Origin of the sequence: Streptomyces sp. NPDC090442 (assembly GCF_044769405.1) — a bacterium.
In the GTDB taxonomy this organism is placed as follows: Bacteria; Actinomycetota; Actinomycetes; order Streptomycetales; family Streptomycetaceae; genus Streptomyces.
Genome location: NZ_JBIVXW010000004.1, coordinates 173,015 through 230,685, shown reverse-complemented (window position 1 = coordinate 230,685; position 57,671 = coordinate 173,015). Strand labels below are relative to the sequence as shown.

47 protein-coding genes, 1 tRNA gene and 2 pseudogenes (1 of these 50 cut by a window edge) are annotated in these 57,671 nt (G+C 69.5%); 32 read left to right on the top strand and 18 right to left on the bottom strand.

Annotated features, from left to right (window positions below; genetic code table 11):
* From ACIQU6_RS05375 to ACIQU6_RS05315, 13 genes are all read left to right on the top strand, one after another.
* A protein-coding gene (locus tag ACIQU6_RS05375; RefSeq protein WP_403480297.1) for a 3-oxoacyl-ACP synthase crosses the window boundary here: on the top strand, positions 1–243 show its 3' end. The gene continues 618 nt to the left of window position 1, outside the view; 243 of the gene's 861 nt are visible here — the last part of the coding sequence; its start codon lies beyond the left edge, outside the window; the stop codon is at positions 241–243.
* A gap of 37 nt (positions 244–280) precedes the next feature.
* The gene (locus tag ACIQU6_RS05370; RefSeq protein ID WP_403480296.1) at positions 281–2,476 is read left to right on the top strand and encodes an iron-containing redox enzyme family protein; all 2,196 of its coding nucleotides are present in this window, start codon (positions 281–283) and stop codon (positions 2,474–2,476) included.
* Positions 2,476–3,663: an acyl-CoA dehydrogenase family protein gene (locus ACIQU6_RS05365; RefSeq protein WP_403480295.1), complete on the top strand. Its 1,188-nt coding sequence runs from the start codon at positions 2,476–2,478 to the stop codon at positions 3,661–3,663. The genes ACIQU6_RS05370 and ACIQU6_RS05365 overlap by 1 nt, the downstream gene beginning before the upstream one ends.
* Positions 3,660–4,766, top strand: a complete 1,107-nt coding sequence (locus tag ACIQU6_RS05360; protein ID WP_403480294.1) for a cytochrome P450 — start codon at positions 3,660–3,662, stop codon at positions 4,764–4,766. The genes ACIQU6_RS05365 and ACIQU6_RS05360 overlap by 4 nt, the downstream gene beginning before the upstream one ends.
* A 184-nt stretch (positions 4,767–4,950) precedes the next feature.
* A complete protein-coding gene (locus ACIQU6_RS05355) occupies positions 4,951–6,255 on the top strand; it encodes a lysine N(6)-hydroxylase/L-ornithine N(5)-oxygenase family protein (protein WP_403480293.1) in 1,305 nt (434 codons plus the stop codon).
* A gap of 1 nt (position 6,256) precedes the next feature.
* Entirely contained in the window at positions 6,257–7,324 is a 1,068-nt protein-coding gene (locus ACIQU6_RS05350) for an NAD(P)/FAD-dependent oxidoreductase (RefSeq protein WP_403480292.1), read from the top strand.
* A complete protein-coding gene (locus ACIQU6_RS05345) occupies positions 7,321–9,552 on the top strand; it encodes a class I tRNA ligase family protein (RefSeq protein ID WP_403480291.1) in 2,232 nt (743 codons plus the stop codon). Before ACIQU6_RS05350 ends, ACIQU6_RS05345 begins: the two co-directional genes overlap by 4 nt.
* Positions 9,549–12,848 carry an amino acid adenylation domain-containing protein gene (locus tag ACIQU6_RS05340; RefSeq protein ID WP_403480290.1) on the top strand — a complete coding sequence of 1,100 codons (3,300 nt, stop codon included), beginning with the start codon at positions 9,549–9,551 and terminating at the stop codon, positions 12,846–12,848. The genes ACIQU6_RS05345 and ACIQU6_RS05340 overlap by 4 nt, the downstream gene beginning before the upstream one ends.
* A complete protein-coding gene (locus tag ACIQU6_RS05335; protein WP_403480289.1) occupies positions 12,845–14,344 on the top strand; it encodes an AMP-binding protein in 1,500 nt (499 codons plus the stop codon). Before ACIQU6_RS05340 ends, ACIQU6_RS05335 begins: the two co-directional genes overlap by 4 nt.
* On the top strand, positions 14,337–14,594 hold the full coding sequence (locus ACIQU6_RS05330; RefSeq protein ID WP_403480288.1) for an acyl carrier protein: 258 nt from the start codon (positions 14,337–14,339) through the stop codon (positions 14,592–14,594). The genes ACIQU6_RS05335 and ACIQU6_RS05330 overlap by 8 nt, the downstream gene beginning before the upstream one ends.
* 121 nt (positions 14,595–14,715) lie before the next feature.
* On the top strand, positions 14,716–15,312 hold the full coding sequence (locus tag ACIQU6_RS05325) for a GNAT family N-acetyltransferase (protein WP_403480287.1): 597 nt from the start codon (positions 14,716–14,718) through the stop codon (positions 15,310–15,312).
* Positions 15,309–16,337 (top strand): C45 family autoproteolytic acyltransferase/hydolase, encoded by a 1,029-nt coding sequence (locus ACIQU6_RS05320; RefSeq protein WP_403480286.1) that lies wholly within the window; start codon positions 15,309–15,311, stop codon positions 16,335–16,337. The genes ACIQU6_RS05325 and ACIQU6_RS05320 overlap by 4 nt, the downstream gene beginning before the upstream one ends.
* 48 nt (positions 16,338–16,385) lie before the next feature.
* Positions 16,386–17,642: a cytochrome P450 gene (locus ACIQU6_RS05315; protein WP_403480285.1), complete on the top strand. Its 1,257-nt coding sequence runs from the start codon at positions 16,386–16,388 to the stop codon at positions 17,640–17,642.
* Positions 17,643–17,698: 56 nt separating this feature from the next.
* Here ACIQU6_RS05315 and ACIQU6_RS05310 read toward each other — a convergent pair whose 3' ends face one another.
* Both ACIQU6_RS05310 and ACIQU6_RS05305 read right to left on the bottom strand, forming a co-directional pair.
* Positions 17,699–17,893 carry a hypothetical protein gene (locus ACIQU6_RS05310; protein WP_403480284.1) on the bottom strand — a complete coding sequence of 65 codons (195 nt, stop codon included), beginning with the start codon at positions 17,891–17,893 and terminating at the stop codon, positions 17,699–17,701.
* A 175-nt stretch (positions 17,894–18,068) separates the two neighbouring features.
* Positions 18,069–18,830: a sulfite exporter TauE/SafE family protein gene (locus ACIQU6_RS05305; RefSeq protein WP_403480283.1), complete on the bottom strand. Its 762-nt coding sequence runs from the start codon at positions 18,828–18,830 to the stop codon at positions 18,069–18,071.
* 83 nt (positions 18,831–18,913) lie between these two features.
* Between ACIQU6_RS05305 and ACIQU6_RS05300 the strand changes: the two genes are divergently transcribed.
* From ACIQU6_RS05300 to ACIQU6_RS05285, 4 genes are all read left to right on the top strand, one after another.
* Complete coding sequence (locus ACIQU6_RS05300) at positions 18,914–19,864, top strand: LysR family transcriptional regulator (protein WP_403480282.1); 951 nt, start codon at positions 18,914–18,916, stop codon at positions 19,862–19,864.
* 91 nt (positions 19,865–19,955) lie between these two features.
* Entirely contained in the window at positions 19,956–21,089 is a 1,134-nt protein-coding gene (locus ACIQU6_RS05295; protein WP_403480281.1) for an NAD(P)-dependent oxidoreductase, read from the top strand.
* Between the two features lie 348 nt (positions 21,090–21,437).
* Positions 21,438–21,511 (top strand) — tRNA-Met (locus tag ACIQU6_RS05290).
* Between the two features lie 479 nt (positions 21,512–21,990).
* Positions 21,991–22,452, top strand: a complete 462-nt coding sequence (locus ACIQU6_RS05285; RefSeq protein ID WP_403480280.1) for an NUDIX hydrolase — start codon at positions 21,991–21,993, stop codon at positions 22,450–22,452.
* 186 nt (positions 22,453–22,638) lie between these two features.
* Here the strand turns inward: ACIQU6_RS05285 and ACIQU6_RS05280 are convergent, their stop codons facing one another.
* Positions 22,639–23,280 (bottom strand): NAD-dependent epimerase/dehydratase family protein, encoded by a 642-nt coding sequence (locus ACIQU6_RS05280; RefSeq protein ID WP_403480317.1) that lies wholly within the window; start codon positions 23,278–23,280, stop codon positions 22,639–22,641.
* A gap of 73 nt (positions 23,281–23,353) precedes the next feature.
* On the opposite strand from ACIQU6_RS05280, the gene ACIQU6_RS05275 reads away from it, so the two are divergent.
* Positions 23,354–23,779 carry a hypothetical protein gene (locus tag ACIQU6_RS05275; protein ID WP_403480279.1) on the top strand — a complete coding sequence of 142 codons (426 nt, stop codon included), beginning with the start codon at positions 23,354–23,356 and terminating at the stop codon, positions 23,777–23,779.
* A 291-nt stretch (positions 23,780–24,070) separates the two neighbouring features.
* Here the strand turns inward: ACIQU6_RS05275 and ACIQU6_RS05270 are convergent, their stop codons facing one another.
* From ACIQU6_RS05270 to ACIQU6_RS05250, 5 genes are all read right to left on the bottom strand, one after another.
* On the bottom strand, positions 24,071–25,507 hold the full coding sequence (locus ACIQU6_RS05270; RefSeq protein ID WP_403480278.1) for an MFS transporter: 1,437 nt from the start codon (positions 25,505–25,507) through the stop codon (positions 24,071–24,073).
* Positions 25,508–25,619: 112 nt separating this feature from the next.
* The gene (locus ACIQU6_RS05265; protein WP_403480277.1) at positions 25,620–26,024 is read right to left on the bottom strand and encodes an NUDIX domain-containing protein; all 405 of its coding nucleotides are present in this window, start codon (positions 26,022–26,024) and stop codon (positions 25,620–25,622) included.
* The gene (locus ACIQU6_RS05260) at positions 26,021–26,521 is read right to left on the bottom strand and encodes a nucleoside deaminase (protein ID WP_403480276.1); all 501 of its coding nucleotides are present in this window, start codon (positions 26,519–26,521) and stop codon (positions 26,021–26,023) included. The genes ACIQU6_RS05265 and ACIQU6_RS05260 overlap by 4 nt, the downstream gene beginning before the upstream one ends.
* 147 nt (positions 26,522–26,668) lie before the next feature.
* Positions 26,669–27,139, bottom strand: a complete 471-nt coding sequence (gene cynS, locus ACIQU6_RS05255; RefSeq protein WP_403480275.1) for a cyanase — start codon at positions 27,137–27,139, stop codon at positions 26,669–26,671.
* A gap of 131 nt (positions 27,140–27,270) precedes the next feature.
* Positions 27,271–27,855, bottom strand: coding sequence for a carbonic anhydrase (locus ACIQU6_RS05250; RefSeq protein ID WP_403480274.1), 585 nt, complete (start codon positions 27,853–27,855; stop codon positions 27,271–27,273).
* Between the two features lie 125 nt (positions 27,856–27,980).
* Here ACIQU6_RS05250 and cynR point away from each other — a divergent pair, with 125 nt between their 5' ends.
* Complete coding sequence (gene cynR / locus ACIQU6_RS05245; RefSeq protein WP_403480273.1) at positions 27,981–28,889, top strand: transcriptional regulator CynR; 909 nt, start codon at positions 27,981–27,983, stop codon at positions 28,887–28,889.
* A gap of 153 nt (positions 28,890–29,042) precedes the next feature.
* On the opposite strand, the pseudogene ACIQU6_RS05240 reads toward cynR, so the two are convergent.
* Positions 29,043–29,361, bottom strand: a pseudogene (locus tag ACIQU6_RS05240) (transposase); the annotation flags it as partial.
* Positions 29,362–29,483: 122 nt separating this feature from the next.
* Between ACIQU6_RS05240 and ACIQU6_RS05235 the strand changes: the two are divergent.
* On the top strand, positions 29,484–30,323 hold the full coding sequence (locus ACIQU6_RS05235; RefSeq protein ID WP_403480272.1) for a phosphotransferase family protein: 840 nt from the start codon (positions 29,484–29,486) through the stop codon (positions 30,321–30,323).
* On the opposite strand, the gene ACIQU6_RS05230 is transcribed toward ACIQU6_RS05235, so the two are convergent.
* Positions 30,272–30,721 carry a DUF4158 domain-containing protein gene (locus ACIQU6_RS05230; RefSeq protein ID WP_403480271.1) on the bottom strand — a complete coding sequence of 150 codons (450 nt, stop codon included), beginning with the start codon at positions 30,719–30,721 and terminating at the stop codon, positions 30,272–30,274. The two genes, ACIQU6_RS05235 and ACIQU6_RS05230, sit on opposite strands and share 52 nt — an antisense overlap.
* 1,055 nt (positions 30,722–31,776) lie before the next feature.
* On the opposite strand from ACIQU6_RS05230, the gene ACIQU6_RS05225 reads away from it, so the two are divergent.
* From ACIQU6_RS05225 to ACIQU6_RS05200, 6 genes are all read left to right on the top strand, one after another.
* Complete coding sequence (locus ACIQU6_RS05225) at positions 31,777–32,166, top strand: ectoine synthase (RefSeq protein WP_403480270.1); 390 nt, start codon at positions 31,777–31,779, stop codon at positions 32,164–32,166.
* Positions 32,167–32,240: 74 nt separating this feature from the next.
* Positions 32,241–32,771, top strand: a complete 531-nt coding sequence (locus ACIQU6_RS05220; protein ID WP_403480269.1) for a nucleoside 2-deoxyribosyltransferase — start codon at positions 32,241–32,243, stop codon at positions 32,769–32,771.
* Positions 32,768–33,733 carry a dihydroorotate dehydrogenase gene (locus ACIQU6_RS05215; RefSeq protein WP_403480268.1) on the top strand — a complete coding sequence of 322 codons (966 nt, stop codon included), beginning with the start codon at positions 32,768–32,770 and terminating at the stop codon, positions 33,731–33,733. The genes ACIQU6_RS05220 and ACIQU6_RS05215 overlap by 4 nt, the downstream gene beginning before the upstream one ends.
* On the top strand, positions 33,715–34,491 hold the full coding sequence (locus tag ACIQU6_RS05210) for a creatininase family protein (protein ID WP_403480267.1): 777 nt from the start codon (positions 33,715–33,717) through the stop codon (positions 34,489–34,491). The genes ACIQU6_RS05215 and ACIQU6_RS05210 overlap by 19 nt, the downstream gene beginning before the upstream one ends.
* 28 nt (positions 34,492–34,519) lie before the next feature.
* The gene (locus ACIQU6_RS05205) at positions 34,520–35,851 is read left to right on the top strand and encodes an ATP-grasp domain-containing protein (RefSeq protein ID WP_403480266.1); all 1,332 of its coding nucleotides are present in this window, start codon (positions 34,520–34,522) and stop codon (positions 35,849–35,851) included.
* 7 nt (positions 35,852–35,858) lie between these two features.
* Positions 35,859–37,427: an MFS transporter gene (locus tag ACIQU6_RS05200; protein WP_403480265.1), complete on the top strand. Its 1,569-nt coding sequence runs from the start codon at positions 35,859–35,861 to the stop codon at positions 37,425–37,427.
* 136 nt (positions 37,428–37,563) lie between these two features.
* Here the strand turns inward: ACIQU6_RS05200 and ACIQU6_RS05195 are convergent, their stop codons facing one another.
* Positions 37,564–38,931, bottom strand: coding sequence for a cytochrome P450 (locus ACIQU6_RS05195; protein WP_403480264.1), 1,368 nt, complete (start codon positions 38,929–38,931; stop codon positions 37,564–37,566).
* Positions 38,932–39,116: 185 nt separating this feature from the next.
* A complete protein-coding gene (locus ACIQU6_RS05190) occupies positions 39,117–46,610 on the bottom strand; it encodes an SDR family NAD(P)-dependent oxidoreductase (protein WP_403480263.1) in 7,494 nt (2,497 codons plus the stop codon).
* 1,338 nt (positions 46,611–47,948) lie between these two features.
* Between ACIQU6_RS05190 and ACIQU6_RS05185 the strand changes: the two genes are divergently transcribed.
* From ACIQU6_RS05185 to ACIQU6_RS05175, 3 genes and pseudogenes are all read left to right on the top strand, one after another.
* Positions 47,949–48,257, top strand: a complete 309-nt coding sequence (locus tag ACIQU6_RS05185; protein ID WP_403480262.1) for a hypothetical protein — start codon at positions 47,949–47,951, stop codon at positions 48,255–48,257.
* Positions 48,258–48,348: 91 nt separating this feature from the next.
* Complete coding sequence (locus ACIQU6_RS05180) at positions 48,349–48,855, top strand: hypothetical protein (protein WP_403480261.1); 507 nt, start codon at positions 48,349–48,351, stop codon at positions 48,853–48,855.
* Positions 48,856–48,940: 85 nt separating this feature from the next.
* Positions 48,941–49,162 (top strand): annotated as a pseudogene (locus tag ACIQU6_RS05175) (TrmO family methyltransferase); the annotation flags it as partial.
* Between the two features lie 33 nt (positions 49,163–49,195).
* Here the strand turns inward: ACIQU6_RS05175 and ACIQU6_RS05170 are convergent.
* From ACIQU6_RS05170 to ACIQU6_RS05150, 5 genes are all read right to left on the bottom strand, one after another.
* Entirely contained in the window at positions 49,196–49,609 is a 414-nt protein-coding gene (locus tag ACIQU6_RS05170) for a VOC family protein (protein WP_403480260.1), read from the bottom strand.
* Positions 49,610–49,949: 340 nt separating this feature from the next.
* A complete protein-coding gene (locus ACIQU6_RS05165) occupies positions 49,950–51,143 on the bottom strand; it encodes an aspartate aminotransferase family protein (RefSeq protein ID WP_403480259.1) in 1,194 nt (397 codons plus the stop codon).
* A gap of 91 nt (positions 51,144–51,234) precedes the next feature.
* Positions 51,235–51,414 (bottom strand): hypothetical protein, encoded by a 180-nt coding sequence (locus ACIQU6_RS05160; RefSeq protein WP_403480258.1) that lies wholly within the window; start codon positions 51,412–51,414, stop codon positions 51,235–51,237.
* On the bottom strand, positions 51,411–52,103 hold the full coding sequence (locus tag ACIQU6_RS05155) for a BTAD domain-containing putative transcriptional regulator (RefSeq protein ID WP_403480257.1): 693 nt from the start codon (positions 52,101–52,103) through the stop codon (positions 51,411–51,413). The genes ACIQU6_RS05160 and ACIQU6_RS05155 overlap by 4 nt, the downstream gene beginning before the upstream one ends.
* A gap of 123 nt (positions 52,104–52,226) precedes the next feature.
* Positions 52,227–52,823: a TetR/AcrR family transcriptional regulator gene (locus ACIQU6_RS05150; protein WP_403480256.1), complete on the bottom strand. Its 597-nt coding sequence runs from the start codon at positions 52,821–52,823 to the stop codon at positions 52,227–52,229.
* Between the two features lie 111 nt (positions 52,824–52,934).
* Here ACIQU6_RS05150 and ACIQU6_RS05145 point away from each other — a divergent pair, with 111 nt between their 5' ends.
* The 3 genes from ACIQU6_RS05145 to ACIQU6_RS05135 all read left to right on the top strand — a co-directional run bounded on the left by ACIQU6_RS05145 (position 52,935) and on the right by ACIQU6_RS05135 (position 55,716).
* Positions 52,935–54,047 (top strand): hypothetical protein, encoded by a 1,113-nt coding sequence (locus ACIQU6_RS05145; RefSeq protein WP_403480255.1) that lies wholly within the window; start codon positions 52,935–52,937, stop codon positions 54,045–54,047.
* A gap of 106 nt (positions 54,048–54,153) precedes the next feature.
* Complete coding sequence (locus tag ACIQU6_RS05140; protein WP_403480254.1) at positions 54,154–54,567, top strand: nuclear transport factor 2 family protein; 414 nt, start codon at positions 54,154–54,156, stop codon at positions 54,565–54,567.
* Between the two features lie 93 nt (positions 54,568–54,660).
* Positions 54,661–55,716, top strand: a complete 1,056-nt coding sequence (locus ACIQU6_RS05135) for a helix-turn-helix domain-containing protein (protein WP_403480253.1) — start codon at positions 54,661–54,663, stop codon at positions 55,714–55,716.
* A 9-nt stretch (positions 55,717–55,725) separates the two neighbouring features.
* Here the strand turns inward: ACIQU6_RS05135 and ACIQU6_RS05130 are convergent, their stop codons facing one another.
* Positions 55,726–57,468: a CocE/NonD family hydrolase gene (locus ACIQU6_RS05130; protein ID WP_403480252.1), complete on the bottom strand. Its 1,743-nt coding sequence runs from the start codon at positions 57,466–57,468 to the stop codon at positions 55,726–55,728.
* Between the last annotated feature and the right edge of the window lie 203 nt (positions 57,469–57,671).

Sequence of the window (57,671 nt, the reverse complement as noted above, 5' to 3'; positions counted from 1 at the left end):
GCCGGCGTGTTGCACAGCAATCTGTACATGCCGGTCGTGGTGATGAAGGAACGTCTGGCCGGCTTCACGGCCAGCCAACTCGACACCGGCAACACGGCCAGGACCGGGCACTGTTTCGCCGCCGATCCGCTGATCAATCTCGTCGACCGCCGTACCGAGCCGGGCGGGCACTATCTGCTCGCCGCGAGCGTGCCGGGTTGTCGCGCCGCGATGTTGCTGCGCAAGACCCCGTCACGGCCCTGACCCGTTCCCGTCCCAGGACAGCGTCCGGAGGTATCCCATGCCTGCTTTCGCCCTGCCCGACGTGTTCGTCGTAGCCCCCGAGTCCACTTCGGAGTTCGACCCGGCTGCCGTTGCGGCGGCCGGCGAGGTGATCGCCTCGGGTCCCGAGGCGCTCTACCGACGCCTGGTCGGTGACCAGGAGTCCGAGGTGGTGTTCCTTCTCGCTCGGCATGCGCTGAAAGGTTTCTGCAGTGGTGATGGTCCCGCCAACGGGGCACGGGAGCCGACCGGGCACGGCGGCGTGGACGCTCAGGGCGGCGCCGATCGGATCGCCGAGGAGACAGCCGAGGTGCGTCGGCGGATCGCTGCGCTGCTGAAACCGTTGGGTGAGGCCGAACCCCGGGTGCGGGAGGCGGTGTTGGCCCAGCGGGCGCCGTTGGCGCTGATCGGTGGCTGTTGGTTGGACTCGGTCTCCCAGCCGGCCACCCAGCCCGCGACCGTGGTCAACCACCTGGTCCGCCATCAGTTCGCCTGGCGTGGCGAGGGCAACCCGCGACGCGGGCTGCATCGGCTGCGCGGGCGCGCCTTGGAGGACCAGGGGGTGTTCCTGCCGGATGTCACGGCGCCGGACTTCCTGTCGCAGGCCGAGGCGCGGCCGCTCACGGCCTGGCATGGTGCCTACTACCTCAGTCTGGCCAGGTTGCCCGCGACGTTCCTGCCCGAGGTGTTCGGGACGCACTACGTCATGGCCACGCTCGGTGTGGACGAACTCCTGCTCGGGACCCGTCCGTTGCTCGCGGAGGCCGATCTGCGGGCAGCCCTCGTCGACTACCTCGCGCTGGCCCCGGCGCCGGTCAGGAGCAGGGTGTGCGCGGCGGTCGAGCGCGCGTTGGCGTTGGAGTTGGCGCATGCGCGTCTGCTCGTCGAGGTTGCCGAGTGGCATGCCGGGCTCTCGCTGGATGCGCAGGTCGGGCGGATCGTGGCCAGGCATGCTCCGTTCGCGGGCAAGCAGCACCGCAATGTGCGCGTCGGTCGGCGACCGTTGGCCGAGCGGTTCGGTGATCCCGACTTCGATCTGGGCGCGTTCGTCGGTGAGTTCCGGGCCTCGCCCCAGTTGAAGCCGCGTGCGGGTGGCTGTCGGTTCCTGCAGGCCATCAAGTTCGGCGGCCCCATGTTCGGCATCTTCGACGAGCGGGAGGCGGCGACCTTCGAGCGGTGGGCCGATGCGGTAGCCGCGGGGGAACCTCCCGGCGTCGCGGTCGCTCCCCTCACGGCCGGTGACGGCGCCGCGCGGGCGTTGGCGGCGGCCGTCGCGGCGCCTCCGTCGGACGTGCGGCTGCGGCCGGCGGAGCGGGGCGATGACCGTGACTTCCTGCATCGGCTGGTCAACATCGAGAACTTTCCCAACACGTTGGCCCTCGCGCGGGCGCACGCCGAGGAGGGACTGGCCCGTGCCGAGGTGTTGTTCACGCATGGCGGGGGCGGGGTGCTCACCGATGCGAGTTGGTTCGACTACTCACCCGTGGCCCTCAACGAGCGCGTCGACCGCATCTACTGGAACAAGCTGGTCAACCCGTATCGGCCGTTGACCAAGATCCCGGACCGCGACGAGGTCGTCTTCGGTCAGAAGACCTTTGCGCTGGGCAGCATGATCGACGGTGCGTGGGCGCACCGCATCGGCGCGACCGGGCGCTACACCCGGCGCAGTGACGGCATGTTGTACTCGATCTACGCCGACGAGATGGGTCGCGGGGACGTCACCAAGAACCACATCACGCTGATCTATCAGGTGCTCGCGAGCATGGGCATCGAGGTGCCGCACCTGCGCGAGGCCGCCTTCCTCGACCAGGACGAACTCCCCGACCACCTCTACGGGTTCTCGCTGTTCCAACTCAGCCTGGCGCTCTTCCCGGACTCCCTCTACGACGAGATCCTCGGCTACAACCTGGGCATCGAGATGTTCGGGCTGGGCACCATGCGGATGCACGAGATGCAGAAGCTGCGCCACTACGGCTTCGACGTCGCGTACGAAGAGGCGCACCTGTCCATCGACAACCTCTCCGCCGGCCATGCGCGGCAGTCCGCCGAGCTGATCGTCGCGTATCTGCACGACGTGGCGAAGGTGTCCGGGGCCGACGCGGTGCCGGCGCACTGGCGTCGCATTTGGCGCGGCTATGCCTCCTTCGCCTACTTCATCGAGCACGAGCTGGTGACCGGCCTCGCCCGGCCCGAGTCCGCGGACGTGATCATCTGATGCCCCCCACGACCCCCACCTCCCCCAGCACCTTCGACCCCCACCTCCTCGCACTCCCGCTGTACGAGGATCACCATCGCGAGCTGGCCGGGCGTCTGGTGGCCTGGTGCGACGAGCACCGGGAGGTGCTCGCCGGCGCCGGGCGGCCGGAAGCGGTCGGACCGCGCATCCTCCGCGCGCTGGGGGACGCGGGTTGGCTGGCGTTCCTCGACGGCGGTCCGGACGACTACCGCGCGCTGTGCCTGGCGCGGGAGGCGCTGGCGTATGCCGACGACCTGGCCGACTACGCGTTCTCCATCCAGGCGTTGGCGGCCACGCCCCTCCGTCGCTTCGGTTCCGAGGAGCAGCGTCGTCGGTATCTGCCGGGGCTGGCCGCGGGCACGCTGTGCGGCGCGTTCGCGGTCTCGGAGGAGGCCGCGGGTTCGGATGTCTCCGCGATCGGGTTGGCGGCGCGCGAGACCGACAACGGTTGGCTGCTCAACGGTGCCAAGGCGTGGATCGCCAACGCGGGTATCGCCGACGTCTACACGGTGATCGCGCGCACCGGTCCCGGTCCGGGTGCGCTCGGGCTCAGTGCGTTCCTGGTCCCCTCGGACACGCTCGGGCTGCGCGTCGAGCCGGTGTCGATGATCGCGCCGCGCGCCCTGGGTCATCTGGTCCTCGAAGACTGTGCGCTGCCGCCGGATGCGTTGCTCGGTCGGCGCGGTGGCGGGTTTCCGATCGCGATGGAGGTGTTGGACCGGTTCCGGATGACGGTCGGTGCCGCCGCGCTCGGCTTCGCCCGCCGGGCCGCGGACGCCGCGTTGGCCCGGGCCCGGGAGCGGCCGATGCAGGGCGGGAAGCTGTTCGATCTGCCCACCGTGCGCGCCGCGTTCGCCGACATGGAGGTTCAACTCGACGCGGCCGCGCTGTTGGTGGCGCGGTCGGCCTGGGAGATCGACCGGGGCAGCCGTCGGTACGCCCGGCATTCCTCGGTGGCCAAGCTGTATGCCACGGAGGCCGCGCAGCAGGTCGTGGACAGCGCGGTGCAGGTCTTCGGGGCGGCCGGGCTGGTACGGGACAGCCTGTTGGAGCGGCTGTACCGGCAGATCCGGTCGCTGCGGATCTACGAGGGTTCCTCGGAGGTGCAGCGGGCGATCATCGCGGCGGCGATCGATCCGGGTCGGGCGCACCGAGGGCTCTCATGACGCGGTCAGGTGTGGTGACGCCGGGCACGGCGGCCGCCCATCGCGATCCGTATCCGTTCTACGCCGCGCTGGTGGCCGAGCGGCCCTTCGGCTTCGACGCGGACGGCGGGGTGTGGGTGGCGGCCGGTGCGTCGGCGGTGTCCGAGGTGCTCGCCGATCCGTCCTGCCGGGTGCGGCCGGGTGCCGAGCCGGTGCCGCGCGGCATCCTGGGCACGCCGGCCGGCGAGGTGTTCGGCGAGATGGTGCGGATGACCGACGGTGCCGGGCAGGCGCGGCGCAAGCGGAGCCTGGTTGCGGCGCTGGACACGGTCGGCGCGGAGCAGGTCGTCGCGTTGGCCGCGGCGCAGGCGGCCCGCGCGGTCGACTGGCACGATCTCCAATTCGGCGTACCGGTGCGGGTGGTGGCCGAGTTGTTGGGTGCGGACGGGGATGTCCCGGCGGAGGTGGCCGGGCTCGTCGGCGCGTTCGTCCGGTGCATTCCGGCCTCGGCCACCGCCGAGGATCATGCCGCGGCGGCGGGTGCTGCCGCGGACCTGCTTGAGCTGCTCGGTCCGTACCTGCGTGCCGGGGGTGGCGGTCTGCTCGGCGCGCTGGTCCGTGTGGCCACGCGCGAGGGTTGGCCGCAGCCCGGCCCGCTCCTGGCCAATGTGATCGGCCTGCTGTCGCAGACCTATGACGCCACGGCGGGGTTGGTCGGCAACACCCTGCTCGCGCTGGGCCGTTACGGGCGGCCGGACGATCTGGCGGCGTTCGTCGCCGAGGTGGTCCGGCATGACGCGCCCGTTCAGAACACCCGCCGGTTCGTGGCGAGCGACACCGCCCTCGCCGGTCATCGTGTCCCGGCCGGCTCGGCGATCGTGGTGTTGCTCGCCGCGGCCAACCGCGATCCGCGGGCCAATCCCGATCCGCACGTCTTCCGGCCCGGCCGGGCGGATCCGCAGGTGTTCACCTTCGGCCGGGGAGCCCATGGGTGCCCCGGCCGTGTCCTGGCCACCGCGATCGCCGTCGGTGTGGCCGCGACGGTGACCGCAACGCCCTCTCACGCGGGCTACCGGCCCTTGCCCAACGCCCGCATTCCCGTGCTGAAAGGCCAGTTCCCATGACCCGATTACGGACCGGGCACCAGGTACGCGGCATCGCACGCAGAGCGCCGCGGACACCCCTCGATGTGCCGGCACCGTGTTGGCCCGACGGCCGCCCCACGCGCCGTCGGCCGCCCTCCTCACCCGCCAGCGGGAGCACCACCGGACTCACCAGGTCCTCGACCGGAAACGGGGGCGATGCTCGATGATCGACAAAAACCATCTCAGCGTGCTCGGTATCGGTGTGGGGCCGGCCAATCTCAGTCTGGCCGCCCTGCTCTCTCCGCACCGCGATCTGCCGAGCCTGTTCCTCGACCGTAAGGAAGCCTTCAGCTGGCACGACGGTCAGCAGATCCGTGGCACGACGCTCCAGGTCACGATGCTCAAGGACCTGGTGAGCCTGGCCGATCCGACCAGCAAGTTCTCCTTCCTCAACTACCTGCACGACCAGGGCCGGATCTACCACTTCGTCAACGCCCAGTTCGACGCGGTGCCGCGACAGGAGTTCCGCAACTACCTGGAGTGGGCGAGCTGGCGGATGAAGAACATCGTCTACGGGGAGGAGGTCCGGTCGATCGACTTCGACGGCGTCTTCCGTGTGCACACCGACGACCGGGTGCTCACCGCGGACAACATCGCCGTGGGCGTCGGCAACCGGCCGTGGATCCCGTCGACCGGCCAGGCCGGCGCCTGCGACAGCCAGTTCCATGTCTGCGACTTCGTCGAGAAGGCGGTCGACCTCGGCGGCAAGCGCGTCGTGGTGGTGGGCGGCGGGCAGTCGGGCGCCGAGGCGTTCCTCGATCTGATCTCGCGCGAGGGTGACCAACTGCCCAGCCGGGTCTCGTGGTTCTCCCGGCGTCGCAACTTCCTGCCGATCGACGACTCGCCGTTCACCAACGACTTCTACATGCCGTGCTTCTCGGAGTACTTCTACGGTCTGGACCGTGCGCTCCGGGACCGGATCAACCAGGAGAACGTGCTGTCCAGCGACGGCATCTCCGAGCCGACACTGCGGGCGATCTACCAGCGCATCTACCACCACCGGTTCATCGCCCGCTCGCCCGGGCTGATCCGGCTGTACCCGAACCGGGAGATCACCGGCGTGTCCGGGGCCGGGGCCGGGTGGGAGTTGACGGTGGTCAACAACGACCGGCCCGACCGGCCGCAGCGGGTGCCCGCCGATGTCGTCATCTGGTCGACCGGCTTCCGCTCCGGTCTGTTGGACCTGTTCGCCCCGCTGGCCGGCCGGCTGGACGGGGACGGTGGTGAGTACCTGGTGGACCGGGACTTCGCGGTGCGTTGGGACGGCCCGCCGGATCACAACATCTTCGTCCAGAACGCGGCCCCGTCCCAACGGGGGCTGGCTGACAAGAACCTGAGCCTGTTGGCGTGGCGCAGTCAGCGCATCGTGGACCGGCTGCGCGGGGTGCAGCGGGAGGAACAGCTCTCCTCCTTCGTGGAGTGGGCGGACGACGGCAGCGAAGAGGGCGAGCTGCGAGGGAGGGTGTGAGATGGATCTGGGCACGGTAGCGGTGGTCGGCGGCGGCATCATCGGGTGCCTGACGGCCCGGCGGATCGTCCAGGAGTCCCCGTCGAGCCGGGTGTTGCTGCTGGATCGGGACGAGGTCGGCTGCGGGGCCAGCAGGCGCTCGGCCGGGTTGCACTTCCCCCGCGGTGCGAGCGAGCGGGTACGCCGTATGTCGGAGTACAGCCAGGAGTTCTACGAGAAGCTCAGGGCCGAGCGGCCCGCGGTGCCGATCCATCCGGTCGGCATGTCGCTGGTGTCGCGGGCCGGCCGGGAGGAGATGGCGCGCCTCTACTCCCGGCCGGTGCGCCGGGATGGTGACGCGGGTGTGCTCGACGCCTGTGGTGCCGAGGTCCGCGTTCCGCCGGGGATGTCGGTGTGGGACGTCGAGGGCGGGCAGTACGCCGATGTGCACCACCTGGTCGAGGCGTTGGTCGCCGAGGTGCGGCCGCGCGTCGAGGTACGGGAAGCGGTCCGCGTCACGGCGCTGGAGCCCGACGGCTCCGGTGTGCGGCTTGAGTTGGGCACCGGTGAGCGGTTGGTGGTCGACCGGGTGGTGCTCGCGCCGGGCCCGTGGTTGGCCGAGCCTGCCTGGGCGGATCGGGTGGCGCCGCTCGGCGCGCGGGTCAAGCGGGTCGTCGCGCTGCACGTCGATCACCCCGTGGGCGAGCAGGACCGGGCGGTCGTCTTCCACGACGAGGACGCCTTCCTGCTGCCGTTGGCCTACCGCGGGCACTGGCTGTTCAGCTACACCTGCGAGGACTGGGACGTCGATCCCGACCGGATCGGCGCGGATCTCGCCGGGCGCGACCTCGCGCAGGCCCGCGCCTGTCTGGAGCGCTATGCGCCGGCGCTCGCCGCGCGGTGCACGGCCGGCCGCGTCTTCTGCGACGCCTACAGCACGTCCCGGGAGCCGTTGCTGCGCCGACTCGACCCGGACGGCCGGGTGGTGTTCGCGGGCGCGGCCAACGGATCCGGTTATCGCCTCGCTCCGGCCATCGCCGCCGAGGCCGTCCAACTTCTCGACCCGAGTGTGAAGGGGAGTTCGCGTTGAAGATCGACACCTTCGACCCCGCGGCGCTCAGCGATGCCTTCGGGATCGACATGAGCACCATCGACCTGCCTGGTGTGGTCGGGCTGGGCGCGGGCTGGGGCCGGGTGCGGCCGGGCGGGAGCTCCGAGCCGCACCAGCACGACGAGATCGAGATGTTCGTCATCGTGGCGGGCACCGGCGAGATCGTGGTGGACGGGGCGCGCCATCCGGTCGGGCCGGGCACGGTCGTGAAGTTCGACCCGTTCGAGACCCATGTCATCGACAACACCGGTGAGAGCGACGTGTTGTTCGTGACCTACTACTGGCGTGAGCTCCAGCATGCCGCGGAGGTGGCCACGCGCGCGGGCCGGCGGCGCTTCGCGGAGCGGCCGGTGTTCGTCTTCTCCACCCCGCCGACCCCCAACGGGGACCTGCACCTCGGGCATCTGTCCGGGCCGTACCTCGGGGCGGACGCGTTCGTGCGGTTCCAGCGGATGAACGGGGTGCGGGCCTGGCATCTGACCGGCAGCGACGACCACCAGAGCTATGTGGTGGCCAGGGCGGCGCAGGACCACAGCACTCCGGAGCGGGTCGCGGCGCACTACGGCGAGGAGATCGCCAGGACGCTGGAGTTGATGGACATCCGGCCCGACCAGTTCACCGTGACCAGTACGGAGGACGGCTACCGCGCGGGCCTGCGTGACTTCTTCGCGGCGCTGGAGAGCTCCGGCCGGGTGGCCCGGCGGGAGTTGCCCGCGCTCTTCGACGAGAAGTCCGGCCGCTACCTGTACGAGGTGGACGTCTCCGGTGTCTGCCCGTCCTGTGCGGCGGGTACCAACGGCAACATCTGCGAGGAGTGCGGTGAGCCCAACATCGCCGCCGACCTCGGCCAGGCGCGCAGTCGGCACTCGGACGGAGTGCGGGCCGGTGGCCTGTCCCGGCACACCCTGGCGCTGCACGAGTTCGGCGAGTCCGTCGCCCGGCACCACGCGCTCGGTCGGGTTCCGGCCCGGCTGCGGGAACTGGCCCAACGGGTCTTCGCACGCCCCTCGTTCGAGCTGCCGCTGACCCACCCCGCGCAGTGGGGCGTCTCCCCGGACGGTAGCGATGACCAGGTGATCTGGGTGTGGCCGGAGATGTCGTACGGCTTCCTGCACGGCATCGCGCAGCTCGGGGCCCGGGTCGGTGAGCAGTGGCAGGCCCACAAACCGGAGCAGGACTGGAAGATCGTCCACTTCTTCGGCTACGACAACAGCTTCTACCACGCGATCCTGTATCCGGTGCTGTACCAGTTGGCGTTCCCGGACTGGCAGCCGGACATCGACTACCACGTCAACGAGTTCTATCTGTTGGAGGACCAGAAGTTCTCCACCAGTCGGCGGCACGCGGTGTGGGGCAAGGACCTGCTGTGCCCGGAGACGGTGGACGCGGTGCGGTTCTACCTCTCGCGCACCCGTCCGGAGGGTGAGCGCACCAACTTCGTGCGGCAGGCGTACCGCACGACGGTGCGCGAGGTGTTGATCGAGGGGTGGCAGGGCTGGCTCGACGACCTCGGTCGGCGGTTGAACGCGCGCTACGGCGGTGTGGTGCCGGACGCGGGCACCTGGACGCCCGAGCACACCGCGTTCTACGCCCAGCTCGGACGGCGACTGGCGGCCGTGACGGGGCACTTGGGCCAGGACGGGTTCTCCCTGCGGGCGGCCACCGGTGAGTTGGAGGGCATCGTCGCCGATGCTCGGGCGTTCGCCGCGCGGGAGGCGGTGTTGGCCGACGGGTCCGAGTGGCAGTCGGAGAGCCGCACGGCGATGGCGTTGGAACTGGCCGCGGCCCGGCTGCTGTCGAGGGTCGCCACGCCCGTCATGCCGCGCTTCGCCGGGCGCCTGGCCGCGCTGCTCGGCGAGTCCGAGCCGGTCTGGCCGGCCACCGTCGAGTTGGTGCCGGCCGGGTCCCAACTGGACCTTACCGGGCAGGTGTTCTTCGTCGCCGAGCCGCCGCCGGCGTCCTCGGAGGCGGCGCCGGATCCGCTGCCCTGGCTCGCCGACGTGGTGCGCGCCACGCTCGGCCTGCCCGCGGATGCCGCGGTGGCCGACAGGACGCTCTCGGAGCTCGGCGCGTCCTCGTTGCAGGCGGTCACGGTGCAGTACCAGATCCTGGAGCGACTGGACCTCGACATCCCGATGACGGAGCTGCTCTCCGGGCGGAGCATCGCCGCGCTCGGCCGCGACCTGGCCCAGGAGGTGGCCCGATGACCGACTATCTTGCGGTGTTGGAGGAGGTCAGCGCCCGCGGTCTGAGCATCGTCGCGGCCGGCCAGGACCTGCGGTTACAGGGGCCGCGCGAGCGCGTGGACGCCGATCTCGTCGGCCGGATCCGGGACGTCAAGGCCGAGTTGCTGAACCATCTCGACCCAGACCCCGGGTTCGCGCTGACCCCGTTGCAGCAGGGCTATCTCGCCGGCCGCGACGAGGTGTTCGAGCTCGGCAACGTGGCCAGTTACGTCTACCACGAGATCGAGGGGCACTGGGACGTCGACCGGCTCCAGGACGCGCTGAACGCCGTGGTCGCCCGGCACGACTGTCTGCGCTCCCGCTTCACCGCGGCCCAGACCCAGGTCCGCCAGCCGGAGGCCGACGTCCGCATCGGGCGGGTCGACCTGCGGGACGACGACGGCACCGGGCTGGCCGCGCAGCGAGCGCGCTGGAGTCACCGGATGCTGCTGACCGCGCAGGCCCCGCTGCTGGCGGCCGAGGTGTCGCTGCTGGCCGGGGACCGCATGCTGCTGCACGTCGGCCACGACGGCCTGGTGATGGACGGGATCAGCATGTTCCTGTTCTTCCGACAGTGGTGGGCCCACTACCAGCAGGAGCCGCCGACGGCCGACGAGGAAGCCTCCTTCGAGTCCTATGTGGCCGCGCTGGAGAGCGCACGCGCCCGCAAGCCGTACGCCCGGGCCAAGGCGTACTGGCAGGAGCGGTTGGCGGACGGCACGTTGTGGGGCCACCCGGAACTGCCGCTGGCCAAGAGCCCCGAGGCGATCACCACGCCGCGCTTCACCCAGCGCGTGGTCCGGGTGCCGGCGGACCGCTGGACGGCGCTCAAGGAGCACGCCGCCGCGGCCGGGGTGACCCCGTCCGGGCTGCTGTTCGCCGCCTACGCCGAGACGCTCGCCTGTTGGGGCGCCGGCCCCCGCTTCACCCTGACCACCACGGTGGCCAACCGCCCGCCGATCCACCCGCGCGTTTTGGAGTCGATCGGGCAGTACAGCGACCCGATCCTGGTCTCGGTCGAACTGGACCGCGGGGTGCCCTTCGCCGAACGCGCCAAGGCGGTGCAGGAGCGGCTGCGCACCGACCTGGACAACCGGCACTTCTCCGGCGTCGAGGTGCTGCGGGAACTGGGCCGGCGCAGCGGCGGACAGGCCCGTATGCCCTTCACCTTCAACAGTGCCATCGGCTATCCGCTCGCGGACGTGGACGGCTCGGCGCTGGAGCTGTTCGGGCCCGAGGTGCACACCATCAGCCAGACGCCGCAGACCTGGTTGAACGTGTTCGCGATGGAGCAGCACGGTGGTGTGGTCGTCCAACTCGACGGCGTCGACGAGCTGTTCGAGCCGGGGCTGCTGGATGACCTGGCGCGGGGCTACCAACACCTGCTCGACCTGCTCGCCGACGGCGGTGAGTGGAACAACCACTGGTTCGACCTGCTGCCGGCCGAGCAGCGGGAGCGCCGGCGCGCCGCCAACGACACCGACCGGCCCCTGCCGGAGCAACTGCTGCTGCACGAGGCGTTCGTGGCCCAGGCACGCCGCACTCCGCGGGCACCGGCGGTGATCACCTCGGCCGGTGAGCTCAGTTACGGCGAGCTGTACCGGCGGGCCCGCGTCACGGCCGCCTGGCTGCGCGCCCAGGGCGTGGGCCGGGAGGAGCTGGTCGGCCTGGTCATGACCCGCGGGCCCGAGCAGCTCGTCGGGATCCTGGGCACGCTCCTGGCGGGCGCGGCCTATCTGCCCGTCGACGCCGACCTGCCCGTCCGCCGGCAGCAGGAGCTGCTCGACGGTGGCGAGGTGCGGTGCGTGCTCACCAACTCCGGCTGGAGCGACCCGCATCGCCGGCGCACGGTGCTCTCGCTCGACCGCGTCGCCCAGGCCGATGACGCTCCGGAGCCCTCCCCCGTCGCCGGGGCGGACGCCGACGACCTCGCCTATGTCCTGCCCACCTCGGGCACGGCCGGCAGGCCGAAGGGCGTCATGGTCAGCCACCGCAGCGTGGCCAACGTCGTCGCGGACTGCACCCGCCGCTTCGGCGTCGGTCCGGGCGACCGGCTGTTCGCGGTCAGCGCGTTCAGCTTCGACCTCTCCGTCTACGACGTGTTCGGGGCGCTCTCCGCCGGTGCCGCGCTGGTCATGCCCGACCACGACAAGGCCGCCGACGCCGCGCACTGGCTCGCGATGTGCGAGCGCGGCGAGGTCACGGTGTGGAACTCGGTGCCGCAGATCGTGGCGCTGCTGCACGACCAGGCACGCGCGGACGGCCTGGCGCCGCTGGCCGGCCTGCGGTTGGTGATGATGAGCGGCGACCGGATCCCGTCCGAACTCCCGGCGGCCCTGCGGGCGAGCCTGCCCTCGCTCGACGTGGTCGCGCTCGGTGGTCCGACCGAGACCACCATCTGGAACGTCGTGCACCCCGTCGGCCCGGAGGACGACGGCTCGCAACGGATTCCGTACGGGCGGCCCAACGACAACAACACGGCGTATGTGCTCGACGAGGACGGCCTGGATCTGCCCGACTGGGTGCCCGGCGAGATCTTCGCCGCCGGGGCCGGCCTGGCCCGCGGGTACTGGAAGGACGAGCGGGCGACCGACGAGCGGTTCCGGCACGATCGGCGGCGGGGGGTGCGGCTGTACCGCACCGGCGACCGCGGGCGCTATCTGCCGTCCGGGGAGATCGACATCCTCGGCCGCGCGGACTTCCAGATCAAGCTCAACGGCTACCGCATCGAACCGGGGGAGATCGAGACGCGGCTGGTGGCGCTGCCCGGTGTGCGACAGGCGGTGGTGGTCCACCGGCCCGGCAGCCGCGGCGATCAACTCGTCGCCCACCTGGTGCCGGGGAATCCGGATCAACCCGCCGCCGAGCGGCGCGACTTGGAGGACGCGCTGAGCGCGGCCCTGCACGCGCAACTGCCGGGCTACATGGTCCCGTCCGTCGTGGTGTGGCACGAGCGCCTGCCGTTGACCGCCAACGGCAAGGTGGACCGGGGGCAGTTGGCGGCGGGCGAGGTCCCGGCAGCCGAGCCCGTCGTGTCCGGTGACTCCGCGCTGGCGGAGGGCGTCGAGCGGGAGTTGGCCGAGCTGTGGGCGGGCGTGCTGAAGTTGCCCGAGGTGGACGCGTTGACCCCGCTGACCGAGCTCGGTGCGGACTCGCTCGCCGCGGCCCGCATCCTGGCCGGGGTGCGCAAGCGGTTCAAGGTCACCATCCCGCTGTCGGAGCTGGTCCGGCTGAACACGGTGCGGGCGATGGCCACCCGGATCGGAGGGGCCTCGTGAGCGTCCTCAACCAGGTGGTCGGCGGCCCGCCGCGGCCAGGCAACCGGCTCTCGGTGGCCCGGCTCGGCGCCATCGAGTCCTGGGATCTGACCGAGGTCTGGGAGCTGTCGGGCCGGGTCGCCGGGCACCTGCTCGGGCTGGGCGTCCGGCCGGGCGACCGGATCGGCGTCCTCGCGGCGAACTCGCTGGAGTGGGTGCTGCTCGACCTGGCCGCGCTGCGCATCAAGGCGGTGACCGCCGGATTCGACCCGGGCAAGTTCGACTCCACCGGCGCGGAACTCGCCTCCCGTTACGGCCTCGCGGTGCTCTTCACCGACCAGGACGAGACGGCCGACCGGGTGCGCCCGATCGCCGAACTGCGCGGCCTGGCCCCCGCTAAGGCGGAGCTGCCGGCGGTGACGTGGGAGCCCGACGAGGCACCGGCGCTGAAGTTCACCTCCGGCAGCAGCGGCCCGGCCAAGTCGCTGCTTGCCAGCGCCGGCAGCATCGACAACTCCCTTGCCGCGGTGCAGGAGTTGTTCGCGCACGGCCCCGGCGACGACCTCTTCGTCTTCCTGCCGCTCTCCCTGCTCCAGCAGCGGTACTGGGTGTACTCGGCGCTGGTGTTCGGCCACGACGTCACGATCAGCACCTACGAGGCCGCGTTCGCCACCCTGCGCACGACGCGGCCGACGGTGGTGATGGGCGTACCCGGCTTCTACGAGACGGTGCGCGCCCACCTCCAGGCCGCCACCGCCCGCACCGGTGCCTCGTCCGCCGAGGCGGCCATCGGGGTCTTCGGCGAGCGGATCCGCTACCTGTGGACGGGCTCGGCACCGGCCAACCCGGCCACCCTGGAGTACCTCACCGACGCCGGCCTGCCGATCTTCGAGGGCTACGGGCTCAACGAGACCTGCATCGTGACCAAGAACCACCCGGGCGGGCACCGCCCCGGCAGCGTCGGCCAGGTGCTGCCGGGCAAGGAGGTCCTCATCGACGCGGAGGGCGTCATCCACGTCCGCAGCGAGCGACCGGTGGCCACCCGCTACGAGCACGCGGAGCCGGGCGAGTCGGAGAAGATGTTCCGGCCGGGCGGCATCGTACGCACCGGCGACGTCGGCCATCTCGACCCGGACGGCTATCTGTTCGTGCACGGCCGGGCCGACGACGTGATCGTGCTGGAGAACGGCAAGAAGATCGCCGTGCGGCGGATCGAGGAACGCCTGAAGAACCATCCGGCGATCGAGGACTGCGTGGTGACCAACCCGTCCCAACGGCAGCTCGTCGCCATCGTCTCCCCCGCCGGGCAGCCCGCGGACGTCGCGCTGATCGCGACGGCGCTGCGGGAGGCCAACGCCGCGCTCGACCACGACGAGCAGCTCGCCAAGGCCGTCGTGGCGGAGCGGTTCACCGTCGACAACGGGCTGCTCGGCTCCCAGTTCAAACCCCGTCGCAAGCAGATCGAGGCGCGCTACCGCGGCCTCGTCATCGACCCCGAGGAGGGCATCCGTGCCTGACACCATCGAATCGGCGGCCCGCTCCGCGCTGGCCGAGGTCCTGCCGCAGCCGCTGCCGCCCGAGGACATCGACGCCGACGCGCAGCTCGACCACCTCGGCCTCACCTCGCTGAACAAGGTGCTGTTCCTGACCTCGTTGTGCGACCGGGTCCAGGTCGGCCTGCACCACTTCACCGAGCACGACCTCGCCGCGATGCGCACCCTCGGGCAGGTCGTCGCCGCGCTGTCCCGGCACGCCGAGGTGAGCTGAGAACCACGGCGACGGCGCCCGATCACACCCCAACTACGCTCCGCATGAACCGCGTTGTCCCTCGCAAGCGGGCAGCACCCCACTCCGTCCCCAGGGCGGAGCGACCAGGAGGAAGATCCACATGAACTGGCACGAGCGCGCCGCAACCGTCCTGGAAGACGACGCCGTCCGCCTCCGTCCGATCGAGGCGAGTGACCGGGAGGGCATCCGGTCGGTGGCCATGGACCCGGCCATCTGGCGTTACTTCGTCGCGTTGGTCACCGACGAGGCGTCCTTCGAGACCTTCTTCGACACCATGCTGGCCGACCACGCCGCCGGCCGACGGGTCGTCTTCCACATCACCGACCTCGCCACCGGCCGCACCGCCGGGTCGATGTGTTACGGCAACCTCTCGGAGCCGGACCGCCGGCTGGAGATCGGCTGGTCCTGGCTCGGCCAGGACTTCCGCGGCGCGGGCATCAACCGCCATGCCAAACAGCTGCTGCTGCGCAACGCCTTCGAGCGACTCGGCGCCGAGCGCGTGGAGTTCAAGACCGACCGGCGCAACGAGCAGGCCCGCCGCGCCCTGCGCAACATCGGCGCCACCGAGGAAGGTATCCTGCGCAGCTTCAACCCGATGCCGGACGGCACCCGCCGCGACGCCGCCTACTACAGCGTCCTCGCCGGCGAGTGGCCCTCGGTGCGCGACCGGCTCACCGCCCAGGCGGCCGCGCGGTGACAACGCCCGTGCCGGTGGCGCACGTTCTCGCCCACGGCGAGCCGTACGCCACCGGCTTCGCGCACGGCACCGCCCTCAAGGAGCGGCTGCGCGCCTTCCTCGACGACGGCGTCGCCCGCCTGAACCACCTGCTGCCCACCGCCGTGTCGGTCGCCGGCCTGTCCGACACGCTCGCCGCGTACCGGGCGGAGATCACCCGCGCGACGCCCCGCCTCGCCGACGAGATCACCGGACTCGCGGCCGGCGCCGGGCTGAGCCTGGACGAGGCCACCCTGCTGCAACTGCGGCGCGAGATCATGGGATACCAACGCATCCCCACCCGGGGCGACTGCACCACCTACGCCCGCCCCGGGGTTTTGGCGCAGACCGTGGACCTCAACGGCAACCTCGACGACCAGATCGCGGTGCTCGACGTCGGCCGTGGCGACCGCCGGGCCCTGGTGCTGAGTTTCGCCGGGCTGCTCGGCTATCTCGGCGTCAACTCCCATGGCCTCGCGGTCGGTTTGAACCTGGTGCTCGGCGGGGTCTGGGGCCCGGGCATCCCACCGTACCTGGCCATCCGCCACCTCCTCGACACCGCGACATCGGTCGAATCGGCCCTGGCCACCCTGCGCACCCTCCCCCTCGCCAGTTCCCGCACCCTCGTCCTCGCCGACCCCACCACGACCGCCTGGGTGGAGTTCATCGGCGACGAACACCGCGTCACGACCGGACCGGCGGCAGTCCACACCAACCACTTCCTCGCCCCGGACTTCGTCCCCCGCGACGAACTCAACGTCTTCGCCCGCAACTCCTCACTGCGCCGCCTCGAAGCGGCCGAGTCCGGCCTGCGGTCCCTGCCCGCGCACGCGCATCCCGACGAGCACTTCGCGCTCCTGTCCCAACCACCGATCTGCGTCGGCGACGACGGCGACATCCGCCGGGAACGCACCGTCTGCGCCGTCGTCCTCGACGCACGACACCGGGCGCTGCACCTACGGCCGGGCGACCCCCGACTCTCCCCCACCCACTCCTTCGCCCTCTGATCCCTCGCCCCCACCCCGCTCCACCGGTTCGAACTGGAGGTCAAGCCCGTGGAAGACCTGCCCCTCCGCGCGACACCGGACGACCTGTCCCAGGTGAATCTGGGAGACCCCCAGACGTTCGCGGACTACGACCTGACCGACTACTGGCGCACCTTACGGACGACCCAGCCCCTCTACCGACACCCCGCCGTCGGCGACAGCCCCGGCTTCTGGGTACTCAGCCGCTACGACGACATCGTCGCCCTCTACCGCGACAACACCACCTTCACCTCCGAGGGCGGCAACGTCCTGATCACCCTGCTCGGCGAGGGCGACTCGGCATCCGGCCTGATGGTGCCGGTGACCGACGGCCACCGGCACAAGGAACTGCGCAACGTCCTGCTCCAGGCGTTCTCACCGCGCGTGCTGAGCCGGATCGGCGAGCAGGTCCGCCGCACCACCCGGACCCTGCTGGCCGCCGCGGTGGACCGCGGTGAAGGCGACTTCGCGCTGGACGTCGCAAGCAAGATCCCGATGGCCACCATCTGTGACCTGCTCGGCGTGCCGATCGAGGACCGGGACTACCTGCTCACCCTGACCAAGTCCGCCATCAGCTCGGACGACCAGGGCGAGTACTCCGATGCGGCCGACGCCGCGCGCAACAACATCCTCCAGTACTTCCTGGGCATGGTGGAGGACCGTCGCGAAGCACCACAGGAGGACGTGGTCAGCGTGTTGGCCACCAGCACCATCGACGGCGAGCCGCTCAGCGAGGACGAGATCGTTCTCAACTGCTACAGCCTGATCCTCGGTGGGGACGCGACCAGCCGTCTGGCGATGATCGACGCCGTCCACTCCTTCAGCGCCAATCCGGACCAGTGGGCCGCGTTCAAGTCCGGTGAGGTGTCGGCCAAGCAGGCCACCGAGGAGGTCCTGCGCTGGGCCTCACCGACCATGCACTTCGGCCGAACCGTCCTGCAGGACACCGAGATCCACGACACCCTGATCCCGGCGGGAGACGTGGTGACGGTGTGGAACGTCTCCGGGAACCGCGACGAGCGGGTCTTCGCCGACCCCGACCGGTTCCGCATCGACCGCTCGCCGAACAAACACATCGCCTTCGGCCACGGTCCGCACTACTGCATCGGTGCCTACCTGGCGCGGCTGGAGATCTCCGAAGTACTGCTCGCACTCCGCGACTTCACCGACGGCTTCGAGGTCGCCGGACCCGTCCGCCGGATCTACTCCAACCTGCTCACCGGGATCAGCAGCCTCCCGGTGCGCTTCGAACCGGTCTCGGCCGAGGTGGAGGAAATGGTGCTCTGAGACGCACGAGTTGGCCCCGGGTGGCTGCCTGTCATCCGGGGCCAACAGCCCGCACCCTACTCCCCCATGAACGCCAAGAACCCCAGGCCGACGAGGACCACTAGCAGGCTCAGCAACGCCTCGCCCGTGATGCCAAGGATGACCGCGAGGACCAGAGCGCGCACGGCGAAGTGCCGCTGAATCAGCGCGACATCGGACGGCGACTTACCGGACGGCGGGGTGACCATCTCTCCTCCAAGTGGGGCGGACAAGGTGGTGGGGTGGGCAGACGGGTTGGCCGGGTTGGACGGATTGCTCAAGTGCTCAACTGGGCATGTGGCGCGTGAACTTGAGGCGGCACAGAACCGCGGCACGCGCAAGGCGGTCGACCCGCGCCCTTCGTAGGCTAGCGACGCCGCCAACTACCCCGCCCACTCTCAGCCGCGCTCAGCTCTGCCAGAAATACATGATCGTCATGATCACCGCGATGGTCAGGATGCTGCCCCGCAGCAGCGCCGCGGACAGCCGTTTGGCGAGATGGGCGCCGGCCCAGCCGCCGACCACCGCGCCGACCAGCATGCCGAGGAGTATGAGCGGGGAACGCATGATGTCCGAGGCGAAGAGGAACAGCACGGCCGCGCTGAGGAAGACGGCCGCGAGCTGGACGACCCGCATCGGGTTGCTGGTCGCGGCGTCGAGCCCGAGCCCGATGCTCCACAGCGCCAGCATCGTGATGCCTACGGCTCCGCCGAAGTATCCGCCGTACACGGCAAGGATGAACTGACCTATCAGGACGGCGCGGGAACTCATGCTGACAGGGCGGCGCAGCAAGGCGCTGAGCGCCTGGGGCAGTCGGCGTCCGAAGGCGAGGATCAGCGTGGCGGTAAGGAGCAGCCAGGGCGCCGCGGCATCGAACGACGACGCCGGCAGCACCATCACCAGACCGGCGCCCACCGCGCCGCCGGCCATGCTGATCAACGTCAGCGTCTTCGTCGACGTCCCCCCGACCGGGGTGAGTTCGCGTCGGTAGACCCACGCACTGGCCACCGCCCCGGGCACGAGGGCGACTCGTGACACCGCGTTCGCGGCCACCGGTGGCAGGCCGAACGCGACGAGCGCGGGCAGTGCGACGAACGTTCCGCCACCGCCGATGGCATTGAGCGCCCCGGAAGCGACACCGGTCAACAACACAAGCACTAATTCGATCACAAGCCGAGCATCGTCCCGTGACCAGAGGCTGCACAATGCGTAATCGACATACCCAGCCTCAGGCTGAGTCTTAGGCTGGAGCGATGCGCTACGACCTGGACGATCTCCGGCTCTTCCTCCACATCGTGACCGAGGGCTCGATCACCGCGGGCGCCCACCGGATGCACCTCAGCCTCCCCTCGGCCAGTTCCCGCGTGCGCTCCCTGGAACACCACGCCGGCGTGGCCCTGTTGATCCGTGGCCGACGGGGCGTGCGCCCGACACCGGCCGGCACGACCCTGGCCCGCCACGCCCGGGACGTGCTCGCCCAGACCGCGCGCCTCGAAAGCGCCGTCGCGAGCTACTCCCAGTCCCCCACCGCACCCCTGACCCTGTTGGGCGGCGGCTCCGCGATGCACCGGCTCGTCCCGCGGGCCCTGGCCTCGTTCCTGCGGGCGCATCCGGACGTCGACGTCACGGTGTCCGAGAGCCGCACCCCGCAGACGGTGCGGATGCTCACCGACGGCGAGGCGGACCTGGGCGTGGTCCTCGACGACGAGACCCACGACTCCGGCCTGCGCATGGAGCCCCTCGGCGACGACTCCCTCGTCGTGATCGGCCAGGCCGGCGGCATCCTCGCCGGACGGACCGCACTGACCTACCGCGAGGTCGCCGAGCACCCACTCGTCGGCCTCAACTCCGACTCGTCCCTTCGCGGTTGGATCGAGAAGCACCTCACTCCACACGCCCCCGTGGTGCGCTACCGCACCACCGTCGCCAACCTCCACGCCCTCGTCGCCCTCGCCGCCGCCGGCGTCGGCCTCGCCGTCGTCCCGCGCCCCGCCATCGACCCCCACCAACCCCTTGAGGTCTGCGAACTCCAGGACCCCTGGGCCCGCCGCCACCACCTCCTCGCCTGGGGCGTCAAGGACCACCCCAACTCCACGGCCGCCGCCTCACTCGCCGAACACCTCCGCCACGCCGCCTACTTCGACCCCGTCTTCCCCAGCACACACGCTCCCCCAGCCGGCCGACGTCCCCTCCGCGACAACTGACCACCTGCTGCCCCGCCCGCTACCACGACCGGCCGCGCCGCCTACAGGTGCCCCGGAAGCCGAGCCGGCATGCGAGGACGCAGACTCGTCCGTGTTCGCACACACGGGTGCGGTTCGGCGGGTTTCGATCCCCGCTGCTTCCGGCGGGACCAGATGGTCGGGCAACCTGACGCTGAGGCCGTCGTGGGCCGGCACATGGTCGGTCGCACGCCAGGGGCCGGCTGGTTGGTCACGGCTCCGCACGGTTCGAGCCGTCTTCCGGAATCGAGGGAGAGAAATGCCGTACGTCGCACAGGATCGCCCGCGCGTTGGTTGGATCGGTACCGGCCGCATGGGCTTCCAACTCGCCGCCCGCCTACTGGAGGCGGGGCACGACGTAGCCGTCTACAACAGGACCCGCGCCAAGGCCGAACCGCTGGCTGAACGCGGAGCCGCGATCGTCGACCGACCGGTCGACCTGGCCGACCGGGACGTCGTCTTCTCCATGGTCTCCGCCTCGCCCGACCTGGAGGCGGTCACCACGGGTCCGAGCGGCGTACTGACCTCGCCCGATGCCGCACCGAGCGTGCTGGTCGACAGCTCCACGGTGTCCACGGAGACGTCCGCGCTGATTCGTCACGCAGCCGCCAAGCGCGGGGCCGACTTCCTGGCCGCCCCGGTGAGCGGGAACCCGAAGGTGATCGCAGCGGGCAAGCTGACTGTCGCGGTCTCGGGCTCGCGCGAGGCGTTCGGCCAAGTCGAGCCGTTGCTCGCACTGCTGGGCCGCGGAGTGACCTACGTCGGCGAGGGCGAAGTCGCCCGCCTCGTCAAGATCGCGCACAACGTCTTCCTCGGCGTCGTCACCCAGTCGCTCGCCGAGATCACCGTCCTCGCGGAGAAGGGCGGTGTCAGCCGTGACGCCTTCCTGGAGTTCCTCAACGACTCCGTGATGGGCTCGCTCTACACCCGCTACAAGTCGCCCGCCGTGGTCAACTTGGACTTCACACCGACGTTCACCATGCCGCTGCTGCGCAAGGACTTCGACCTGGGGCTGTCTGCCGCCCGCGAGTTGGAGGTCCCGATGCCGCTGGCCGCCGCCACCGCCCAGCTCATCGCGGGCGCCATCGGCGCGGGACACGTCGAGGAGGACTTCGCCGCGCTGATCCTCGAACAGGCCAGGAACTCCGGCATCACGCTGGAACCCCAGAACACCCCCGTGGACGACGGCCTGTCACCGAACTCCTGACATCGATCACCTCCCAGCAGACGCCCCCGCCCGGCAATGCCTGACCGCGGCAGCAGACGGCATCCGCAACGAGAAACCGGTCTCTTCGGGCCGGTCAGCGTTCTTGTCGGTGCGCCTGCCCTCGCTCCAGGGTGGTTGGGGTCTCGACCGACTCACCGTCATGGAATACCTGCACCGTGACGGTGGTGCCGCGAACGCCAAGGCAGCGTCCGATCAGCTTCCAGGGCACCGTGAAGAGTGCGACCAACGAGATTGGTAGGTGACGTCGAAGCGAGATCCCTGCTGGTCAGGCCGCTCCGACGGCGATTCGATCGATCCTGCTCGATGCCGTACAGTTCATCGTGCCGACGCGGGGTGGAGCAGCTCGGTAGCTCGCTGGGCTCATAACCCAGAGGTCGCAGGTTCAAATCCTGTCCCCGCTACTCAAGCGTGAAGGCCCAGTGGTTTCCACTGGGCCTTCACTGCGTTGGCGACCAATCCCCCAGTCTAGCCGCCCGATTGAGCCCGGACGCCTCCACCACGTCGAAATCGCCACGCTCCGGACTGACTACCGGCGAGCGCCACTTGCGCACCATGACCCCCAACTCCCGTACCTGGACGGCCATCTGACAGGGCGGCAGGCCATTGCGGCCCGCTTGTGTGCCGCGATGGCCGGGGCCCCTGGCATCCGCGTGCCGGACGTGCCCGCTGAACACCCAGCCGCTGTGCCAGCACCCCGGTGTCCTCCTGCCTGGCTACGCTGGCCACCACGGCCCCGCCGTCGGCAAGTTCTCGGCTGCCTCGGTCGCGCACGCCATTGTTTTCAAGCTGCCGGTGTGGCGCCAAGGCGCTGGCATCCACGTCGCCGACGCCTGCACCACGTCATCGCCACAGTCGCCACACACGCGAAGGACCTGCTGTTGTGAGTCCGTCCCCCGTCACCACCGCGCTTCTGGAAGACCTTGCTGGCGCCGCCGAGCGCGACGGCATCGCCAAGACCGTCGTCGGCGCCGTCGTCGCGGCCCCGGACGGCCGGGTGTTGCTGCTGCACCGTCCCGCCGACGACTACCTCGGCGGCCTGTGGGAGCTGCCCTCCGGCGGCGTGAACGACGGCGAAACCCTGATCGAGGCCCTACGCCGTGAGGTATCCGAGGAAACCGGCCTGGCCATCGAGACCGTCGGCGACTACCTCGGGCACTTCGACTACCGCTCCGGTTCCGGGCGGGCCACCCGCCAGTTCAACTTCACCGCCACCGTCACCGACGGAACGGTGAAGCTCACCGAACACGACGATCACGTCTGGGCCGACCAGGACGGGCGGGCCAAGGTGTCCAGCGCGGTCCAGGCCGTCCTCGCCAGCCGGCACGGCAACCAGGCGGCCTGATCTGCTCGAACGGCCGGGCCCCGGTCGCACCCGCGTGGTGCGACCGAGGTCCGCTCGCTGTCCGCCTGGTCTGGCCGTTGCCGGAAGTGGCTGCTGGGAGAAGCCGGGGAGCCGAGGCGGCCCGATCGTTCAGCGTTCGGGCCGCCCTGGTTCGTCCAGGGCACTTCCGGTGTCGCTCACGAGGGGTCAGAAGGCTGGCGTGGTCAGGTAGTCGCCGTGCTCCAGGTCTTCGAGCAGTGTCGGATGCGTGGGTGACCAGTCGAGCAGTTCCTGGGTGTACGCACTGGAGGCTGGGCCGTCGATGCCGTAGACGGTGGCCATGAACGGGCTTACGAAGTGCGTGGCAGCCTCCTCCGGGGCCAATGAGGCCGTGGGCAGGTCCAGGCCCTGGGCGATCGTCTCTGCGATGCTCTTCAGGGTGACGCCGTTTTCGGCAACTCCGTGCAGCACGCTGCCTGCAGGTGCCTTCTCCAAGGCCAGGCGGAACAGGACCGCGGCGTCGCGCCGGTGCACCGCGGGCCACCTGTTGGTGCCGTCGCCAACATAGGCCGAGACTCCGGTCTTGCGTGCGGTGGCGATGAGCATGGGGATGAAACCGTGGTCTTCGGGACCGTGGACGGTGGGAGCAAGCCGGACCACACTCCCGCGTACGCCCCGGTCGGCAAACCTCAGACAGGCTCGCTCCCCCGCGATCCGGAAGGCGGCGATCCCGGCCGGGTCGGGCTCGTCGTGCTCGGTGCTTTCCGGCCGGCGGACATGACCAGCGTGCCCGAGGTGACCACGAACGGCCCTGGAGCTGTACCAGGAGCGCGGGTTCGACCAGACCACGACGGCTGAGATCGCCGCCCGGGCCGGCGTCAACGAGCGCACGTTCTTCCGGCACTTCCCGGACAAGCGGGAGGTGCTCTTCGACCGCGAAGCCGACCTGCGCGACGCGTTGACGCAGGCGGTGGCCGAAGCGCCCGATGGTCTCCAGCCGCTTGAGACGCTGCTCTGGGCCTTCCCCAAGGCCGGACGGATCCTTGAGGACAACCGCCCGTTCTCCGAACCGCGACGGGCGATCATCGCGGCGACACCAGCACTCCGCGAACGCGACTTGGCCAAGGCCGCCGCACTCACCGAAGCAGTAACTCAGGCGCTGCGGCGGCGCGGTGTCGCCGACCGGCTGGCCAGCCTGGCCGCTCAGACCGGCTGGGCAGCCTTCCAGCACGCCGCCCAAGCCTGGATCGACGACCCTTCACAGAGTCTGGCCGCGCATCTCCTCCAAGCTTTCGACGATCTGCGCGCCCTCTCCGGAACCCGCCCCACCACTGCAGGCACGGCGTGAGGGTCTAGTGCTGTCAAGTAGGAGGACAGGTCAGCAACTTAAAGGGCTTGAAGGCACGTTAGGCGTGTTCTGCGGTCCCCTGGTGGCCGGTGTCCTAAGGAGGCGTGAGCGATTGCCATCACGGGCTGGCCGCCTCAAGCAAGGGCCGACGCTGTCAGCGGCTGCTGGTCGGGATACCGCATGGCTGCCGACCGCCCGTCCATGTCCCGACGGTTCCGGGAACTGATCCATCGTCACCCATCTGGGCTGGCAGGGGCACGGCTCCGCAGGCCAGCTTCTGGGCCCAGCAGGTCACACACCCGCCCGCGATGCCTGTCGTCGGCGCTGGCTGGTCTTCCTCGGTGCCGTACTGGGTGGGGTGCTCCGGTGGGCGTGGTGACGGGTGAGGGCGGCCAGGGCGGCGATGGTGATGCCGCAGCCGGTGATGATCCACCAGGCGGGGCGGCTCGCGTGGTCGAACGTGGCGGCGGCGTAGTTGGCGGCGGGGAGGGTGGCGCCGGTGACGGCGACGCCGAGGGCGCTGCCGAGCTGGCGGCTGGTGGTGGTGATGGCGGAGGCCACGCCGGCCTGGGCGCGAGGCATGCCGGAGACGGCGGTGTGGGTGATGGGGGCGTTGACGAGCCCGAAGCCGATGCCGAAGAGGAGGTAGCAGGCCAGCAGTAGCGGGGTGTGCCGCTGGGCGCCGAGGAGGGCCAGGAGTCCGGCGAGGGTGGTGGCGGTGCCGGAGAGCAGCAGGGGCAGGTGCGGGCCGCGGGTGGCGGTGAGGTGTCCGGCCAGGGGCGGGCAGGCGATGGTCATGGCGGCCATCGGCAGCAGGTAGAGGCCGGCCTGCCAGGCGTCCAGGCCGCGGGCGTCCTGGAGGTCGAGGGCGGCGAGGAAGAGGAAGCCGCTCAGGGCGGCGAAGGCGCACACCGCGCTGAGGGCGGACGCGGTGAACGGGGGCTGCCGGAAGAAGCGCAGTTCGATCAGTGGCTCGTGCTGGGCGAGCTCGACGATGATGAGTGCGGGCAGTGCCACGGCGGCGGTGATGGTGCAGACCAGCACCTGGGTGGAGGTCCAGCCCGTGGTCGGGCCCTGGATGATGGCGTAGGTGATGGTGGTGAGCAGCACGATGACCAGCAGTTGGCCGACCGTGTCGAGGCGGCGGGGCTGCGGGGCGCGGGATTCGGGCACCTGGCCGGTGAGGACCAGCGCGAGGAGTCCGACGGGCAGGTTGATCAGGAAGATCCAGCGCCAGCCGGCGGTGTCGACCAGTAGCCCGCCGAGCAGGGGGCCGACGGCCATGGTGATGCCCTGGACCGCGCTCCAGGCGCCGATGGCGCGGGCGCGTTCGCGGCGGTCGGTGAACACGTTGGTGATGATGGCCATGGCGACGGGGGTGAGCATGCAGCCACCGACGGCCTGGAGGGCGCGGAAGGCGATCAGCCAGCCGAGGGTGGGGGCGAGGGAGCACAGCAGGGAGGCGGTGGTGAACAGGGCGAGGCCGGTGCGGAAGACGCGGCGGCGGCCTATGCGGTCGCCGGTCGAACCGGCGAGCAGCAGCAGGGCTGAGAGGACGACGAGGTAGGCGTCGATGGTCCACTGCAGTCCGGCGGTGGAGGCGCCGAAGTCGTGCTGGATGGCCGGCAGTGCGGTGTTCAGGGCGGTGTTGTCGAGGCTGACGAGGAACAGGGCTGAGCAGCACACGGCAAGGACCAGCAGTCTCCGATTCGGGGACGGCTCGGGCATGGCACCACCTTGGGGAACGGGTTCGGGGCAGGTTGCGGGATCGAACGGGGAACAGCGGCGGTACACCGGCCCCGGGTCGGAAGGGGTAGGGCCGGTGCACCGCCGGGGTTCGTCAGCGCAGGAGTTGACCGGTGGCTGCGAGGCGGTCGAGCACTTCGCGGACGGTGGCGCTGGCGCGGGGGCGGTCGCCGTGGGTGAGATAGGCGATCTCGGTGATCTCCCCGCGCGGTGTCGGTATGCCGGTGTGGTCGGCGGTGCAGCAGACGGTGCGGACCAGGGTTCCGGCGGGCTTGTTGTCGGCTGGGGCCTCCACCGTCAACAGGGGTGTGATGGTGGAGGCGTCCAGGATGATGCCGAGTTCCTCGCGGATTTCGCGGGCCAGGGTCTGCTCGATGCTCTCGCCGGGTTCGGGCTTGCCACCGGGCAGGTAGAACAGGTCGCGGCCGCGGGTGCGGGCGGCCAGGAGCCGGCCCTCGTCCAGGCGGACCCAGGCCGCTTTCTCGATCACCTGGGTCATCCGGCGGTGGGGACGCCCGCCACCCGGCGCTCGCCGCCGTTGCGCTCCTGCCAGAAGCGGTACACCTCGACGGCGTCCTCGCGCGCCTCGTAGCGCATCGGCAGTCGACGGTCCTGCCAGGGCTTGGCGAACTCGTCGTAGAAGGTGTCGAGTTCGAAGTACTTGCGGTCGTCGACGTAGTGGGGCTCGTAGGCGTCGCGGGTGGTGAGGAAGACGACCTCGTCCGGGGAGCAGTAGTACAGCGAGCCCAGGCACATCGGGCAGGGGTGGGCCAGGACGTAGATGGTGGTGCCGGTCAGGTGCTCGGTGCCCAGCTTGGTGCAGGCCTCGCGGATGGCGAGGATCTCCGCGTGGGCGGTGGGGTCGTTGGTCTGGGCGACCTTGTTGGGGCTTTCGGCCAGGATCTCGCCGTCCTTGACGATGACGGTGGCGAACGGGCGGCCGCCCTCGGCGACGTTCTGGCGGGCGATGTCGATGGTGCGCTGGACGAAGTCCATGGAGATCCTCCAAAGCTGGAAGGGGTGGGCGAGGCCGTCGGCAGGAGGCTTCGCGGGGTTCGGGGAACGGGCGGGGTGGGCCGGAAGGTTGCTCCGGCCCAGCCCCTTTGCCGCCCGTCTGTGACGCCGTTTCGGTGTCGGCAGGGATCAGAAGGGCTTGGTCGGCAGGTACTTGCCGTCCAGGGTGATGACGGCGCGCTCGCCGCCCTCGGGGTCGGCGACCTTCTTCACGTCGAGCTTGAAGTTGATCGCGGAGATGATGCCGTCACCGAACTCCTCGTGGACCAGGGCCTTGAGGGTCGTGCCGTAGACCTGGAGCATCTCGTAGAAGCGGTACATGGTCGGGTCGGTCGGGATCCGGTTCGGCATCGATCCACGGACCGGGATGGTCTGCAGCACCATCGCTGCGTCCTCATCCAGGCCCAGCAGCTCGACAACGGCCTTGGCGGACTTCTCCGGCAGCGGGTGCTGGCCGAGGACGGCGGCGGTGGTGAAGGCCACCGACAGGCCGGAGGCCTCCGCGATCTGCTTCCAGGAGAGGTTCTTTCGGTTCTTGGCCTCCACCGCAGCGGCGGCCAGGGCCTCACGAGCGGTCTGTTCGAACTGGGCGTGCACCATGATCAGTACGTCCTTCTCTAGATGGATCACTTCACCGGCAGGAGGTGCGGTGAAGTGGCGGGTGGGTGGGGTGGATACGGGGTTCCCGGCGCGCTGTCGGTGTCGCGGGCGGGGAACCGGAGCCGGGTGGGTCAGGCCGCGAGCGCGGGGCCGGCGGTCAGGTCCTCGACGTGGCCGGTGGGAATGTCGTAGACCCAGCCGTGCAGGGCGACCTTCCCCTCCGCCAGGGCCTTGGCGACCGAGGGGTGGGTGGCCAGGTTCGCCAACTGCGCGAGCACGTTCTGCCGCACCAGGGCGGGGACGTCACCGTCGGCGGCGGTGCGGGCCTGGGAGGCGTCCGCGTGCCGTAGCCAGGCGGCGACCGCCGGGGCGCCGCTGAGGTCGTGGCCCTGGGCGAGTGCGGTCATCGCGCCGCACGCGGAGTGGCCGCAGACCACGATGTCCTTCACGCCCAGCGCGGCGACCGCGTACTCGATGCTCGCCGCCACCCCGTCGGCTTCGGGACTGTAGGCGGGCACCAGGTTGCCGGCGGTGCGGATGACGAACAGGTCACCCGGCTCGGTGCCGGTGATCAGTTCGGGGACGACGCGGGCATCGGAGCAGCTGATGAACAGAGTGTGCGGCGTGTGATGTGTGGCCAGATGGGCGAAGAGCTCCGCCTTGGTCGGGAAGACGTCCCGCTGGAAACGGGTGACGCCTTCGGCGAGGTCCTGCATGGTCACTCCCTTCGGGTGGTGATCGGCCCCTGTGGGCTGGTGAGATCAACCATGCATGAGCTGCACCTATAGTGTCCAAGAGTTGCTGACCATAAAAGCCATTGCTCGCATCTATAGTTATCTCCATGGCTGTTCTCGAACTGCGCCACCTGCGCTATCTGCTCGCCGTGGCCGAACACGGCAACTTCACCCGCGCCGCCGAGGAGCTGCACATCTCCCAGCCGACGCTCTCCCAGCAGATCAAGCAGCTGGAGCGGACCCTGGGCGTACAACTGCTGGACCGCACCGGCCGCACAGTACGACTCACCGACGCCGGCGCCGTCTACACCGACCACGCGCGGCGCGCACTGCGTGACCTGGCCGCCGCCGAACGCGCCGTCCACGACGTCCAGGACCTCTCCCGCGGCCACCTGCGCCTGGGCGCCACCCCCACCTTCACCGCCTACCTGATCGGCCCGCTCACCGCCGAACTCCATGCCCGTCACCCCGGCGTCAGCCTCACCCTGGCGGAGGCGACCCAGGACCGCATCGAAGCGGCCCTGCTCGCCGACGACCTCGACCTCGGCATCGCCTTCGCCGGCCCCCACCAGCCCGGCATCACCGCCACCGCCCTGTTCACCGAGACCCTCAGCCTCGTCACCGGCGCCCCGCGCGCCCAAGCGAAGTCCAGACCCCTACCGGTCCACGCCCTCAAGGACGAGCAACTCGCCCTACTCAGCGGCGACTTCGCCACCCGCAGCCACATCGACGCCTACTTCACCCACCACCGGGCCACCCCCCGCATCGCAGTCGAGGCCAACTCCATCCAGGCCCTCACCGAGATCGTCCAACGCACCCCGCTCGCCACCGTCCTGCCCGACGCCATCACCCACGACCACCCACACCTCACCCCCGTCCCCCTCGACCCGCCCCTGCCCACCCGCACCGTCACCCTCCTGCACCGCGAAGGCGCCTACCAAAGCGCCGCCACCCACGCCTTCATCGACCTCACCCGCGACCTCGTCCACACCCGCGGCTACACCCCGGCCCCCTGAGGACACCGCAGTTCGGTCGACGTCCCTACAGCCCGCGGACGACGCCCATGGGCGTCTCCCGCCACCACCGGCCCGAGCACGGCGGAGCCGGGCACCGGCATCCCGACGAGCCGACCGCTGGAAGGTCACGCAGCAGTCCCGGTCCTCACGGTGCAGCGCTGTCAGCAGAGCGGCGTGCAGGCGCGACCAGGCGCCGGCCTCGCTCCAATCCCGAAGCCGACACCACGCCGTCCCCCGGAGCAGCCGACAGTCTCGGCGGGGACATCGCGCCAGGCGACACCGGTCCGCAGCACGTACACGATCCCCGCAAGCGCCGTCCGGTCAGGCACGCGAAGCCACCCTGGGTAACGGTGACGCCGCTCGGCAGCAACGGAGCCACCCGCTCCCACAGGCCATCCGGAACAACATCAGCACGCACCTGGACACCCTGCCGACCAAGATCGTCGAACACAGGGCCAGGGGCCCAACTCATTGTGAAACAATCAGTTATTGGGTGGAGATCTGCTGCTGAAGCTGTGACAGTTTCCGCCCGTGACCAATGTGAGGATCTCTGACGTCCAGTCGACCGTGGCCTCAGCGATAGGGGGGCAGGTCGTGGCAACCCGGCAGGTCGCCGGATCGATCACCAATCAGGACTTCGCGGTCGATTTCGGGGACGGCCGTCGCGTGCTGTGGAAGACGGGCCCGCCCGCCGAGCTCGCAGCCGAGGCCAGGGCCCTGGCCTGGGCGTCGGCAGAGGGAGTGCCCGTTCCCGCCCTATTGACCTACGAACCGCACCCCGGCCCAACGCAGCCTCCCTTCATCATCCTTGAGTGGCTTCCCAGCCAGCCGCCGCCAAGCCGGGAGGCGTTGGGCATGGCCGGCCGAGCGCTCCGGGCGCTCCACGCACGCAAGGTCCCGGGGTACGGCCCTCTTCAGATATCCGGGAACGAGGCGACCTCACCAGAAGCGGGCCGAGGCCGATACAGCAGCTGGAGTGAGTTCATCGCCGCCGTCCTGAACGACGGTGACTACCTGGTCACCGTGGACCTCCTCAGTCGCGGCCAACGCTCCGCCATCCGCGACCAGTGCGGTGCTGTCGCCTACTCGTCCTGGACCCGGCAACCAGGTGTTCTCCTCCATGGCGACCTCAAACCCGAACACATCCTGTCCACCGGCCCTCAACTGCACGGCATCATCGACTGGGGTGACGCGTTTGTCGGTGACCCGGCGTGGGACCTGGCCCGCGCCTCCATGATGGACATGAGCTCCTTCGACCAACTGCTGGACGGCTACGAACCGCCGCGCCCGGTGGATTCTCGACTGCTGGCGGCCTACCGCGTCCTTTGGAACGTCCGCAGCCTTGCGGGCGAGCATCGGGCGGGTGGGGACTGGTTTGCCGTCTATCGGCAACGGATAGAACGCGACCTGGACTGGTTGGCCAGCGAACGCTGACGCAGCGGCAGGCAGGTGGCAGTCGGGCGCTGGGCGATACCTTCAACGCCTCCCAGATCAAGCAGTTCGACAGCCGGGAAATCCCCGGCAGCAGCGCCCGGTTGGCCACCAGCGACACCAGCGCCCGGTCGCGCCCGCGGCCCCTCCCGCGACGGCCACATCCGCGCCGCCAGGAACTTCCGCAGCTCGCCCTCGCCCGCGGTGAAGTCCCGGTACCCGTAGGCGTCGCGAACCTCCCTCGTGTGCTCGTACGCCGTGTTCGGTCGGGCCACGTACTCGCCGAACAGCCCCGGCGCGACATCGAGTTGTCCGGTGACGAACGCCGCCGTCGAGGCCGGGGCCGCCGTCGGGTTCTCCGTCAGGAAGGTGCCGAGCATCCGTGCGGTGCCCCACTGCACCGCTCACCGCAGCCTCGTGGCCGGACGGCGCTCCGCCTCGCCAGCTCCCGAGCCTTCGTCTCCAGGCGGAAGATCTGTACCGGCTCGCCCGGCGACGGCTCGGTGGCGAACTGACCGTAGCGTGCCTCTTGTTCAACAGACAGGTACTCAACAGGCATGCCGAGGGCCGTAAGGCTTCTGACCAACAGAAAGTTGTCCGTCGCCGAATCGGAAGCCCGATCACCGCGCTACCGCCAAAACGGTTCAACTACCCGGTCCCAGACGGACGTCACGTGCAGGGCTACCTGCGGTCGGTGAAGTCGGATCACGGCGACGCTTCATCGCGATCCAGCCCGTCGAGGGAAGCAGGCCCCAAGCGTCGCGGGCCCCGACATCGTCCGGAAGGTCCCGGCTGGAAGTGATCGTCGCCGTCCGGCCAAGGTTGGCCCAAAAGATCAACTCGATTGCCGGAAAAGCATTCGAGCCGCGAAGGTGACGCTCGCTAAAGATTCGCCGAGGGTTATGTTTTGCGATTACCGCGGAGGGGAAGTTCACCCGCTCGACGAGCACCCTGGGCCGATGAGACACCTCTCCGAGCTGGTAACACACCTCCCCCGAATTAAGCCGGCAGCGATTGTACGAATGGCGGCCGATTCGAAACGGAGGTGGCGATAAACGTGCGTTGACAGCGAGTTGACCGCCTTGCTTGACTTGCGTCTGCCGCCGCCGGACAAGGCGTCTGGCCAACATTTCGAAGTGCAGGTGCAAGCGCGGGCGTAGGGGGCTGGAGCAGTGCCGAAAGAGCTGGGATTGGTGGGCGGGTTCCGAGGGCATCCAAAAGTTCATCGCCCCGGGTGGGGGTTTTCCGGCGCCCCGCGGTAGCTTTCTCGGCCTTCTCGGTGCGTAATGCGCCAGCCGTACCGGCCGCGCCAGCGCACCAAGGGTTCATTTTTCATCTTCCTTTCCGGGGGTCCGCCCGTCTGCGGCCGATATCGGTCCAAGTGCTGCCGCCTCGTGCCGAGCACTCCTGCCGTCATGTGGTGCAGCTCCCCGGAGAGGTCGTCGTTGAGGGAGAAATGATGCAAGTCAGAAGCCTCAAAGATGTCATGGGGACCGAGCGCGACGTTGACTGGGGAAACGGCCGGAGCTACCGGCTGCTCGTCGACAGCGACGGGGTGGGCTACAGCGTGTGCCACACGGTGGTGAAAGCGGGGACCTCGTCACTGCTGCAGTACATGAATCACTTGGAAGCCTGTTACTGCGTGGCGGGCGAGGGTGAGGTCGAGGACATGGACGGAAACGTCTATCCGATCCGGCCCGGCGATATCTACGTCCTGGACAAGCACGACCAGCACTACCTTCGCGGCGGCCGCGACTGCGACCTGGTGCTGGTCAGTGTCTTCACCCCGGCCTTGAAGGGGACGGAGCGGCACGATCTCGTGGCGCCCGGGGCGTCCAGTTACTGATCCGTGCTTCCCTGCCGCCCTTTTCCGGACCCGGCACGGCATCCCAGCGCAGCGATCCTAAAACGAGGAGTGACATGGCAACGTCTCGTGTTTCGGCGACCGTCAATCTAACCGGCGTCAACGTGTTCGTCGGTGGGCCGATCCAGCACGCGATCGAGACCGACGGATTCTACTCACCGCTCCAACGGGCTCTGCACGGCATCATCGAAGCGGTCAAGGAGGCCAACGGCACCGTGTTCTCGGCCCATGTCGCCGAGAAGTTCGGAGCCGACACTCCGCTGTTCTCCCCCCGGCAGGTCTCGGTCCGCGACTTCGACTGGATGCAGCGGTGCGACGTCTTCGTCCCGGTGCTGCCGGTGCGGGACGACACCCTGCTGCGGACAGATGGGACCCACGTCGAACTGGGCTGGGCGTCCGCGCTGGGCAAGCCCATCAAGATGGTGACCCAGCAGCCCGTGGTCGATAGCGCCAGCCACCTCCTGCGCGGGCTGCCGGCCATCGCCGACGTCGCACTGTTCGACGTCCACGAGGTGGCTGAGAGCCCGGCGGAGCTGCTGGAGTCCGTCGCGCAGGCTGCCCGCCCCACCGTGGGAGCCGCCTCGTGACGGACCCCACCACCCCGGACCCGGAAGCGGCCGACACCGCGACCGCGCGGACCGCGGCGTCCGTGCTCGGCCTGGCGCTGACCTCTCCGATCGTGGTCGGTTCCGGGCTGCTCACCGATCAGGAACGCAACATCCGGCGACTGTTGACGGCCGGTGCGGGTGCGGTGGTGACCAAGACGATTCACCCCACCCCGCCCCGTTCGGGCAACGAGCGACTGTCCCGACTGCCCACCGGCATGCTCAACAGCACCATGTACTCGCACCGGAGCGTCGAGGAATGGTGCCGGATGCTCCGCGGCTTCGCCCGCGACGGCCTCCCGGTGATCGCCTCCGTGCACGCCGACACCCCCGACGAACTCGGCGCGTTGGCCGAGCGTGTCACCGACGCCGGCTGCCGGGCCCTCGAACTGGGCATCTCGTGCCTGAACGAGGAGGGGGGCCTGGGCGACACCCCCCAGCGCGTCGCCGCCTACACCTCGGCGGTACGCGCCCGGACCTCGCTGCCCTTCAGCGTGAAACTCGCGGCCGGCGAGGGCACCCGGGAACGTGCCGTCGCGGCCGTCGACGCCGGCGCCGACGCGATCACCCTGAGCGACACCATCGCCGGCCTGGCCGTCGACGTGGACACCGGGAAGATCGAACTGGGCGGCGTCTACGGCTACTCCGGCCCCGGCATCAAGCCCCTCGTCCTCGCCGAGATCTACGCCCTGCGCCAAGAGGGCATGACGGTGCCGATCCTGGGCAGCGGCGGCGTCCAGGAGGCCCGCGACGTCATCGAATACCTCAGCGTGGGGGCCGACGCCGTCCAGGTCTACACGGCGCTGCACAAGAACATGCACGAGTCCTTCGACGCCATCCGGCGCGGCACAGAGGCATGGCTGAGCGCTCACCGCACCTCGGTCGAGGAGTTGGTGGGCCGCAGCCTTGAGCAGGGGGAGGGGACATGCGCGAGCGTGCGCTGAACGTGCGCCACTACGGCGACCTGACCAGTTCCGAGGTGACCGAGGCGGTGGCGGGCGCCACGCTGGTCTGGCCGATCGGTGGGCTGGAACAGCACGGACCGCATCTGCCGCTGTCCGTCGACCTCGACATCCCGCAGGCGCTGGCGGCCGAGATCGCCGCGGCGACCGACGGGTTGCTGCTGCCCGCCCTGCCGATCTCGGCGCGCTCGCTGCCGCAGAGCGGTGGCGGGCTGCACTTCCCGGGCACGGTGTACCTGCGCGGCACCAGCATGATCCACACCGTCACGGACTGTCTGACCGCTCTGGCCCGGCTCCGGCCCGGTCGACTGATCGTCGTCAACGGGCACTTCGAGAACGAGGCACTGCTCTTCGAGGCGATCGACGGCTGCCGGCCGTCCGCGACCTTCCCCGACACCGAGATCCTGGCGTTCAGCTGGTGGAGCCTGGTGCGGGACGGCTGGGTCGCCGAGCACCTCCCCGCGTTCCCGGGCTGGCACGCGGAGCACGCCGGCGTCACGGAGACCGCCCTGATGATGTATCTGCGGCCGGAGGTCGTGCGCCCCGAGCGCCCCGGACACGACACCCCGCCCCGGGCCGGGGTGTACGTCCACCCGCTGGACGTGAAGCGGATGTCGAACGCGGGGGTCCTTTCCTCAACCGCCGGTGCCTCCGCGGAACTTGGCGAGCAGTTGTTCTGGCACGTGGTGGACGGCGCCTGCGACATGGTGCGTTCGGGATACGGGGTGCGACGTGACTGACACCACGACAGCAACAGGAGTGCGCGGCATGCACGAGCCCGACGGCGCTCTCCCCACGGTCGTCGTCTGCAACGCCGTGGACACCCTGCGCGGCATCGCCGAGCGCGCCGACAGCCCTGGCGCGGCCGAGGAGATCCTCGCGGAGTGCTTCGCCCAGCAGGACCAGTCCCTCTTCTGGGGTCCCGACCGCAAACTCCTCATCACCTCCCGACCGATCCGCGAACTCGCCTGGCAGACGCGGTTCCTGGGGCTGCCGGACTTCGTCAACCTCAGCCCCGCGTCCGACTCGGGATCCCTGTTCGCCGACCTCATGGCCGACGACCAACTGGTGGCCGCCCTGCTGGATCACATCGGCCCCGGCCGCCGCTTCCGACTCATCCCGCACACCACGACGCCCGACCTGTGGGCCTTCGCCGACCTGCTGCGGCAGAAGTACGGCGTGATCGCCGAACTCCCGGAAAGCTGCCGGGAACAGGAGTTGCGCGACTACCTGGACACCAAGAGCGGGCTGCGGTCCCTGGTCGACGAGGCCGGGCTGGCCCGGCCGTCCTGCCGGGTGGCGCAGGGAACGCACTGCGCCGACCGGGACGAGGCCCGCGCCGCGGTCGTCCGCCTGCTCGGCGCCGGTACGCCCTGCATCGTCAAGGCCGACAAGGGCGAGGCCAGCGTCGGACTGCTGATCTTCCGTCCTGGCGACGACGAGGACGCGGTGGCACGGGCCCTTGAGGAGAGCACGTTCTACGGGAGCGACACCATCGTCGTCGAGGAGTACATCGACGGCGAGGACATCGTCTTCCCCTCGGTCGAGTACGTGGTCCCCGAGGACCCGACCAGCGAGCCCGTCCTCACCCATGTCTGCGAGATGCTCTTCGACGGCGCGACCCGGCTGCGGGGCAACGTCACCTGCCGTTCGCTGAACGCAGCGGCGTGGTACGCACCGTTCGTCGAGGGCAGCCGGGCGGTCGCGGAGGAACTTCAGCGCCGCGGCTACCGGGGCCACTTCGGCATCGACGCGGTCGCCCGGGGCGGGGAGGTCTTCATGCTGGACCTCAACGCGCGGCGCACGGGATCGACCCACGTCCACGACTTCGGGGTGCGCTTCTTCGGCCCCGACTACCTGCGCCACCGCACCGTGGGCAACTACGATTTCTACGGCCTGCCCAAGGACGCATCGCTCGACGACGTCCTGCACCGGCTGGGCCCGTTGGTCCGTCCTCCCGGACGGGCCGACAGCGGCGTCGTACCCTGCGAACTGACCGGACTCGACACCGGCCGGCTCAGTTGCCTGATCTACGCGCCGTCCATGGAAGTCTTCCACCATCTGACCCAACGGGTCCACGACACCATCCAACAAGGTTGATGCAGCAGTGAGTTCAGGCACGACGACGGCGAAGGGTAACCGCTGGCTGATCCTGGCGGTGGTGGCGGGATGCTTCCTGCCGGTGGCGGCCGACGCGACCATTTTGAACGTGGCGGTCCCCACCCTGACCCAGACACTGGGGGCCTCGGCACGCGAAGTGCTGTGGATCGCCGACATCTACCCCTTGATGATGGTGGGCCTGGTGCTGGTCACCGGCCCGCTCGGCGACCGCATCGGACACAAACGGCTGCTGCTGATCGGGCTCGCGGTCTTCGCCGTCGCGTCCCTGGCCTGCGCGGGGGCCCCGTCCCCGATCGCCCTGATCGCCGCCCGGGCGGCGCTGGCCACCGGCGCCTCCATGATCATCCCGGCCACCCTGGCGATCATCCGTCAGGTCTTCGACAACGACCGGGAACGCGCCGTCGCCATCGGCGTGTGGAGCGCGGTCGCCGCGGGCGGCGCCGCGGTGGGGCCGGTGGCCGGTGGCCTGCTGCTGGAACACTTCTGGTGGGGAGCGGTCTTCCTCATCAACCTCCCGCTGGCCGCGGCGTCCGTCCTGCTGGTCTCGACACTGCTGGCCAACCGGCCGGCCCAGGAGAAGGAACCCTGGGAACCGCTCTCACCGGTCCTGGGCATCGTCGCAGGCGTCGGCCTGGTCTACGCCGTCAAGGCCGCCACGCATCGCGGCACCTCGTGGTGGGAGGCGGCGGTATCGGGCGCGGTCGGGCTGGTGGCCCTGGTGTGGTTCATCCGGCGCCAACTCAGCTCCTCCAGCCCGATGTTGGACCTCTCCCTCTTCCATGCGAGGTCCTTCCGGGCCGGCACCCTCGCGGCCACCGTGCCGGTCCTGGTCCTCGTCGGCTTCGAGCTGCAACTCGCCCAGGACCTCCAGTACGTGCTGGGCATGTCCCCGCGCGAGGCCGGGCTGTTCCTGCTCCCGATGCCGCTGGCGGCGTTCGCCGCCGGACCGCTCGCCGGGTTCCTCGTCTCCTGGCACGGGCTGCGCCTGGTCATTCCCGCCGGACTGGCGGTCGCCGCCTGCGGTTACGTGGGCGTCTTCGCCTCGGCCGGCCAGCACAGCTCCGTTCTCCTGACGGTCTCGCTGGTCCTCATCGGCGCAGGGCACGGGACCGTCCAGACCGTCGCCTCCGACGCGATCATGACCGGCGCCCCGCCCGAACAGGCGGGCGCCGCGGCCTCCATCGAGTCCGTCACCTACGAGGTCGGCGCCGGACTCGGCATCGCCCTGCTGGGCAGCCTCATGGCCGGCCTGTACTCGCGGAACTTCACCCCGCCCCCCGCGGCGGGCGCCCATGTCCCCGCCGCGGCGTCGGACTCCATCGGCGAGGCGGTGTCCGCGGCCGACCACCTGCCCGGCCCCGCCGCGCGGGCAGTCGTCTCCGCCGCGAAGGACGCCTTCACCACGGGCTATCGCATCACGGCGGTCGTGGCGGCCGTGATCGTCACCGCCGTCGCGGTGAGCATCGCCGTGGCCCTGCGCCACGGGGACCCGCCCCCCGCCGAACCGGACTCGGACACCGCCCGCAAGACCGAAGCGAGCCACGGCCCGGCGTAACCACAGCGGCCAACGGTTCACAGCGGCCAGCAGAGAGGCCCACATCGCATCGGCCCCGTCTCGACATCTGGTGTCGAGACGGGGCCGATGCGATGTGGTGTCGGGGGCGGAAGAAGGCCGTTGAACAAGCCCTCCGTCACTCAGGACCTGGCTTGTTGGTCGGGATGAGGGCGAAGCGGAGTGTGGTGTGGTCGATGGTGTGTGGGAGCGGCACCGAGGGGGTGAGGGAGCTGCGGGAGAGCAACAGGTGGGCGTTGTGGTCGCGGAGGAGGGTGGCGAGGAGGGTTGCGGTGGTGAACAGGACGATGTCCTGCCCGGGGCACTCCGCTGGGCCGTGGCTGAAGGGAGCCAGCGACCAGTTGTCCTTGTTGCGGCCGTCCAGCCAGGCGTCGGGGTCGAACCGGTCGGCGTGTGGGAGGTGTTGGGCGTCGCGGTGGAAGAAGGAGCTGTAGAAGACGACCCCGGTGTCCACCGGGCTGGTGGTGCCGTTGTGCCAGGTGATCTCCGCGGTGGTGTCGCGCAGGATGGCCACGGAGGTGGGCCACAGGCGCAGCGACTCCAGGACGCAGGCCCGGAGGAGCGGCAGTGTGTCGGCGGTGGCCGGCTGGTTGGCGTCCGTGCCGGAGAGTTCCGCGTGTACCCGGTCGGCGTGGCCGGGGTGGACGGCCAGGAGGGCGAGGGCGCTGTACGTGGCGATGGATGCGGCGTCGAAGGCGAAGAGCCAGTGCGGGATCTGTCCCGCGGCGTTGGCCGCTTCGGAACAGCGGGTGTCGGCGACCAGGGCGGCGAGGCTGTCGGGCTCGGCGCGGTCCACGTAGGAGGCTACGCGGGCGAGGAACTCCTCGCGGATGGCCTTCTTCGGTTTGCGGAAGTTGAGCCAGTTGCCGTCCGTGCGCAGGGTGTTCAGGAGTGCGGTGAGGTGGTGGTCGTCGCGGGCGGCGTCGCCGAGCACGACGCGGCGGATGATCCGCCAGAAGGCGGCGGAGAAGGAGTCCCAGTCCAGGGCCTGGCCCGAGCCGTGATGGAGGTTCAGCAGGGATCGGGCCTCTTCCCGGATGCGGGGCGTGAGGGCGGGGAAGAGCCGGTGGGCCGGAGTTCCCCAGTCGAGGACCGCCTCGTTGAAGGTGCGGCGCTCGGGGCGGCTCTCGCCAGGGGAGATGAGGACGCCGTCAGGCTCGAAGTGGCGCAGGCAGCCGACCTTTTCCCGGTTGGCGGAGGTGAGGGGCGCGGGCGTGGCGGTGAACAGGTGTCGGGCGTCCTGCGGGGAGAGGAGCACCAACACCCGACGCCCCGGGATGCTGACCGAGAGCGGGCCCTCGCCGTGCCGTCGGCGGAGACGCGTGAGGGTGCGGTTGGCCATGCGGTTGGTGTCGAGCCTGGCGGCCAGGCGGACCATACGGGAGCGCCGCAGGATCGGCCCCTGAGCCACGGTGGGGATGAGGACGGTGGCGCCCAGCAGCACCGTATCCAGAGTTGATGCCCGTGCGGGTGGCCGCTGTTGCATGAGCTGTCCTTTCGAGGTCGCGTGTGGCCTGACCAGCCTGGTGAGGAGGTCGAGTTCGCGATACGGGTGGTCTTGATCGAAGTGCGGGTGGGGGGTGTTTCTGGCGGCCTTGCCGGAACGTTCAGCAGTCGGCGTGCGATGCGGCGGGGCGGAAGGTTCGGATGTTTGGAGGGGGAGGTCGGTGTCTACGGTCGCGGCTCGGCAGCTGCGGGCTGGTCGTTGTGCAGCCCGAGGCGCAGGTGCAGCGTCGTGGTGAGGCCGTCGATGGTGCGGTTGCTGTGCAGAAGCTCCATCGGGGGGATGTCGATGTCGAACTGGTGGCGCATCGACGTCAGGAGTTCGGTGGCCATGAGGGAGTCGATGCCGTACTCGTCCAGCTTGCGATGGGGGTCCAGGGTGGTCGGGTCCATCTGCACGACTTTGGCCAGCAGTTGGGTGACGGTGTCCTGCAGCGCGACGCGGGCCTCTTCCGGGGGCAGGGCAGCCAGTTCAGCAAACATCTCTTCGCGGGATGCGAAGCCCCTCTCGCCGTACTCGGGCAGCAGCAGGGTGTATCGCGGACCGTTGAGGGTGGAGAGGACAGCACGGACCTTGCCCCAGTTGTAGCGGCCCACGCCGGCCACCGGCGTGTCGCGCGTGAGCAGGTCGTCGGCTGCGGCGAACGCGTCGCACAGGCGGAGGGGTTCCATGCCGATGGCGGCGAGTTGGGCGGTCAGGTCGTTGCGGATGACGTATCCGGTTTCGCCGAGCGCTCCCCAGGCGATGGCCTGAGCTGGGAGCCCGGCTGCACGCCGCTGACGTACCAGGGCTTCGAGGAAGAGGTTGCCTGCGACGTATGGGGCCTGGTGCAGGTTACCGAAGCATGCAGCTGCCGAGGAGATCAGCAGGAACAGGTCGAGCCGCCGGTCGCGGGTGAGCCCGTCCATCACCATTGCACCGCCTGCCTTTGGGGCCAGTGCGGCGGCGAAGCGCTCTTCGGAGAGTTCGCTCATGGGCGCATCGTCGAGGTGCATGGCGCAGTGCACCACGCCGCGCAGCGGATGTCCGCCGGCGTCGATGCTGTCGAGCAAGGCGGACATGCTCGGCGCATCGGTGCAGTCGATGGCATGTGTGGTGACCTGGATTCCGCGGCGGGTCAGCGCGTCGAGCAGTGCGGGGGCCTCGGGGGCGGCGGCGCCGCGCCGGCTTGCGAGGGCAAGGTGGCGGGCTCCGCGGTCGGCGAGCCAGTGTGTGGTGGCTGCCCCGAAACCGCTGAGCCCGCCGGTCACGAGGTAGGTGCCTTGTGAGTCCAGGGCGGGGCAGCCGGCATCGGCCTCGACGGTGGGGGATTCGTCCAGGGGATCGAAGGCGACCACAACCTTGCCGATGTGCCGGGAGTGCTGCATCAGCTCGAACGCCTCCCGCACGCGAGCCGCGGGGAACACCGTATGCGGCAGCGGCCGGTAGGCACCGCTGCGCACGCGTTCGCCGACCTCCTCTAGCAAGGCGAGCGCCTGGTCGGGACTGTGCATCAGTGCGAGCAGGTCGACGCCGAAGAAGGCGAGGTTGTGGTGGAACGGCGCGAGGGAGAGGGGCTTGTTCTCGTAGATGTCGCGCTTGCCCAGTTCGATGAACCGGCCGCCGGGCCGCAGCAGTTCGAGGCTGCGGGCGATGGCCTCACCGGCGAGCGAGTTGATCACGACATCGACGCCGTGCCCGCAGGTGAGGCGTTTGACCTCTTCGGCGAAGTCGAGGGTGCGGGAGTCCAACACGTGCGCGATGCCGAGCGAGCGCAGCAGGTCACGTTTGGTCTCGCTGCCGGCGGTGGCGATGACGTGCGCGCCGCGCAGGCAGGCGAATTGGTGTACGGCCAACCCGACACCGCCGGCGCCGCCGTGGATCAGGACGGTCTCGCCTTCCCGGAGCCTGGCCAGGTGTTCCAAGCTGTAGTGCACGGTGGCGAAGGCCACCGGAAGCGTCGCCGCGGCCTCGAAGCCCATGTCGTCGGGGAGCGGCCACAGCACTGCGACCGGGGTGGTCACGTGTGAGGCGAGCGTCGCGCTCGCGAGACCGAAGACGCGGTCGCCGATGGCCGGCGTGTGGACCCCGGGTCCCACGGCGGTGACAACGCCGGCGCATTCGATGCCGGGTGCCGTGTACAGGGTTCCTTCGCTGAGTTCGGGTGGCAGTAGTCCGGTGACGGACATGATGTCTCGGTAGTTCAGCGCGGCGGCCCGCACGGCAACCGTGACCTCTCCCTCGGCCGGCTTCCGGGGCTCAACGGCCTTCCACCCGAGGGTGTAGGCGAGACCGGGACTGTTGACGTCCAGCGTGTAGGCGGCCGCAGCATTGGCGGGCGGGGCGGGGAGCGGGGTCTCGCGGGGGACGAAGCGTCCCCCGCGGGTGAGCAGGATCTCGTTCTCCTCCGAGGGGGTGAGGAGCTCGCGTGCCAGGCGATCGGCATCGTCGGCCCTCGTGCCGGACCGGTCGAGGCTGATGCGTCGGACGGACAGATCCGGGTACTCGTTGTCCATCGTGCGCGCGATGCCCCAGGCGGCCGCGTCGGCGGGTGCGTGGACACGCTCGGGCGCGGGGAGGGCGCCGCTGGGACGGGTAACGAGCCACAGCGAGGTGCCATCGTGTGGGCCATGCCCCACACCGCTCTGCGCCAACTTGCCCAGCAGAGTGGCACGTTGTGCGGCGCGCTCGGTAAGTCCGTCGACATCACGGGGTGTGGTGTCGGCCAGGATCAGCACCAGGTGGTGTTCCTCAGTCGGCTCACCGCTGCCAGGGCGCCACTCCGCGACGTCCGCATCGGGCTGGGCCCGGTGTACCGCATGCTGTCCCGATGCCGCGAGCAGTTCCGCCAGGGAGTCGGCGAACAGCGCCTCGGCCGGCGTTTCCGGGATGATGATGTAGGACGCGGTTCCCGGACGGGCAGGAAGCACGGGGGGCACTACGCGGGCCCCTGGGCGAGCGGTGGCCAGTACGACGGTGGCGGCGAGGTCCGACGTGTGGTCGTCCCCGAGTTGGGCGATGTCGGTGAAGCCGCACCGCTCCAGCAATGACAGCCAGTCCTCCGCGGGCAGCAGGGCCGAGTGCGGGCGCAGCTCACGGTCGGTGTGCTGGTGCCAGAGGCCGTCCAGGACCCCGAACCAGGGTGCCAGCCACTCGGCGTTATGGGTCTCGTAGCTCAGAAGGTGTCCACCCGGAGCAAGGAGATGGGCAATCCGTTGCAGGGTCGCAGCGAGATCCTTGCAGGTGTGCAGGGCGTTAGAGGCCACTACGAGATCGAAGCCGCCTTCGGCCAGGCCCTGCTCGGCCGGATCCCCGTCGAGGTCGAAGGTGCGGTACCGCACGAAGTCGTAACACGCGAAGCGTTGTTGGGCGCGCGACAGGAAGAACGCGGACACGTCCGTGTACTCGTACACGGTCCGGTCGGCCGGCAGGACAGGCAGCAGGGCACTGGTCAGCCCTCCAGTGCCGGCACCGACTTCGAGGATGCGCAGCGGCTGGTCCTCCGGCCAACACCGCACCACTTCACTGACCAGCGCCTGCGCGATGCGGTTGTGGAAGCGATTGAAGGACGTGGTGTCGAAGAACAGCTCCAGGGTGTGGCCCGCCCCCTCGCCGGTCAAGGCATCCAGAGGATCGCATTCCCCGCGCAGCAGAGAATGGATCCGCATGCCGTTCCGTACCAGCAGCGCTACCTCGTTGATGTAGGCGGGGAAATCCAACAAGCACGTGCGGTACTGGTCCGGAGACCGGCGTTCAGCGGGCGCGAGCAGCCAGTGGTCCGGCGTTACACGGGTGGCGAAGCCGTGCCGTTCCAGGACCGGCAGTTCCGTCTCCAACAGGGGAATGTGCTTCGCCAACACCCCTGCCTCGGTCAGCGTGGCTAGGGTAAAAGGGCGAGAAGGATCTGGCGCGAGGTGCTCCAGGGCTGCCGCGATACACGCCGCGAAGTAGGCCCGGGTGAACTCTTCTTCCCCGGTGCCCCTCAAGGCCCGCCGGGCTCGGCGTAGTCCGGCGATTCGCTCCCCGCAAGCGGCGGCGATCTGCCGGGAAGCGGGCAGGGGGCTCGCTCCCGCCGGGGTGTCAGGGTGTGGGGCGGCGCGGAGCACGGTGTGGTGCCGGGTCACGGGTGCCTGTGTGGGATTGACCAAGCGGCGCAGGCGGCAGCCCGTCATCTCGACGGTGACGGCACCATTCTCGTCGGTGACGGTGATGTCCCAGCACGCTTCGGTCCGGGTTCCGGACCTTTCGCGCACGTGCACCAGCCCCTTGGCGGTGGGAGGGCACCAGACGCGCACCGTTTCGAAGGCCGATGGCAGGTAGGCATCGCTGCCGGTCAGGAGCCGTTCCAGTAGCAGTGTACCGGCCTGCAACGCGCCGTCGAGCAGTGCTGGATGCGCCGTGAACTGGTCCTTCGCATCTGGGTGTTGGTAAGCGGCCAGCACCTCGCCCGCCCCCACGTGCAGCTCGGTCAGCACCTGGAATTCCGGACCGTATGCCAGCCCCCGCTCCGCCAGGGCCTTGTACTGGTCGGCGACCGCGATGGAGCGCGTGCAGCGGCCCCGGATGTCGGCTAGATCCAATGGGCCAGGGGCACTGCCGATGCGTTGCCGGACCCGTGCACGCACATGTTGCCGCGGTTCACCGGCATCCTCGTCGGTGCTGGAGATGGTCACCACACCGTCATCCGGATTGAACGCGAGCTGGGTGTGGATGCTGGAGGCTTCCGCCCAGGGGATGGTCAGCGGGCTGCTGATGTTCATGTGGTCCAGCTCCGCCGCCGATCCGAGCACCCTCTCCCCCGCGGCCAGGATCATCTCCACATAGGCCGTGGCGGGCACCACGACCGACCCGGCCAAGCGGTGGTCGGCCAGCCACGGCAGCAGCGCCGGTTCGACGGCGCCGTGCCACAACGGATGCGGGCCGGGCATCCGCTCCCCCAACAGCGGGTGCTCCACCTGGCCGTTGCCGCTGCTGCACACCCAGCGGTGCGGGGAGCCGTTCCAGTGGCGTTCGCGCTGCCAGGGGTAGGCGGGGAGGTCCACCACCCGGCCCCGGTACGGGAAGTATGGCGTCCAGTCGATGTCGGCGCCCGCGGCCATCGTCGCCTCAACTGCCGTACGCACTGCCAGGTCACCCGCCGTCGCGCGCCGCAGCGTGGGCACGACGGCGGCAGCACCGGCGCGCTTACGACCGGTGATGCGGCGCAGGTAGGTCTGCAGGACGGGGTGGGGCCCGATGTCCAGGAAGATGTCCGCACCGTGTTCCATTGCGGCCTCGACCGCGGGGCCGAACTGCACGGGCTCGCGGACGTTGCGCCACCAGTAGGCGGCGTCCAACTCGATGCCGTCGATCCGCTGTCCCGTCACCGTGGAGAACAGCGGGAGGCCGCTCGCCGAGGGCGCCAGGCCGTCCAACGACCTCATCAGCGGCTCGCGCAACGCGTCCATGGCGGCGCTGTGGAAGGCGTAGTCCAGCTCCAGCACGGTGCAGAGCACGGCCCGAGCGCTCATGTCTGCGGCCAGGCATAGCAGTTGGGGCTCGGGTCCCGAGACCGTGACATCGCGGTCCGAGTTCACCGCCGCCACTACCAGGCCCGGGTAGCCGGCGAGGGCTTCGACGGCCTCGTCCGGAGGCAGGGCGAGGGCCGCCATCCGACCGCAGCCCGCGGTCGCGGCCTGTGCCCGGGACCGCTCCGCGACGACCCGCGCCGCTTGCTCCAGACTCAGCGCCCCGGCCACGTGGGCGGCGGCGACCTCGCCGACGCTGTGGCCGATCACGGCGGACGGCGTGATGCCGCGGTCACGCAGCACGGCCGCCACGCCGAGTTGCACGGCGAACAGCAGTGGCTGGGCGATCTCGGTCGCGAGCAACTCGGCTTCCGTGACCGTGCCCAGCTTCTCGGCGACCGACCATCCCAGGTACGGCATGAGCGCCGCGTCCACCGCGGCGAGGGCAGCGGTGAAGGGCCCGCCACCCTCCAGAAGGTCGGCACCCATGCCCGCCCACTGCGATCCGTTACCGGAGAAGACGAACGCCACCCGGCCGTGCTCCGTCGCCTCTCCCACCGTGCCGCCACTCGCCCCAGTCGTTTCCGCGGCCGCCTCCTGCGCCTCTCCCCCGCCCGGGAAGGTCGCCGCCAGCCGGGCGGCCGCCTCCACCGGCCCGGCCGCGATCACCACCGCCCGGCGCCTGTGCGCACCGCGTCGCATGGTCGCGGTGTAGGCGAGGTCGTAGAACTGATCGGGCCCGGTCCGCGCAAGCCGTTCGGACATGAGGGTCACTGCCTGGTGAAGTGCCTGCGGGGTCCGTGCCGACACCAGTACCGGTCGGGCCACGTCCATGGCCGGTGCCGCTGTGCCCGCAGTGCGCGGTACCTCCCGGGCGGCGCCGACGATGACATGGGCGTTGGAACCGCCGAAGCCGAAGGAGTTGACTCCCACGACCGGTCGTGCGGCATCCGCCAGGGGCAGGGAGTTGGCCACCGGGGCGAGGTTCAGGCCGGCGAAGTCGATGTGCGGGTTCGCCGGTTGGCTGTGCAGCGTGGCCGGGGCGGTGCCGTGGCGCAGCACCAGAAGTGCCTTGAGCAGCCCGGTGATCCCTGAGGCGGTTTCCAGGTGGCCCACGTTCGACTTCACCGATCCGATCGGCAACACGCCCACCTGCCGACGCCGGCCCAGTGCGCTGCCGACGGCGCGGCACTCGGCCGGATCGCCGACCAGGGTGCCGGTGCCGTGTGCCTCCAGATACACCAACTCATCCGGGCTGACACCGGCTTGCTCGTATACCGCACGCAACAAGGCTTCCTGAGCGTCGGCGTTGGGGAGCGACACACCAGCGGTGCGGCCGTCACTGTTCGTGCCGCTGCCGAGGATGACGCCGAGCACCCGATCGCCGTCGGCCTGCGCGTCCTCCAGCCTCTTCAGAACGACGAGTCCGCCGCCCTCCGCCCGGACGAAACCATCCGCCTTGGCGGAGAAGGCCGCACACCTGCCCCGTTTAGAGAGCATGGACGCCTGCGAGAACCCCACGAAGTGGTACGGGCTGAGCAGCACGTTGGCGCCCGCGGCCAGTACCGTGCGGCTGGTGCCGTCCCACAGTGTGCGGCACCCGTGGTCCAACGCCACCAGCGAGGACGAGCAGGCCGTGTCGATCGCCATGCTGGGGCCCCGCAGGTCAAGGCAGTGCGAGAGACGGTTCGCCGCCAACGAGGAGGAGGCTCCCGCCATGGTGTACGCGTTGGCCGTGCGGGGCCTCATCAACTGCAGCCCACCGTAGGAGGCATCGCAGATACCGACGTAGACCGCGGTGTCCGAACCCGCCAGCACGCGCGGGGAGATCGCTGCGTTGTCCAGCGCTTCCGCGGCCAGTTCCAGCAACAGCCGGTGCTGGGGGTCAATCTGCACGGCCTCTTTCGGCGTGATGCCGAAGTATTCGGCGTCGAAAGAGGCGATGTCGGAGAGGAACCCACCCGCGGCGGTGTAGCTCTTCCCGGTGCGCGGCATGCTCGTATCGATGAACCGGCTGGGATCGAACCGTGCCGCGGGCGCTTCACCGATCAGATCCCGCCCCTCCTCCAACGCCCCCCACAATCCGTCCAGATCGACGATGTCACCGGGCAGTCGGCAGGCGGCTCCTACAACGGCGATCGGTTGATACCTGCCAGGGGCGTTGCGGACGCTCATCAGCATTCCTCACATTGCGCCGGGACATGGATCAGGAATGCCAGCAGCTCTGAGGGGTCGGCCGCCCCTTCCGGTTCCGTGCGACAGACGCTCGCTTGGAGACGGACACGGAGACATGCGCGACCGGTCGTGGCCGCTGTCCAGTAACGCCGACGCTTCACTGTGCCAAGAAGCCCAGGCGCAGAACGAGGGCGGGAATTCCGTAGTGTGCGCCCGTGGCACCACGTCATGACGCCACGTCAACTCGCTGACCTGGGCTGGCTTCTGCATCAAGAGAGGTCGCCGGGCGGTCGGAACCGGAAGCAAAATCCCCCTTGTGGGGCTACCACCCAGTTGAGGCAATCGTGAGGATTGGGGCTTTCCCCACTTCAGATGGTGGTGTGACGTGGAGGACGAGGATGCATTGGACGATGCCGGTGATGCGGTTGGTGCCGGAGGTGGTCGGTGGGTCTCGGCCGACCTGGCTCCGCACCACGCTCCTCACGCCGGAGGTCACGGCCCCCTCGGACATCAGCGCAGAGTCGGGAGGCGGTCAAAGCCGGCCCACTGCTGGACGTATGGATCCATCAGCCCCCGCCCCAGACGAAGCCCGAGCGCTGCATCGTAGTCGTCACCTACGACTGCACCGTCTTCACACCCGACGCGGACTCCATGGTGAGCCACGAGGCCCGATGCCTGCTGAGCCGGGTCGTCCATCGCGCATCGTCAGATGCCGGCCAACTTGGAGCGCGGGGCGCACGCCGGGGATCGCGCAGAAGAGAGAAACGCGACGCTGCACTCCTAATGCCCCTATAGGTACATTTGCCGAAACGATCATGCTCTTCATGAACTGTCACCCTTGTCTCAAAGGCCCTTGCGTTCAGGAGAGTTCGAGTGACACCTGGCATGACCGTTGCCGCGTTGGCTGAAGGTCGCACGGCACGAGGACGACGGTTCCTACCGACGGTCGAAGTTCAGCGGCTACGCGACGGCCGGGACCGCGACACTCGCGAACTGCCTCTCATGCGGGACGGATACAAGAGCACGTTCTCCAAGAGCACCACGGTGAACGGCTCCTGATCAGCCCGTACGGCGACCTGGGCCTGGGCAAGCCGAGCCTGCTCGATGTCGACTACATCACCCCACTGAAGACGCTTGGTCCTCCAGCGCCCGGACGTGGAGTGAGGACAGGCGAAAGCAGTTCACCGGCGACATGAATGTTCCACGGCTACTTACGGTCTCCGCCCACAGTTCTGCCGGGCCGTGCCACCGCCCCTCGCAGCAGCCGACCGGCCTCGCGCCCTGGCAGCGCCTCTCGCCCCGCACGCAAGGCGCGTGCGGCCACCCTAAGGAGAAGCTATGAAACGCCTCGCACTCGCCCTGTCCACCGCCGCTGCCGCGGCCACGCTCGCCCTGGGCTTCGCCGGCAGCGCCTATGCCACCGACGGGACCTTCTTCTACACCAACGGGGACGAGCAGCTGAGCCTGGTCAATCCCCAGGCCGACACCTGCTTCAACGTCACCGGCGACGGCCACGCCTTCAACAAGACCAACAAGACCGCGCTGGTCTTCAGGCGCCCCGGTTGCATCGGCACCAATTTCCAAAAAATCGATCCGAGCGAGCACGCCTACGACATCAAGTTCCGCAGCGTCGAGTTCGTCAGCTGAACGCCTCGTAGGCCCTCGCCTGCGGGCGAGGGCCTACTCCGCACCACTTCTGCCCCACATAGGCCAGATGGCACCACCGAAAGGGCACACCGTGAACCGCCTCTTCCTCGCCCCGTGCGCTCTGGCCGCCATCGCCCTGGCTGCCCAAGGCAGTTTCACCTATACCCCACGGCCTACGACCGGCTTTCTCCAAAACCCCAGGCCCGAATGCCACCGCGACCTCAATGGCAACGGGCCGGTGGACAACAACACCAACCACACCGCCGAACTCTTCACCACCACCAACTGCGCCGGAAACCCACAGCGCCTGGCACCTGGAGGATCGGGATCCTACGCTTTCCAAAGCGTGCGTTTCGTAGGCCACGGCTCCAACGACGGCATCTTCACGTACACCCTCCCCTCCCCCGCGCAAACCCTGGAGAACCCGCAGGCCGACCAGTGCATCAACGTCACCGGCCGGGGCTACGCCGTCAACAACACCGACAAGACCGTGCTGCTGTTCACCAGAGCCGGCTGCCCAGGGACCAACAACTCCAAGATCCCGCCCGGCCGTCACGTCGAGAACAGCAGCTTCTCCAGCATTGAATTCTTCAGTTGACGACTCCGGCGGGGAGAAGCCGGAGAGCTTGAGATGCAGCGACCAACCTCATCCGTGCACCCGACCCGCTGCCCTCCGCCCTCCGCGCCGGCAGGCCCGCCCCAACCGGCTCGGCGTCTCCCGCTGCCGCCTCATCAAGGCCGACGCCCTCGACCTGCACGTACAGGGCCTGGACGCCCTCGACGGCACCCCCGTCCTCGACATCAAGCCCTACATGGCCGAGTTCGGCCCTCAGGGCCACACCGTGCGGCGAGCGTTCTCCGCGGGGACGGCACTCGACGCCCACACGCCGCGCCCCTCTGCGTGAGCGAGGTGGTGCGATGCTTCGGGCCTGCTCTGCTCATGCCGTCTCGATCAGCTCCAGTAGATTGCCTTCCGGGTCGGCGACGTAGGCGTACCGCATGCCTTCACTGGCGCCAGGCGCTGGGGACACCACCACAGCAGCGCCGCAGTCCTGCGTCAGGCGGGCGAACTCGCGGTCAAGGTCAGGGACTGAAAGTGCCAGGTGTGTGAAGGTCTGCACGGCGGTGGCGGCGAAGGCGTCGGTATGCGAGACGGGGCGCGAGCCGGACCGCTCGACGAACTCCACCCGCAGGCCCGCCGTATCGCTCAGGACGACGGTACGGACTCCCGCTTCGGGCATCTCTAGGCGCTCTTCCACCTGTGTGAGCCCGAACGCGTCGGCGTACCAGGCTTCCTGTGCGGCAAGGTTCGCGACGGAGAGGCTGATGTGGTGAAAACGGACAACGGACACGACGACTCCCTTGGTTGATGACATTTACCTGCCTTGCTCACCCCTGCTCGGGACACCCCACCGCGTGGATCACCGAAGCGCACTCGGCGGACCTTGCCCACCTGCGCAGCTTCTCTCAGGGCACGGCTCGGAAACCGACCGCGCCGCCGTCGAAGCCGGCCTCACGCTTCTTTGGAGTAGCGGCCACGCAGCAGGCGTCCATGTCCAGATCAAGAGGACCATGCGCCAGTTGCGCTGCCGTGCCGGCTTCGCACTCCTCCACTACCGCATCCGGCTCAGCTGACAACGACTCAAGGTCACCTCCGCTCACCTCCGCCTACGGAACAGGGCCGTTGCTCGGTCACGCCCAGAAACGCCGGCGGCGTTCGATGAAGGAGGCCACAGCCTTGATGAGTTCCCGGCATTCCGAGGACCCAATTGGCAGGGAAAGGGCAATCATCCCGCGCCTGGCCAGGTAGATGCCGGCAGAAAGCATGTCGAAGAAGAACAACTCCTTCAGCTCCTGGTCGCCGGCTACCACGTCGGCTCCGCACCGGACCGTCCGCTCTGTGAAGTGGACGGTCATCAGTGAGCCCAGGCCCGTGAAGACCATGGGTGCCCCGGACTGCTCGCACAGTTGGTTCAGTTCTGTACGCAGTTGGTCTCCGCGCGCGGTGAGTTGGTCGGCAGCGTCCGGGGTGAATTCGTCGAGTGCCGCAAGTCCCGCGCTCATGGTGAGGACGTTGTTGTTGAAGGTGCCGGCGTGTGTCAGGAATTCGGGTGTCCGCGGATCGTACGCTGCCATGATCTCCGAGCGGCCTCCGAAGGCCCCGAAGGACAGGCCGCCACCGAGGTACTTGCCGAGTGTGGTGAGGTCGGCCTCGATACCCAGCATGCCCTGACGGCCCCCAGCCGCGAGGCGCGAGGTCATGACCTCGTCGAGGATGAGCAGTGCCCCGGATTCCCTGGTGTGCTCGCGCAGGAGCCGCAGGAATTCCGGCTCGGCCGGCACACAGCCTCCGGAGCCGAGCATCGGCTCCACCAGGACGGCGGCGAGGGACTGGCGATGCGCGTCGAGGAGGGCCTTGGTGCCGTCCATGTCGTTGTAGGTGCCGATGACCCACTCGTGGGGGACGTTGGTCGGCTTGGATCCGCCGGTGAAGGCAATCACGCTGCCGTGGTAGGCGCCGTCGAAGACCAGGATTTTGCTCCGGCCGGTCGTTGCGGTGGCTGTCGCCAGTGCGAGCAGGTTGGCCTCGGTCCCGGAGTTGGTGAAGCGGACGGAATCGATGGTGGGAAAGCGCTCGCAGATCCGAGCCGCGAAGCGTGCCTCCAGCTCGTTGTGCCCGGACAGTGAGATGCCGTTCGCCAGAGCGGCGCTGACGGCGGATGCGATGGCCGGGTTGGTGTGCCCGAACAGTCCAGCCGTGAAGTCGCCGAGGAAGTTCACGTACATGTGCCCGTCCGCATCCCACAGACGGCAGTCCCGGCCTCGGGCGATGCGCAGCGGGAAGGGGCTGTGGAAGAGCACTGTCCGGGTGTTGCCTCCCGGCATGTGCGCACAGGCGGCGTCGAACTGTCGTTGGCTCTCCGGGTTCGCTCTCGTATACGCATCCCGAGCTTCGTGCAACGCCTCAGTGAGTGCCTCACCGCGCGGCGCGGCGGTGCTCCGGGTAGATGTCGTCATCGTTCTCGCCTCCTGGGCCCCGGCGCATGCCGCCGGGACGCTGATTCCGTGTCGTGAACTGGTCGCCGACGACTGCGATCACGCTCTCGCCGACGGGCTCCGCTGCCGTATCGCTCAGCAGCTGCCGTGTGGTGGTCATCTGTCGGCGACCGACGAAGGTCGTTGGTGCAGTGGGGAGTTGACGCGGCGGACGGACCTGCCGGCTGGAGCAGGGCGCTGTCGCGGGAGGCTGTCGTCGAAGGAGCCGGAAGCACCTCTGCCGCGCACGTCCTGCGTTTGCCGAAGTACCTTGCGCTGCGCCGCCCGGAGCTGCGAAGTCGGATCGACGTCGTAATCGTCGGCGAGTCGCCTGCGCACCTGCTGGTAGACCGTCAGGGCTTCCGCCTTCTGAGCATGGGCGCCCAATGCCAGCACGTGCTTGGCCCGGAGCGCCTCATCCAGCGGGTTTTGGTGCGCGACGATCCGGAGAGCCTGCAGGATCCGCCCCTGGGCGCTGCATCGCAGCGCGGCGCCGGCCGTCTCTGCGCGCTCCCGGTCCGCTGTGGCAATCACGGGACGCTGCCGCGTGCCCACGGGGACGCCGGCGGTCGCTGAGCCCTGCCACCGGGAAAGCGCCTCGGCGAGTAACTCCAGTGCGGCCCCGTCCTGGCCGCGGCCGGCCGCTGCGTGTCCCTGCTCGCGAAGCTGGCGGAAGCGGAGTAGGTCCCGCGCATCCGATGGAGGATTCAGGCGAAAGCTGACCGGTGCCCGTGAGATCCGCACGCCTGCCTTCCCCTTCGCGGCCACCGCCTCGTGCGGCAACAGCGCGCCAGGGCGGGATATGTACACGGCTACTACCTCCATCAGAGGCGGTGCGGCGGCCTGTTCAAGGTTGTGGAGGAGGGTGGCAATCGATCTGGGCCAGGACTCGGCCCGGGCCGTGGAGCGGCTGGAGCCTGACGGGGTCCGCTCCTACGTCGAGGAAGCTCCAGGTGCCAAGGCGGCAAGGGCCAGGTCCACGATGGCATTCACGTACTCGGCGTCCACGGGCTGGCCGGAGACCAGCAGGCGGTAATGCAGCGGTGCGAAGACGAGATCGAGCGCGGTGTCCGCTGTTACGTCGGTGCGGACGACGCCCGCCTTCTGGGCCTCATGCAGCGCCTGCCGGACTGGTGCGCGCCGTGGTTCGAACCACTGCTCGACCATGGCGCGGGCCAGGTCCGGGTCGGTCTGCGCTGCCCCGATGAGCTCCCGGAGGCGTGTGCCCGCAGGCTTTTCCACGTACAGGGCCCGGAATCCATGGGCGAAGGCGCGTAGTTGCGCGGGGAAGTCCTCACCTCCGTCCTGGAAAGGGCCGATGTTCGTCTTGTCGAGGAAGACCTCGAAGACCACTGCTGCCTTCGAGGGCCACCAGCGGTACAGCGTCTGCCGGCCCACGCCCGCCCGGGCCGCGATCGCGCCCATGGTGACCGATGCGTAGCCGTCCTCCTCCAGTAGCTCGAAGGTGGCGTCAAGGATGGCTCGCCAGGACTCGTGGCTGCGTCGTGCGGGATCGGGTTCGGCAGTCATGGCTTTACCATACAAGAGGCGAGACGAGTCATCTCGTCTTGCTATCCCCGGATCCAGGTGCTTAGCTCGGACCGAGCGCAAGCTTCCGCCCACCTGAGGGGATGGCACGCGATGACGCGCCCCGCACACCTCGCCTTCACTGTCGACCGCCGACACCGCTGGCGGCTGCGTACGCCGGACGGCGACGCGTTTCTGTCAGTGGGCATCGTCCACGCCGACGACACCAACCTGCGCTATCCGCATAATCTCGCCATCTACCGTTCTCGGTACGGGAGTTCGCGGCGGCGATGGCTGCGAGAAGGCCTCGTTCCCGACCTGAAGGACTGGGGATTCAATACCCTGGGCTGGACGTCGGAGTACGTCAGTGGCACGGGTCTCGCCTCGCAGGGCGCTGTCGTCGACCTGGGCCATTCCGAGGGCCTGCCACCCGAAGAACTGGCCGGCGCCGGTCTCCCCTACACACTGTCGCTGCGTGCAGTCGAGATCGAGTGCTGGAACGGCTTCCCCGCCTATCGCGACCCCCGCGACCCCGCGTTCGCCCAGTGGTGCGACCACCTTGCCAGGACGGTGTGCCGCCCGGACGACCCGAACCTTCTGGGTTACTTCCTCGTCGATGCGCCCTGTTGGAACCGCCATCCCACCGGCGCCGGGTACCCGGCCTCCGGACTCCCGGAGATCGCCGCGGCCTACTACCGCGTCACCACCGAGGCGATCCGACGGCACGACCCGAACCACCTGATTCTGGGAGACCGTTACGGCACCCGGGCCGGCGTACCCGAAGCCGTGCTCGACGCGATGGCTCCCTACGTCGACGTGCTGTCAGTGCAGACCTTTCCCGGACTGGACCCCGCGAGGCTGGACGCGGCCCTGGAACAGATCGGCCGCTGGCACGAGCGGACGAAGCGCCCCGTCCTGATCGCCGACACCGGCAACTGGTGCCCCACGATGATGAGTCCCGGGCGCACGGGGTCCGCGCGCGACCAACGTGAACGCGGTGCCGGATACACCGCCTCCGCGGAGGCGTTCGCGGCGCGCCCATGGTGCCTGGGCTGGCACTGGTGCGGCTGGTTGGAGAACCCGCAACGCGGCTTCGGGCTCAAGGACCCATGGGACGAGCCCTATTGGGACCTCACCGACCAGGTCGCAGAGACCAACCGTCGCCTGCAGGAACAGGTCCACCACGACGAGAGCGACCGGGCTGCTCGTTCCACGCCCCTCAGGTGACCACGCAGGGGCGGGTTCGTCCGCACAGGGAGCCGCCTGACCGAGATCCAGCTCACCATCAACGACGTAAGAGCACAGTTCGAGACGCCGGCTCCGATCGGCAGAAATGGAAACGACCGTGAGTGCCCAGACACGCGATGTGGTGAACGAGTTCCTCAAGCGCATGGAGGAGGGCGACGTCCCTGGCGTGGTGGCGCTGTTCGCAGCCGATGCCCACTGGGAGATCCCCGGAGACCCTGAGATCGTCCCCTGGGCAGGCCGTCGCACGGTCGCCGGTATCCCGGACTTCTTTCAGACGATGAACCGACTCACCGTCCGCGAGCTCTTCGAGATCGAGCGTGTCGTCGTCGACCGCCCCAACGCGGTGCTGATCGGGCGGGGACGGGTCGCGGTTCGTTCGACGGGCAAGGCGATCGACACGCCGTTCGCCGTGGACATCGTCGTCAACGCCGAGGGGCGCATCAGCCGCTTCTACATGTTCGAGGACTCCTGGGGCGTCGCCTTGGCAATGCGGCCCTGAACAACACTGGCGGCGATGCCGGCGCGGACGTGGACTGGATCTCAGATGCCCTGGTTGACGGGCACCTTGAACCCAGAAAGGCACGATGCCCCTATGCATGACGTTGTGGCCAGGCTGGACGCTCTCGACCCGGAAGCGGGCGCGGCGATTCGTGTCATCCGGCGATTCGACGAGCTTGTCGCGGGCCGCGCGGGGCTGGAGCCGATCCTCGCCGCGGCGGCGGGACTGACCGGCTCGCCGGTGCGTCTGATCGACGCGCGCCTCCGCGTCGCCCTACGTGCAGACGTGGACGGGCGCGTCGCGCGGGCTCGTGGCCCGGCCGATCCTCGTTGGCCGGCGGCGCCGCTGGAGCCCGCTGGCACACCGGCCTTGTGGCTCGAACACCTCGGCCCGCCCTCCTTGTTGGCGGGCGTGGTCCTCGACCGGGCCGCCTTCGCCGCCCGCGAGGTGCTGCATCGCACCCGCGGCGTGTCTCGTATGGCCCCGGCGACCTTCCCCGACGACCCCGCCGCTGTCGAAGTACTGCTCGACGGCGATGCGAGTGAGGACGATCGACGGCACGCGGCAGGACTGCTGGACCTGCCGGAGGACGCGAGGGCGCGGGCGGTCGCTCCCGCTGACGGAGCCGCAACGGTCGTCACTGCCGACAAGGCTTCCAGGGACAACGGCGCGGCGCGGCGGTGGAAGGGCATCGGACGGGTCGGCTTCGGCCCGACCGTGTCCTTGCTGGACCTGCCGAGCTCGTGGGCCCAGGCGCGCACGGCCTTGCGCTTCGCGGCGGAGGGCACGGACCACGACCCGGGACCGAGCACGGTCTATGCCGATGAGCTCGGCGCTCTGGTGCTGCTGGCGAACGGGCTCGACCCGGCTTCGCCGCCGGCTGACGTCCGTGCTCTGGAGCGAGCCGCCCGATCCGGCCCCGGCGTGCTCCGCACCCTGGTGGAGTTCACCTCGCACGCCAGCCTCCGACTCGCGGCGGCAGCGCTCTACCTGCACCACTCCACGCTCACCGACCGTATCGCGGCCATCGAACACGACCTCGGCTTCCCTGTCCGCGATCCCCAAGGTCGACTGCGGGTACAGACTGCGCTCGCCGTGCGGCGCCTGCTGCTGCACCCAGCCGACTGTCCGGCTTCCCCCACGAGTTGACGGGGCGAGCTAACGGCGGATGACCGGCAGGGTGACTCGGCTGGGATATTCCGCGCCGCGGTGGATCCGGTTGATCGCGACGGCCATCTCAGAGAGGTGTTCCTGCGCGATGGTCTTTCCGGTGTTGGAATTGCGGTCGTAGCGCGGGAAGTTACTGCTGGAGACCTCCACCATGATCCGGTGGCCCGGCAGGAAGACGTTAGCCGTGGCGATCAGATCGATGCCGACCTCATACACCGCGTCCGGGGTGATGGGCTCGGGCTGCTCAAGCGAGTTCCGGTAGCGCATCCGCTGAATGCCCTCGCACAAGATGATCGCGCGGCCGTCCGGGTGCACGTCGACGAGCTTTGCCGTGAAATCCGTGTCGGGCGCCGAGGAGCTGACGAACAGCGTGGCCGTGACGGGGCCCGTAACCTCCAGCGACTCGTCCAGCACGTCGGAGACGAACACGAGCACATCGTCGCGATCGTGCACCGGCCGCTGATCGGCCGGGCCGTCGTAGCCACCCATGTTCATCATCGTGCCGCCCAAAGACGGCACGGGCCGGCGTGGGTCGTAGAGGTAGGTGTCGACGAACTCCTCCGTCGGCTCGGCCGGCGAGAGCGCGCCCGCGCCGGCCGCGCTGTTGGCCGGCCCGGCACCGCGCAGGTAATACGCCGTGTACTCGGTGTCCGGCAACGGCCAGTCGGGCTCGTCGCGCCACTGATCGATGCCCATCACGAACAGGCGCACGGGTTCCCGGCCGTCCAACGCGTCCGCCTGCCCCTTCAACCACCGGTCGAAGAATGCGATCTGCGGCTCGGTCAGCAGTGCGGCGTCCGTGCTTGCCGTGATCCCGAAGCCGCGGTCGGGGAAGTAGCCGAGGAACCCGCTGGGGTTGTGGCTCCACGGGCCGATGATCAGCCGTTGGCCCGAGCGTGCCTGCGCCGATCCGGCGCGCGCCTTCATCTCGGTGTAGGCCCGCAGGGTCTCACCGATGAACACGTCGTACCAGCCGCCGATGTGCAGCGCCGGTGTCGTGATCGACTCGACCGCGTCCAGCGCGGCGACCTGCTTCCAGGCTTCATCACGGCTGGCGTGCCCGATCGCGATGTCGGCGATCCACGGCAGGTACTTGGTGATCAGCGGGTGCTCGGCAACCGGCGTGCGCTCGGTCAGTAGCGTGCGGTCGGCCAAGGACGCGGCCAACTGCGGGATGTCCAACCCCACATCGCGTCCCTCAGCAACGGCGCGCCGGGCTTCGTTGACGGACATCATCGTCGCCCAGGCGAGCGTCGCGTCCAACGACAAGGCTCCACCGCGGGAGTGCCACGGCGCCCGGTAGAGGTCCGCGGAGGTCACCGCGGGAGCGATCGCCTTGAGCGCGGGCACACCGGTCGCGGCGGCCTGCCACTGCACGAACCCGAGGTAGGACGGTCCCCACATGCCCACGTTGCCGTTGCACCATTCCTGGGCCGCCAGCCACGAAATCGTGTCGGCGCCGTCCGTCGCGTCGTGGACGTGAGGGACGAAGATCCCGCCCGAGCCGAAGGTTCCCCGACAGTCCTGAAAAACCACGGCATACCCGGCGCGCATCATCGCGAACACGTTCGGGGAGGTGCCCCCCAACTGCCCGATGGTCTCCTTGCTGTAGGGCGTACGCACCAGCAGTACCGGCACCGGCTCCGGCGTTACCGGCCGCCAGATGTTGGTCCCCAGCTCGGTGCCGTCCGTCAGCTGTACCGGAACATCGAAAGCGACATCGAACCGCATCGTTCACCTGCCCATCTCACGGTCTCAAGTAATCGGGCTCACTGAGCAGGCAGGCTAGACGCTAACACCTCTGCCAGGTGGTGGGGATCTCCCGCCATTTGGCAAGAGGCAAGTCCTGGGGCAGGAGCTACAGTTCCTTGCGCGAGGCGCGTCCCCCTGGTCGGCCGCCTGTGTGAGCACCGGACCACGCACTCCTTGTCATT

Coding starts and splice junctions, on each gene's coding strand:
- ACIQU6_RS05190 (WP_403480263.1), bottom strand. CDS start 46,610: ATGAGCGTCCGCAACGCCCCTGGCAGGTATCAACCGATCGCCGTTGTA.
- ACIQU6_RS05370 (WP_403480296.1), top strand. CDS start 281: ATGCCTGCTTTCGCCCTGCCCGACGTGTTCGTCGTAGCCCCCGAGTCC.
- ACIQU6_RS05355 (WP_403480293.1), top strand. CDS start 4,951: ATGATCGACAAAAACCATCTCAGCGTGCTCGGTATCGGTGTGGGGCCG.
- ACIQU6_RS05365 (WP_403480295.1), top strand. CDS start 2,476: ATGCCCCCCACGACCCCCACCTCCCCCAGCACCTTCGACCCCCACCTC.
- ACIQU6_RS05140 (WP_403480254.1), top strand. CDS start 54,154: ATGGAAACGACCGTGAGTGCCCAGACACGCGATGTGGTGAACGAGTTC.
- ACIQU6_RS05250 (WP_403480274.1), bottom strand. CDS start 27,855: ATGCAGGACCTCGCCGAAGGCGTCACCCGTTTCCAGCGGGACGTCTTC.
- ACIQU6_RS05165 (WP_403480259.1), bottom strand. CDS start 51,143: ATGCCGGGAGGCAACACCCGGACAGTGCTCTTCCACAGCCCCTTCCCG.
- ACIQU6_RS05360 (WP_403480294.1), top strand. CDS start 3,660: ATGACGCGGTCAGGTGTGGTGACGCCGGGCACGGCGGCCGCCCATCGC.
- ACIQU6_RS05300 (WP_403480282.1), top strand. CDS start 18,914: ATGCGCTACGACCTGGACGATCTCCGGCTCTTCCTCCACATCGTGACC.
- cynS (WP_403480275.1), bottom strand. CDS start 27,139: ATGGTGCACGCCCAGTTCGAACAGACCGCTCGTGAGGCCCTGGCCGCC.
- ACIQU6_RS05220 (WP_403480269.1), top strand. CDS start 32,241: ATGGCAACGTCTCGTGTTTCGGCGACCGTCAATCTAACCGGCGTCAAC.
- ACIQU6_RS05225 (WP_403480270.1), top strand. CDS start 31,777: ATGATGCAAGTCAGAAGCCTCAAAGATGTCATGGGGACCGAGCGCGAC.
- ACIQU6_RS05260 (WP_403480276.1), bottom strand. CDS start 26,521: ATGGACTTCGTCCAGCGCACCATCGACATCGCCCGCCAGAACGTCGCC.
- ACIQU6_RS05130 (WP_403480252.1), bottom strand. CDS start 57,468: ATGCGGTTCGATGTCGCTTTCGATGTTCCGGTACAGCTGACGGACGGC.
- ACIQU6_RS05195 (WP_403480264.1), bottom strand. CDS start 38,931: ATGCAACAGCGGCCACCCGCACGGGCATCAACTCTGGATACGGTGCTG.
- ACIQU6_RS05350 (WP_403480292.1), top strand. CDS start 6,257: ATGGATCTGGGCACGGTAGCGGTGGTCGGCGGCGGCATCATCGGGTGC.
- ACIQU6_RS05340 (WP_403480290.1), top strand. CDS start 9,549: ATGACCGACTATCTTGCGGTGTTGGAGGAGGTCAGCGCCCGCGGTCTG.
- ACIQU6_RS05160 (WP_403480258.1), bottom strand. CDS start 51,414: ATGACCACCACACGGCAGCTGCTGAGCGATACGGCAGCGGAGCCCGTC.
- ACIQU6_RS05210 (WP_403480267.1), top strand. CDS start 33,715: ATGCGCGAGCGTGCGCTGAACGTGCGCCACTACGGCGACCTGACCAGT.
- ACIQU6_RS05135 (WP_403480253.1), top strand. CDS start 54,661: ATGCATGACGTTGTGGCCAGGCTGGACGCTCTCGACCCGGAAGCGGGC.
- ACIQU6_RS05270 (WP_403480278.1), bottom strand. CDS start 25,507: ATGCCCGAGCCGTCCCCGAATCGGAGACTGCTGGTCCTTGCCGTGTGC.
- ACIQU6_RS05150 (WP_403480256.1), bottom strand. CDS start 52,823: ATGACTGCCGAACCCGATCCCGCACGACGCAGCCACGAGTCCTGGCGA.
- ACIQU6_RS05265 (WP_403480277.1), bottom strand. CDS start 26,024: ATGACCCAGGTGATCGAGAAAGCGGCCTGGGTCCGCCTGGACGAGGGC.
- ACIQU6_RS05185 (WP_403480262.1), top strand. CDS start 47,949: ATGAAACGCCTCGCACTCGCCCTGTCCACCGCCGCTGCCGCGGCCACG.
- ACIQU6_RS05205 (WP_403480266.1), top strand. CDS start 34,520: ATGCACGAGCCCGACGGCGCTCTCCCCACGGTCGTCGTCTGCAACGCC.
- ACIQU6_RS05145 (WP_403480255.1), top strand. CDS start 52,935: ATGACGCGCCCCGCACACCTCGCCTTCACTGTCGACCGCCGACACCGC.
- cynR (WP_403480273.1), top strand. CDS start 27,981: ATGGCTGTTCTCGAACTGCGCCACCTGCGCTATCTGCTCGCCGTGGCC.
- ACIQU6_RS05325 (WP_403480287.1), top strand. CDS start 14,716: ATGAACTGGCACGAGCGCGCCGCAACCGTCCTGGAAGACGACGCCGTC.